Source organism: Pelagimonas sp. KU-00592-HH (assembly GCF_040369695.1).
Classification (GTDB): domain Bacteria; phylum Pseudomonadota; class Alphaproteobacteria; order Rhodobacterales; family Rhodobacteraceae; genus Shimia.
In genome coordinates this window covers 1007495-1063277 of sequence record NZ_BAABWM010000001.1, presented here as the reverse complement: position 1 = coordinate 1063277, position 55783 = coordinate 1007495, and the positions used below count along the sequence as shown (strand labels likewise).

Annotated in this window: 51 protein-coding genes (2 of these 51 cut by a window edge); 24 read left to right on the top strand and 27 right to left on the bottom strand. The window is 62.0% G+C overall.

The features are described from left to right. From ABWV42_RS05150 to trxC, 4 genes are all read left to right on the top strand, one after another. Positions 1–699: the 3' portion of an ABC transporter permease gene (locus tag ABWV42_RS05150; protein ID WP_255103199.1), read on the top strand. The gene continues 189 nt to the left of window position 1, outside the view; 699 of the gene's 888 nt are visible here — the last part of the coding sequence; the start codon falls outside the window, past its left edge; the stop codon is at positions 697–699. Then, entirely contained in the window at positions 696–1535 is an 840-nt protein-coding gene (locus ABWV42_RS05145) for an ABC transporter permease (RefSeq protein ID WP_255103198.1), read from the top strand. The genes ABWV42_RS05150 and ABWV42_RS05145 overlap by 4 nt, the downstream gene beginning before the upstream one ends. Before the next feature lie 62 nt (positions 1536–1597). After that, a complete protein-coding gene (locus tag ABWV42_RS05140; RefSeq protein ID WP_255103197.1) occupies positions 1598–2587 on the top strand; it encodes an ABC transporter substrate-binding protein in 990 nt (329 codons plus the stop codon). 131 nt (positions 2588–2718) lie between these two features. Then, positions 2719–3150 carry a thioredoxin TrxC gene (gene trxC, locus ABWV42_RS05135; protein ID WP_255103196.1) on the top strand — a complete coding sequence of 144 codons (432 nt, stop codon included), beginning with the start codon at positions 2719–2721 and terminating at the stop codon, positions 3148–3150. Here the strand turns inward: trxC and ABWV42_RS05130 are convergent. Further along, entirely contained in the window at positions 3147–4310 is a 1164-nt protein-coding gene (locus tag ABWV42_RS05130; protein ID WP_353339161.1) for a geranylgeranyl reductase family protein, read from the bottom strand. The genes trxC and ABWV42_RS05130 overlap by 4 nt on opposite strands. A gap of 73 nt (positions 4311–4383) precedes the next feature. Between ABWV42_RS05130 and ABWV42_RS05125 the strand changes: the two genes are divergently transcribed. The 3 genes from ABWV42_RS05125 to ABWV42_RS05115 all read left to right on the top strand — a co-directional run bounded on the left by ABWV42_RS05125 (position 4384) and on the right by ABWV42_RS05115 (position 5999). Beyond that, a complete protein-coding gene (locus ABWV42_RS05125; RefSeq protein ID WP_255103193.1) occupies positions 4384–4770 on the top strand; it encodes an acyl-CoA thioesterase in 387 nt (128 codons plus the stop codon). Positions 4771–4893: 123 nt separating this feature from the next. Beyond that, positions 4894–5238, top strand: coding sequence for a BrnA antitoxin family protein (locus tag ABWV42_RS05120; RefSeq protein ID WP_353339160.1), 345 nt, complete (start codon positions 4894–4896; stop codon positions 5236–5238). Positions 5239–5306: 68 nt separating this feature from the next. Next, on the top strand, positions 5307–5999 hold the full coding sequence (locus ABWV42_RS05115; RefSeq protein WP_353339159.1) for a DUF1353 domain-containing protein: 693 nt from the start codon (positions 5307–5309) through the stop codon (positions 5997–5999). Positions 6000–6020: 21 nt separating this feature from the next. Here ABWV42_RS05115 and ABWV42_RS05110 read toward each other — a convergent pair whose 3' ends face one another. The 3 genes from ABWV42_RS05110 to ettA form a co-directional block, all read right to left on the bottom strand. Further along, the gene (locus ABWV42_RS05110) at positions 6021–6389 is read right to left on the bottom strand and encodes a hypothetical protein (RefSeq protein WP_353339158.1); all 369 of its coding nucleotides are present in this window, start codon (positions 6387–6389) and stop codon (positions 6021–6023) included. 135 nt (positions 6390–6524) lie between these two features. Then, positions 6525–7229: a class I SAM-dependent methyltransferase gene (locus ABWV42_RS05105; RefSeq protein WP_353339157.1), complete on the bottom strand. Its 705-nt coding sequence runs from the start codon at positions 7227–7229 to the stop codon at positions 6525–6527. A gap of 156 nt (positions 7230–7385) precedes the next feature. Further along, positions 7386–9053, bottom strand: a complete 1668-nt coding sequence (gene ettA / locus ABWV42_RS05100) for an energy-dependent translational throttle protein EttA (RefSeq protein ID WP_353339156.1) — start codon at positions 9051–9053, stop codon at positions 7386–7388. 153 nt (positions 9054–9206) lie between these two features. On the opposite strand from ettA, the gene ABWV42_RS05095 reads away from it, so the two are divergent. After that, entirely contained in the window at positions 9207–10370 is a 1164-nt protein-coding gene (locus ABWV42_RS05095; RefSeq protein WP_353339155.1) for a DUF4062 domain-containing protein, read from the top strand. A gap of 159 nt (positions 10371–10529) precedes the next feature. Here the strand turns inward: ABWV42_RS05095 and ABWV42_RS05090 are convergent, their stop codons facing one another. Further along, a complete protein-coding gene (locus tag ABWV42_RS05090) occupies positions 10530–11405 on the bottom strand; it encodes a bifunctional helix-turn-helix transcriptional regulator/GNAT family N-acetyltransferase (RefSeq protein WP_353339154.1) in 876 nt (291 codons plus the stop codon). Between the two features lie 176 nt (positions 11406–11581). Here ABWV42_RS05090 and ABWV42_RS05085 point away from each other — a divergent pair, with 176 nt between their 5' ends. Further along, positions 11582–12178 (top strand): nicotinate-nucleotide adenylyltransferase, encoded by a 597-nt coding sequence (locus tag ABWV42_RS05085; protein WP_353339153.1) that lies wholly within the window; start codon positions 11582–11584, stop codon positions 12176–12178. On the opposite strand, the gene ABWV42_RS05080 is transcribed toward ABWV42_RS05085, so the two are convergent. Beyond that, on the bottom strand, positions 12175–13017 hold the full coding sequence (locus tag ABWV42_RS05080) for a DMT family transporter (protein ID WP_353339152.1): 843 nt from the start codon (positions 13015–13017) through the stop codon (positions 12175–12177). The two genes, ABWV42_RS05085 and ABWV42_RS05080, sit on opposite strands and share 4 nt — an antisense overlap. 94 nt (positions 13018–13111) lie before the next feature. On the opposite strand from ABWV42_RS05080, the gene dacB reads away from it, so the two are divergent. Beyond that, positions 13112–14599, top strand: a complete 1488-nt coding sequence (dacB, locus tag ABWV42_RS05075; RefSeq protein ID WP_353339151.1) for a D-alanyl-D-alanine carboxypeptidase/D-alanyl-D-alanine endopeptidase — start codon at positions 13112–13114, stop codon at positions 14597–14599. A 123-nt stretch (positions 14600–14722) separates the two neighbouring features. Here dacB and ABWV42_RS05070 read toward each other — a convergent pair whose 3' ends face one another. The 3 genes from ABWV42_RS05070 to ABWV42_RS05060 all read right to left on the bottom strand — a co-directional run bounded on the left by ABWV42_RS05070 (position 14723) and on the right by ABWV42_RS05060 (position 16174). Next, positions 14723–15163: a L,D-transpeptidase gene (locus ABWV42_RS05070; protein WP_255103168.1), complete on the bottom strand. Its 441-nt coding sequence runs from the start codon at positions 15161–15163 to the stop codon at positions 14723–14725. A gap of 77 nt (positions 15164–15240) precedes the next feature. Beyond that, complete coding sequence (locus ABWV42_RS05065; protein WP_500155077.1) at positions 15241–15609, bottom strand: tellurite resistance TerB family protein; 369 nt, start codon at positions 15607–15609, stop codon at positions 15241–15243. A gap of 121 nt (positions 15610–15730) precedes the next feature. Beyond that, positions 15731–16174: a cupin domain-containing protein gene (locus ABWV42_RS05060; protein ID WP_353339150.1), complete on the bottom strand. Its 444-nt coding sequence runs from the start codon at positions 16172–16174 to the stop codon at positions 15731–15733. Between the two features lie 90 nt (positions 16175–16264). On the opposite strand from ABWV42_RS05060, the gene ABWV42_RS05055 reads away from it, so the two are divergent. From ABWV42_RS05055 to ABWV42_RS05040, 4 genes are all read left to right on the top strand, one after another. After that, complete coding sequence (locus ABWV42_RS05055) at positions 16265–17167, top strand: LysR family transcriptional regulator (RefSeq protein ID WP_353339149.1); 903 nt, start codon at positions 16265–16267, stop codon at positions 17165–17167. 123 nt (positions 17168–17290) lie between these two features. After that, positions 17291–18934 (top strand): lysine--tRNA ligase, encoded by a 1644-nt coding sequence (locus ABWV42_RS05050; RefSeq protein ID WP_353339148.1) that lies wholly within the window; start codon positions 17291–17293, stop codon positions 18932–18934. A gap of 96 nt (positions 18935–19030) precedes the next feature. Then, entirely contained in the window at positions 19031–19426 is a 396-nt protein-coding gene (locus ABWV42_RS05045) for a DUF4864 domain-containing protein (protein ID WP_353339147.1), read from the top strand. Positions 19427–19491: 65 nt separating this feature from the next. Then, entirely contained in the window at positions 19492–21810 is a 2319-nt protein-coding gene (locus tag ABWV42_RS05040; protein ID WP_353339146.1) for a glycosyl hydrolase family 28-related protein, read from the top strand. Here ABWV42_RS05040 and ABWV42_RS05035 read toward each other — a convergent pair. The 8 genes from ABWV42_RS05035 to ABWV42_RS05000 form a co-directional block, all read right to left on the bottom strand. Continuing rightward, entirely contained in the window at positions 21807–21950 is a 144-nt protein-coding gene (locus ABWV42_RS05035; protein ID WP_255103155.1) for a hypothetical protein, read from the bottom strand. The two genes, ABWV42_RS05040 and ABWV42_RS05035, sit on opposite strands and share 4 nt — an antisense overlap. An 82-nt stretch (positions 21951–22032) precedes the next feature. After that, positions 22033–23031 carry a type I glyceraldehyde-3-phosphate dehydrogenase gene (gap, locus tag ABWV42_RS05030; RefSeq protein WP_255103153.1) on the bottom strand — a complete coding sequence of 333 codons (999 nt, stop codon included), beginning with the start codon at positions 23029–23031 and terminating at the stop codon, positions 22033–22035. 142 nt (positions 23032–23173) lie between these two features. Continuing rightward, positions 23174–24568, bottom strand: coding sequence for a cryptochrome/photolyase family protein (locus tag ABWV42_RS05025; protein ID WP_353339145.1), 1395 nt, complete (start codon positions 24566–24568; stop codon positions 23174–23176). A 70-nt stretch (positions 24569–24638) separates the two neighbouring features. Next, the gene (gene cueR, locus ABWV42_RS05020; RefSeq protein ID WP_353339144.1) at positions 24639–25043 is read right to left on the bottom strand and encodes a Cu(I)-responsive transcriptional regulator; all 405 of its coding nucleotides are present in this window, start codon (positions 25041–25043) and stop codon (positions 24639–24641) included. Then, positions 25040–27493: a heavy metal translocating P-type ATPase gene (locus tag ABWV42_RS05015; protein ID WP_353339143.1), complete on the bottom strand. Its 2454-nt coding sequence runs from the start codon at positions 27491–27493 to the stop codon at positions 25040–25042. Before ABWV42_RS05015 ends, cueR begins: the two co-directional genes overlap by 4 nt. A 151-nt stretch (positions 27494–27644) precedes the next feature. After that, positions 27645–28700, bottom strand: a complete 1056-nt coding sequence (locus ABWV42_RS05010) for an NAD-dependent epimerase/dehydratase family protein (protein WP_353339142.1) — start codon at positions 28698–28700, stop codon at positions 27645–27647. 12 nt (positions 28701–28712) lie between these two features. Then, positions 28713–29534 (bottom strand): SDR family oxidoreductase, encoded by an 822-nt coding sequence (locus ABWV42_RS05005; RefSeq protein WP_353339141.1) that lies wholly within the window; start codon positions 29532–29534, stop codon positions 28713–28715. 101 nt (positions 29535–29635) lie between these two features. Further along, a complete protein-coding gene (locus ABWV42_RS05000) occupies positions 29636–30634 on the bottom strand; it encodes a helix-turn-helix domain-containing protein (RefSeq protein WP_353339140.1) in 999 nt (332 codons plus the stop codon). Between the two features lie 178 nt (positions 30635–30812). Here ABWV42_RS05000 and ABWV42_RS04995 point away from each other — a divergent pair, with 178 nt between their 5' ends. Next, positions 30813–31271, top strand: a complete 459-nt coding sequence (locus ABWV42_RS04995) for a (2Fe-2S)-binding protein (RefSeq protein ID WP_353339139.1) — start codon at positions 30813–30815, stop codon at positions 31269–31271. A gap of 3 nt (positions 31272–31274) precedes the next feature. Further along, complete coding sequence (locus ABWV42_RS04990; RefSeq protein ID WP_353339138.1) at positions 31275–33515, top strand: xanthine dehydrogenase family protein molybdopterin-binding subunit; 2241 nt, start codon at positions 31275–31277, stop codon at positions 33513–33515. A 55-nt stretch (positions 33516–33570) separates the two neighbouring features. Here the strand turns inward: ABWV42_RS04990 and ABWV42_RS04985 are convergent, their stop codons facing one another. From ABWV42_RS04985 to speA, 5 genes are all read right to left on the bottom strand, one after another. Further along, positions 33571–34644, bottom strand: a complete 1074-nt coding sequence (locus tag ABWV42_RS04985) for an AbrB family transcriptional regulator (protein WP_353339137.1) — start codon at positions 34642–34644, stop codon at positions 33571–33573. A 76-nt stretch (positions 34645–34720) separates the two neighbouring features. After that, positions 34721–35566: an agmatinase gene (speB, locus tag ABWV42_RS04980; RefSeq protein WP_353339136.1), complete on the bottom strand. Its 846-nt coding sequence runs from the start codon at positions 35564–35566 to the stop codon at positions 34721–34723. Next, positions 35563–36732: a carboxynorspermidine decarboxylase gene (gene nspC, locus ABWV42_RS04975; RefSeq protein ID WP_353339135.1), complete on the bottom strand. Its 1170-nt coding sequence runs from the start codon at positions 36730–36732 to the stop codon at positions 35563–35565. The genes speB and nspC overlap by 4 nt, the downstream gene beginning before the upstream one ends. A gap of 96 nt (positions 36733–36828) precedes the next feature. Then, the gene (locus tag ABWV42_RS04970; RefSeq protein ID WP_255103127.1) at positions 36829–38040 is read right to left on the bottom strand and encodes a saccharopine dehydrogenase family protein; all 1212 of its coding nucleotides are present in this window, start codon (positions 38038–38040) and stop codon (positions 36829–36831) included. 24 nt (positions 38041–38064) lie between these two features. After that, positions 38065–39954 carry a biosynthetic arginine decarboxylase gene (gene speA / locus ABWV42_RS04965; RefSeq protein ID WP_353339134.1) on the bottom strand — a complete coding sequence of 630 codons (1890 nt, stop codon included), beginning with the start codon at positions 39952–39954 and terminating at the stop codon, positions 38065–38067. 296 nt (positions 39955–40250) lie between these two features. Between speA and ABWV42_RS04960 the strand changes: the two genes are divergently transcribed. The 3 genes from ABWV42_RS04960 to ABWV42_RS04950 all read left to right on the top strand — a co-directional run bounded on the left by ABWV42_RS04960 (position 40251) and on the right by ABWV42_RS04950 (position 44315). Next, positions 40251–42164: an AsmA family protein gene (locus tag ABWV42_RS04960; RefSeq protein WP_353339133.1), complete on the top strand. Its 1914-nt coding sequence runs from the start codon at positions 40251–40253 to the stop codon at positions 42162–42164. Positions 42165–42186: 22 nt separating this feature from the next. Further along, positions 42187–43386, top strand: a complete 1200-nt coding sequence (locus ABWV42_RS04955) for a multidrug effflux MFS transporter (RefSeq protein WP_353339132.1) — start codon at positions 42187–42189, stop codon at positions 43384–43386. 185 nt (positions 43387–43571) lie between these two features. Beyond that, the gene (locus ABWV42_RS04950; RefSeq protein ID WP_353339131.1) at positions 43572–44315 is read left to right on the top strand and encodes a prephenate dehydrogenase/arogenate dehydrogenase family protein; all 744 of its coding nucleotides are present in this window, start codon (positions 43572–43574) and stop codon (positions 44313–44315) included. A gap of 62 nt (positions 44316–44377) precedes the next feature. Here ABWV42_RS04950 and ABWV42_RS04945 read toward each other — a convergent pair whose 3' ends face one another. Next, on the bottom strand, positions 44378–44962 hold the full coding sequence (locus ABWV42_RS04945; protein ID WP_255103118.1) for a GcrA family cell cycle regulator: 585 nt from the start codon (positions 44960–44962) through the stop codon (positions 44378–44380). Between the two features lie 128 nt (positions 44963–45090). On the opposite strand from ABWV42_RS04945, the gene ABWV42_RS04940 reads away from it, so the two are divergent. Continuing rightward, positions 45091–45891, top strand: coding sequence for an ABC transporter permease (locus ABWV42_RS04940; protein WP_255103116.1), 801 nt, complete (start codon positions 45091–45093; stop codon positions 45889–45891). A 4-nt stretch (positions 45892–45895) separates the two neighbouring features. Here the strand turns inward: ABWV42_RS04940 and ABWV42_RS04935 are convergent, their stop codons facing one another. Continuing rightward, positions 45896–46777: a DMT family transporter gene (locus ABWV42_RS04935; protein WP_353339130.1), complete on the bottom strand. Its 882-nt coding sequence runs from the start codon at positions 46775–46777 to the stop codon at positions 45896–45898. A gap of 301 nt (positions 46778–47078) precedes the next feature. On the opposite strand from ABWV42_RS04935, the gene ABWV42_RS04930 reads away from it, so the two are divergent. From ABWV42_RS04930 to gnd, 4 genes are all read left to right on the top strand, one after another. Beyond that, complete coding sequence (locus ABWV42_RS04930; RefSeq protein ID WP_353339129.1) at positions 47079–48260, top strand: aspartate aminotransferase family protein; 1182 nt, start codon at positions 47079–47081, stop codon at positions 48258–48260. Between the two features lie 4 nt (positions 48261–48264). Continuing rightward, positions 48265–49191 carry an ornithine carbamoyltransferase gene (gene argF, locus ABWV42_RS04925; RefSeq protein ID WP_353339128.1) on the top strand — a complete coding sequence of 309 codons (927 nt, stop codon included), beginning with the start codon at positions 48265–48267 and terminating at the stop codon, positions 49189–49191. Between the two features lie 220 nt (positions 49192–49411). Then, on the top strand, positions 49412–50440 hold the full coding sequence (locus ABWV42_RS04920; RefSeq protein WP_255103108.1) for a 2-dehydropantoate 2-reductase: 1029 nt from the start codon (positions 49412–49414) through the stop codon (positions 50438–50440). 79 nt (positions 50441–50519) lie between these two features. Next, the gene (gene gnd / locus ABWV42_RS04915) at positions 50520–51923 is read left to right on the top strand and encodes an NADP-dependent phosphogluconate dehydrogenase (RefSeq protein WP_353339127.1); all 1404 of its coding nucleotides are present in this window, start codon (positions 50520–50522) and stop codon (positions 51921–51923) included. A 60-nt stretch (positions 51924–51983) separates the two neighbouring features. Here gnd and ABWV42_RS04910 read toward each other — a convergent pair whose 3' ends face one another. The 3 genes from ABWV42_RS04910 to hrpB form a co-directional block, all read right to left on the bottom strand. Next, positions 51984–53468, bottom strand: a complete 1485-nt coding sequence (locus tag ABWV42_RS04910) for an inorganic phosphate transporter (protein ID WP_353339126.1) — start codon at positions 53466–53468, stop codon at positions 51984–51986. Positions 53469–53559: 91 nt separating this feature from the next. Beyond that, the gene (locus tag ABWV42_RS04905) at positions 53560–54018 is read right to left on the bottom strand and encodes an NUDIX hydrolase (protein WP_255103101.1); all 459 of its coding nucleotides are present in this window, start codon (positions 54016–54018) and stop codon (positions 53560–53562) included. A 104-nt stretch (positions 54019–54122) separates the two neighbouring features. Beyond that, a protein-coding gene (hrpB, locus tag ABWV42_RS04900) for an ATP-dependent helicase HrpB (protein WP_353339125.1) crosses the window boundary here: on the bottom strand, positions 54123–55783 show its 3' portion. Its footprint extends 784 nt past the window's final position; only the last 1661 of its 2445 coding nucleotides appear in the window; its start codon lies off the right edge, out of view — the gene reads right to left on this strand; its stop codon occupies positions 54123–54125.

Genomic DNA, 55783 nt, shown 5'->3' with positions numbered 1-55783 from the left:
CCGCCGCATCAGGTGGGGGCGGAGATCTGGAAGACCACGGGCGACATGGTGGTGCGGGGGCGCGCGTTTTCGAAACGCTCGTTGCTGTACCACAGCTGGATCACCCTGAGTTCGACGCTGCTGGGCTTTGTGCTTGGCACCGGGCTTGGCATCGCGCTGGCGGTGGGCATTGTCTATAACCGTACGATGGACATGAGCATCATGCCCTGGGTGATCGCGAGCCAGACCATTCCGATCCTTGCGATTGCGCCGATGATCATCGTGGTGCTGAACGCGGTGGGCATCTCGGGGCTGTTGCCGAAGGCCGTGATCTCGATGTACCTGTCGTTCTTCCCTGTTGTCGTGGGCATGGTGAAGGGGCTGCGCAGTCCTGATCACATGCAGCTTGACCAGATGAAGACCTGGAACGCGAGCGGCAACCAGGAGTTCTGGAAGCTGCGCCTGCCGTCGTCGATGCCTTACCTGTTCACCTCGCTGAAGATCGCGATGGCGGCGTCGCTGGTGGGGGCCATCGTTGGCGAGTTGCCCACGGGTGCCGTGGCCGGCCTTGGTGCGCGCCTGCTTGGTGGCAGCTACTATGGTCAGACGATCCAGATCTGGAGTGCGCTTCTTGTGGCTGCGGCGCTGGCGGCGGCCCTCGTGGGACTGATTGGCCTCGTGCAGAACGTGGTGCTTAAACGGATGGGGATGGTGCGATGATCTGGGCAATCACAGGTATCATAGCGTGGCTGGCCGGGTGGCGCCTGAATGTCTGGCTGGCCAACCAGCCGAAAACCCGCGCAACACGGCTTGCGGTGCCCATCATCTTTGGCGTGACTCTCATTGTGTTGTGGGAATGCGTGGTGCGTGGCTTCGAGATTTCGCCGGTTCTGTTGCCGGCGCCCACGATGATCGCGGCGCGCTTTGCGGTGTCGACCGGCATCCTGTGGGAAGATTTCGTGCAGACCGTGATCAAGGGGGCCTTGTCGGGCTATGTTATGGGATGCGGCGCGGCCTTCCTGACCGCGATCGCGGTAGACCGCTTTCCGTTCCTGCAGCGGGGGCTTTTGCCGGTGGGGAACTTCGTGGCGGCGCTTCCGATCATCGGCATGGCCCCGATCCTCGTGATGTGGTTCGGCTTTGACTGGCAGTCTAAGGCAGCGGTTGTGGTGGTCATGGTGTTCTTCCCGATGCTGGTGAACACGGTGCAGGGCCTTCAGGCCACGGATCACATGCAGCGCGACCTGATGCGGACCTATGCGGCGAGTTATGCCCAAAGCCTCATCAAGCTGCGGCTTCCGGCGGCGATGCCGTTCATTTTCAATGGCCTGAAGATTGCCACCACCCTTGCGCTGATCGGTGCGATTGTGGCTGAATTCTTCGGGTCGCCCATCAAGGGCATGGGGTTCCGCATCTCGACCTCGGTAGGCCAGTTGGCGCTGGATCTGGTCTGGGCCGAGATCGTGGTGGCCGCAGTGGTTGGATCGGCTTTCTATGGGGGCGTTGCGCTTCTGGAAAAGGCCGTGACCTTCTGGCACCCGTCGCAGCGGGGCTGACATATACGTTAACGATAAGTCCAAGAATAACAGGACAAAACATTCAACAAGGAGAGTAAGACATGAAAACCATCATCAAGACTTTAGGCGCCGCCGCGCTTGGCCTTGCGGCCGGCGTGGCACAGGCCGCCGATGACGTGACCCTTCAGCTCAAGTGGGTGACGCAATCGCAATTCGCAGGCTACTACGTGGCCGCCGACAAGGGCTTTTACGAAGAAGAAGGTCTGAACGTGACCATCAAGCCGGGTGGCCCGGATATCGCGCCGGCACAGGTGATCGCGGGCGGCGGGGCCGACGTGGTTCTGGACTGGATGCCGTCGGCGCTTGCCAGCCGCGAGAAGGGCCTGCCGCTGGTGAACATCGCGCAGCCGTTCAAATCGTCGGGCATGATGCTGACCTGCCGCAAGGATGCGGGCGTCTCGTCGCCAGCTGATTTCGCCGGGAAAACCCTGGGTGTCTGGTTCTTCGGCAACGAGTATCCGTTCCTGAGCTGGATGAGCAAGCTGGGCTTGTCGACCGAAGGCGGCGCGGATGGCGTGACCGTTCTGAAGCAGGGCTTCAACGTTGATCCGATCCTGCAGGGTCAGGCGGCCTGTGTGTCGACCATGACCTACAACGAATACTGGCAGATCATCGACGCGGGCCTGAGCCCCGATGACCTCGTGGTTTTCAAGTATGAAGATCAGGGCGTTGCGACGCTGGAAGACGGCATGTACGTGCTGGAAGACAACCTGAATGACCCGGCCTTTGTCGACAAGATGGTGCGCTTTGTGCGTGCGTCGATGAAGGGTTGGAAGTGGGCCGAGGAAAACCCGGCTGACGCGGCGATGATCGTGCTGGACAACGATGCTTCGGGTGCACAGACCGAAGAGCATCAGGTGCGTATGATGGGCGAAATCGCCAAGCTGACCGCCGGTTCGAACGGCGCGCTGGACCCGGCCGACTATGAGCGGACTGTGGAAAGCCTGATGTCGGGCGGTTCCGATCCGGTCATCACCAAAAAGCCGGAAGGCGCATGGACCCATGCCATCACCGACAAGGCGCTGAACTAAGTTTTGCGTCAAACCGCGGGGAGCACGCGGGGGAAGGGCCGGGGATTTCCCCGGCCCTTTTTTCATGGGGTTCACATTGGGAGTGTTGCGCTTATATATGGAAAACAGAATATAAATGCGGGAAGTCGAATATGAGCGGAAAGAAGCTGACATGTCTTGAATGCGGGCAGGTGAACCGCGTGCCGGAAGAGCGCCTGAGCGCCGGGCCGAAGTGCGGTACCTGTGGTGCCAAGTTGATGGGCGGCAAGGTGGCCGAGGTGGACCTTGCCACGTTGCAGAAAGCCGCGCGCAACGACGATGTGCCGCTGGTCGTGGATTTCTGGGCGCCGTGGTGCGGCCCCTGCCGCCAGATGGCCCCGCAATTCAGCCAGGCGGCGCAAACCCTTTCGGGGGATGTGCGGCTTGTGAAGCTGAACACCGAGGAACATCCGCAGGCGGGCGCGAAATTTCGCATCCGGGGCATTCCTACCATGGCGGCCTTTGCAAAAGGTAAAGAGCAGGCACGCCAGTCGGGCGCGATGCCGGCCCCGGCCATCGTGAAGTGGATCAAACAGGCAGTCTAGCGCCGGAACCGGTTGACGATATAGCGCGGCAGGCGGCGCAGCACGGCGCCTGCGAGGGCCGGGTATTCGACCTCGCCCGCGAGCAACTGCATGTATTGCATCCGCACCGTGCCCGAGCGGCGGAAGGTGTTGGTAAACGCCGTTTGCCAGCGCGGCGCAAAGATGATCCGGCGCAGGGTGCGGGCGATTTTCAGGTTACGGTGGATGTCTTTCAGACTGCGCTGGTAGCGCGGCAGCGCGGTTTCTGGCGCATCTTCGGACAGGGCATCAAAGGCGGCCTGCGCGGCGAGCTGGCCGCTTTTCATGGCAAAGGCGATGCCCTCGCCGGTGATCGGATCGACCAGCCCTGCCGCGTCACCGGCAAGCAGGATATGGCCCCGCCCCGGCACCGGCCGGAAATCCCCGAAGGGCAGGTAATGCCCCTTGTAGCGGGTGCGGTCGGGATCGAGGTTCAGGGTGTCGAGATAGGCCGCGAAGTGACCCTTCATATCGGGGTTCGGATGTAACAGTCCGCCAACCCCCACGGTAGTGGAGCCCTGTTTCGGGAAGGACCAGCCATAGCCCCATGTCGCGGCGGCAAAGTCGATGCGCAGGGGCTGATCCTCGGGGGATTGTTCGGTGGTTGATGCTTCAATTTCGAGGCCGAAACCGATGGTGTCCTTGTCAAAGGGCGCGCCGAACAGGTGGCGGGCCGTGATGGAATTCACCCCGTCCGCGCCAATCAGAACGCAGGCAGTTACCGTGTGGCCGTCCCGAAAAGTGACCGTGTTATCCGTAAGTTGCGCGATCGGCTGACCCGTCAGATCCACGGCTCCCGCGTCGATGGCGTGCTGATAAAGCGTGGCATCAAGGTCGACGCGCATGGTGAGGTTGAAGGGCGGGACGTCGGTCAGGGTGGCGAGGCAGGTGCCGTCGTGGAAAAAGCTGATCTCGTCGCGGGTGACGGCCTTGGACGGATCGAAATCCTGGCCGAAAATCTCGCGATAGTAGGTGCGGCTGCGGCCGGTGAACAGGCCGCCGCAAAGCTTGTTGCGGGGGAAGCGGGCCTTGTCGATCAGGCCGACGCGCGCGCCCTGTTTCGCGGCCCAACAGGCGGCGGCGCTGCCGGCGGGGCCGGCACCGATTACGAGAATGTCAAAGCTGTCCTGATCTTGAGACATGCGTGCTTCTACCAGCTTTCATGCGCTTTGCCATCGGGTTAGGGTGGGGCCAGCGAAAAAAGGAAGCCAGCCGATGACCGACGAGAAAAAACCCAGTGGCGAAGCGACGTTACGCGTTGCGGCGATGCCCGCCGACGTGAACGTGAACGGTGATATTTTCGGCGGTTGGGTGCTGGCGCAGATGGATATTGCCAGCGGAATCGTCGCCGCCGGGCGTGCCAGAGGGCGGGTGACAACCGTGGCCGTGGATGCGATGAAATTCATCCGTCCCGTCGGGATCGGGGATGTGCTCTGCGTCTGGGCCTGGGTGGAACGGGTGGGACGGTCTTCGATGGCCATCCGCATCGAAGCCTGGGCAGACCGGTTCCGTTCGGACAAGACCGAGAAGGTGACGGAAGCGGTGTTCACCTATGTGGCCATCGACGAAGACGGCAAGCCGCGGCCGGTGCCGGAGGCCTGAAAATCCACGTCGGTATTGCGTCGGTATTCCGGCTGTATCGCGGAGGTGCGCCGCGCGGTGCGGTTCTGGCGTGTTAACCCCGCTCTGCGAGGGTGTGATCTGCCTGATGGAAGGAGATCACGGATGACAGGACAACGGGGAACCCGCGCGCAGCGGCTGGCGCGGGAAAAGCTGATCCAGAGTTTGCAATACCTGCAACGGGATTATGCCGTCGGACCTGCGGTGCGCGACGAGGTGCCGGATGCCTGGCACACGCTCGAGCTTGATATTGACGTGGAAGAGCCGAAGGAAAAGATCACGCTCTACCTTGATCAGTCGGTGGCGCGGATGTTCCGGGCGATGGGCAAGGGATACCAGGCGCGGATCAACTGGTTGCTGCGGACATGGGTGCAGATGAAGATCGCGGGCGAGTTGGAGATCGACCGGGTGCTGGAGGCGCGGATCGCGGACATGGCGGGAGAGTTGTAGGCCCTCGGACGCGACGCCGGATTATGCTAGGGTGGGGTATTCATTGTATTAAGAAAGCGGATTTTCCCATGCGATTTCTCATGTCCTGTCTCGTGCTGCTGGCGCTCTCGGCCTGTGGCTATGTCAATTACAAGGATCTGAAGGCGGGGTCCTTCTCTGGCGCGGTTCATGTCTACTGGGTCGGCGAGAACAACACTGCCTTTGGTGACGGCAATTTTGTCTATGTCCCGGTGCGCGGGCAGGAGCTTACCTTTACCCGGACCCGCGCCAACGGTGAGGTGCAGGTGATCCGGCCCGAGCCGTTTTACACCGATGGCGGGTCGGTCCCGAAACCGGTTCAGTCGATCGGCGGCATGTCGGCCTGGGGCTATGCTCCGGCCTATATCATTCATGACTGGCTGTTCGTGGCCCGCAAATGCGTGAATGACGGCAAGCAGCCTACGGTCCATGAGGTCGAGATCGTCGGCGACATGAGCTTTCAGGAAAGCGCGGACATCATGGGCGAGACCATCAAGACCCTGATCGAGAGCAACCGTGTCAAGCGGCGCGAACTGTCTCCGGTGGCGATTTCCTGGGCGACGGCAGGGCCGGTGTCGCGCAACCTCTGGAACGAAGAGACCTGCGTGCGCTTGCACCCCACACACCTTGCGAACATCCAGCACCTGATCGGCGACGGCAGGCTGGCGGGTATTCAGGCGCGTTCGAAACGTAACGAACGCACGGGTGGGCCGCAGCTCGTGGGCACCATCAGTTTCGACTGACATGGTGCCCGGTGCCAGCGGTTAGCGGCGGAACAATGATTGGATCAGGGTGGTCAGCGTGGCCGCGAGGGTGATCATGGTGGCGTGCCAGCCAAGGAACCAGCGCTGGCCTGCGGCGGCGTCTTCGGCATAGGAGACGGCAAAGCCGTGCTGGCCGTTCTTGGCGACCCAGAAGGCGGCGGCCGTGGCCAGCGCGAAGATGGCGAGACGGATCAGCGGTTTGACGGGCAGGAGCGCGGCGAGGCTGGCGGCAAGGATGCCGATGGGGGCGCCGTAAAGGACAACCTGCATCGACCACCACGGGTGGGCGCCGAAATCTTTCGGGAGGTTCAATTGCCAGACCACGGCCATCAGGACGGCGGTAACAAGGGCGGGGATCAGGATACGCATGGGCTCTCCTTGGGGCTTTGGGCGTGTTGGGAGAGATGTGGGGTGCCCGTCGCGCGGTGAAAGGTTTGTTTCAACGTGGTGGCGGGGATGTGAGGGGGCAGGGTCACTCCGAAACGAAGGGGGGCCGGATGCCGTTCAGCCCTCGGCGACATTGCGGAAGATGCTGACGCCGGTGATCCAGGCGATTTCCTCGAAGCCTTTGACTTCGTAGCCCGAGGCCTGGAACACGAGGATATAGACATCGCGCGGGGCGTCCTTGAGGGAGGCCTGAATGCGGGCAAGGGCGGCGTCGAAGTAGGCGCTGCTGAAGGGGTTGAAGAAGTAGAAGACGGTCGCGCATTCGGGGGGCTGGAACAGGGCGGCGTTTTCTTCGAGCACGGTGCAGGTGGTGTCTGGAAACTTGCGCGCGGTGCGGGCCAGATTGCCACGACATTGCTGGGCGAGGCTTGGGGAGAGTTCGATGCCGGTGGCCTTTGCGAAGCCTTCGGCCTGGGCGAGGATCATGACCAGACCGGCGCCAGAGCCGTAATCGACAAGGTGGTGGTTCGAGAACGGGCCGGTTTCCGTCTCGAGCCAGCGCAGCGCCTGTGTCAGGCAATGCGGCGGGGTCGGGCGGTAGCGTTCCGATTGCGACTGTGCGGTCTTGTCGGTGAAGTCGAGGTTGGCCTTTTCGATCCGCTGTCGGGTGCTGACGCCGTGACGCCAGTCGAAGGTCCATTCGCTGAGCACGTGGCGCAGCAGTTCGCGATAGGAGCGCAGGCCAAGGTTGACACGGGCCGAGTGGGCTTCGCCGGGGGCAATGAGGGACAGCAGGGTGAAACGCGCGGGCGGGAAGTGCATGAAAGGGCTAGGGTCGAAATCGCTTGGTTGGTGGGGGCTTTGGGGAAGGGTAGAGGCTCGGTTGCGGGGGAGCAATGGAAATTGCCAGCAGGGCCTTTTGAGGGGCAGGTTCCCTCAGAAACGAAAAGGGGCCGGATAATCCGGCCCCTGTCGTGTTCAGCGGGTGAACTTCTTGTGCTTGAGGCGCGTGGGCTCGAGCGCGTCGGGGCCGAGGCGGCGTTTCTTGTCTTCTTCGTAGTCTTCGAAGTTGCCCTCGAACCATTCCACGTGGGCGTCGCCTTCGAAGGCGAGGATGTGGGTACAGATCCGGTCGAGGAAGAAACGGTCGTGCGAGATGACCACGGCGCAGCCGGCGAAATCGACCAGCGCATCTTCCAGTGCCCGCAGGGTTTCAACGTCGAGGTCGTTGGTCGGTTCGTCGAGCAGCAGGACGTTGCCGCCTTCTTTCAGCAGGCGGGCCATGTGCACGCGGTTGCGTTCACCGCCCGACAGGAGGCTCAGCTTCTTCTGCTGGTCGCCGCCCTTGAAGTTGAAGGAAGAGCAATAGGCGCGGGAGTTCACCTGTGCGTCACCCAATTCGATGATCTCGGCGCCGCCCGAGATGGCTTCCCAAACGGTGTCGCCATCGTTGAGGTCATCGCGCGACTGGTCGACATAGGACAGCTGCACGGTGTCGCCGTAGGTTACCGCGCCGCTGTCGGGCTGTTCCTGGCCGGTGAGCATCTTAAAGAGGGTCGATTTACCGGCGCCGTTCGGGCCGATCACGCCGACGATGCCACCCGGCGGCAGCGAGAAGGTGAGATCTTCGATCAGTTGCTTGTCGCCGTAGTGTTTGGCGATGTTCTCGACCTCGATCACCTTCGAGCCCAGACGCGGGCCGTTGGGGATGACGATCTGGGCGCGGGTGATTTTCTCGCGCTCGGATTGCGAGGCCAGTTCGTTATAGGCGTTGATCCGGGCTTTCTGTTTGGCCTGGCGGGCTTTCTGGCCCTGACGCATCCATTCGAGTTCGCGTTCCAGCGTCTTCTGCTTGGACTTGTCCTCGCGGGCTTCCTGTTCGAGACGCTTGGCCTTTTGCTCCAGCCACGCGGAATAGTTGCCCTCGTAGGGGATGCCGCGGCCGCGGTCGAGTTCGAGGATCCAGCCGGTGATGTCATCCAGGAAGTAACGGTCGTGGGTGACGCAGAGGATGGTGCCCTTGTAGTCGATCAGGTGCTGTTGCAGCCAGGCGATGGTCTCGGCATCGAGGTGGTTGGTCGGTTCGTCGAGCAGAAGCATGTCGGGCGCTTCCAGGAGCAGCTTGCAGAGCGCGACGCGGCGGCGTTCACCACCGGAGAGTTTCGAGACATCGGCATCGTCCGGCGGGCAGCGCAGGGCTTCCATCGAGACGTCGATCTGGGCGTCGAGATCCCAGAGGTTCTCGGAGTCGATGGCATCCTGAAGGGTGGTCATCTCTTCCATCAGCTCGTCGGTATAGTTCTCGGCCATCTCGACGGCGATCTGGTTGAAACGGTCGACCTTGGCCTTTTTCTCGGCCACGCCCAGCATGACGTTTTCGCGCACGCTCAGGCTCTCGTCGAGTTTCGGCTCCTGCGGGAGGTAGCCAACCTTGGCCCCCTCGGCGGCCCAGGCCTCGCCGGTGAAATCCTTGTCGAGACCGGCCATGATCTTCATCAGGGTCGATTTACCGGCGCCGTTCACGCCGACCACACCGATCTTCACGCCGGGCAGGAAGGAGAGGTGGATGTTCTCAAAGCATTTCTTGCCGCCGGGATAGGTCTTGGAGACCCCCTGCATGTGATAGACGTACTGATAGGATGCCATGTGGACACTCCGAACTTGATGGGAATCTGTCGCGCAATTTCGCGTTAGCAGGGGTGATAGCGGATGGGGGGGGCGGGGGCAATGGAGGTTGCAGAACGACGATGTAGAGTTATAAGTTGAGTGACTGTTTTTATGTTATTCTTAGGAGGTAGTGTGCCTGAAAAAATTCTGAAAATTCGAGTGCTTCTTTCTTCTCCGGGCAACCTTGAAAATGACCGCGAAACTATCAAGGAAGTTGTGGAACAAATAAACCAAGATACTGGAGCAAGGGCGGGTTTTTTTATAGATCTAATTCGATGGGAAACCCATACTTGGCCTGCAGCAGGAGCGTATGCTCAGGGGGTGATTAATGAGCAGTTTCCCAAAGATATTGATGTCTTTTTTGGTATGATGGGGTCGTATTTTGGGACGCCTACTAAAGAGTGGGAGTCCGGCACAGAGGAAGAGTTTCGAATTGCATACAAGAGTTGGAAACAAACTGGCAGTCCTGAGATTATGTTTTATTTTTCTGACTTTGCTTCAGGACTTTCTAAAATTGATCCGACACAGCTACAGAAAGTTGCAGATTTCCGAAAAGAAATAGGCGAATTGGGGGTGAAATACGAGACCTACCAAGACACAGCCCGACTTCAAATTGTTGTTAGGCGACACATCGGGAGCGTGGTGGATCAAATTCTCCAAGGAACCGGCAAGGAAAGCCTAGAGAGCGTAGCGCAAGACCAATCTTACGATATTTTGAGGAACTTTCATCAGCTATTGGAAACTAATCCCAAAATAGCTCAAGACGAACAAGCGCGAGCTGCTTCGCACCACATGAATGAACACAACAAGTTATTGGTTGAGCTAACAAAAAGTGCTTCAGCGTTGACAAAGCAGCTCAGTAAGGCAGCAAATCGGCTGACTAGCGCGCATAGGACAAACAATGTTCAGGAAATGGAGACGGCGGCCCAAATTGCTATTACTGCTTTAGATCGTTACAAAGGAGCGCTAATTGATTTTATTCCAACCTTGGAAGAGAGAATGCGATCTTCTTTGGTTTCCTTCCAAAGGTGTTTGGAAATTGTATATTCTTCAGGACTGCAGAGCGAACTTCCATTGGATGCGGCTCTCATACCTTTGTCAGAGCTGAAGTCAGCTTACATTTGCGCACGCGATACAACCGCAGATATGACATGTGGGTTGCAAGAAATTGACTATGGGAGCGGAGATTTGGGTATCCAGAAGGCTTGCATTATCTCTCTCCATCAAGACCTACTGGCCTATTTTGATCGCTCGATTTCATTGATGGATGAGTTTCATAAGTACGTGCCACAATAGATCGCTATAACGGAGGTTGAGCTCTTACCAATAATGAGCAATTTGTTTTCAAGTTGAATTGATGAATAGAGTCAGTTCAGCTTATGATTTTCTTTTCGCAGCGAATAACTCTTCAAAACAATCCCACGCCACCCCTAACCTGGGTAGGCAGGGGGGCCGTTAGAGGTGCTTTTCGAAGAAATGCGTGGGGTAGGGGTCGTCGTTGAAGCGGTCGATCTGGTGCCAGCCGGTTGTCTCGTAGAGGCGGATGGCCTCGGGCAGGGCGGCGTTGGTGTCGAGGCGCAGGGTGGTGATGCCGAGGCTGCGGGCCTTGTCTTCGGCGGCGTCCATCAGGCGGCGTGCGAGGCCGAGGCCGCGGGAGGCGGGGGAGACCCAGAGGCGTTTGATTTCGGCGTATCCCTTGTCGGTGCCTTTGAGGCCGACGCAGCCAAGCGGCAGCCCGTCGGAGGTGGCGACAAGGAAGCTGCCGCGCGGGGCCATCATGTCGGCGGCTTCGGGATCGGCCGAGAGGTTTACGTCGAACCCGGTGTCAAAGCGGCGGCCAAGTTCGGCGTAGTATTCTTCGAGACAGTAGACCGCATCGCGGCTTTGCGGGTCGCATTCTTCCAGCGTGATCGCCTGAGCGGTGAGGGCCGAGGCGACAAGGTCCATCGCCGCCAGAAGGGTTTCGGGCTTGGGGTGGCGGGCAAGCAGGGCGTGGGCCTGCTGGTCGGAGAGGGTGTTGTAGGCGTGATATTCGGCAAGGCCCGCCGTGGTCAGGGTGGCGATGCGGCGGCGGGCATCTTCGGGATGGGGCGCAAGGGTGACGAGGCCTTCGTCCTGAAGGCCGCGCAGGGTGCGGCTGAGCAGGGTCTTGTCGAGGTTCAGATAGGCGCGGATGCTGTCGAGGTCGCGGCCCTCGGGGCCGATGGAATGAAGGACGCGGGCGGTGCCCAGCGGGCGGCCACGGCCAAGGAAGGATTGGTCAAGCACGCCGGTTTCGCGGGTCACGGCGCGATTGAAACGGCGGATGCGGGCGATGGGGTCGAGGGACATTGGTTGCCTTGTGTCAACTGTTTTAATTTACCTATGTCAACTATATGGGGGCGTCAAGAGGGCGGGTTTTGCCTGATGGCGGTGGCGGCGCACTGTGTTCCCAATGCCTGCGGGTCTTGGCCGGAGTTGCCTAAGTCCTTGTTGTGTGTCGCAAAGGGGCGCAGTACATCAGGGGGATGAGCGCGGCGAGCAGATATCGGAAGGTCACGGTTGGCCTGTTGGGGGGATCGTTTGATCCGGCCCACGGCGGCCACGTGCATATCACACTTGAGGCCATGAAGCGGTTCGGGCTGGATCGGGTGTGGTGGCTGGTCAGTCCCGGCAACCCGTTGAAGGCACAAGGGCCGGCGGCGCTGGATCGGCGGATGGCGGCGGCGCGGCAGGTGATGCGGCATCCGCGCGTCGAGGTGAGCGATTTCGAGGCGCGGGCGGGCACGCGGTATACGGCGGAAACCCTGCGGGCCTTGCAGGCGGCGCATCCGGGGGTGCGGTTTGTCTGGCTCATGGGGGCGGACAACCTTGCGCAGTTTCACCTCTGGAAGGACTGGCAGGAGATCATGGAGCGGGTGTCCGTAGGGGTGCTGGCGCGGCCCGGAGACCGGGTTGAGGCGCGGACAGCGAAGGCGGCGCAGGTCTATCGTCATGCGCGGCTGCGGGCTTCGCAAAGCCATCTGTTGGCGCAGGCCGAGGCCCCGGCCTGGTGTTTCGTCAACGTACCGATGCTGGACGTGAGTTCGACCGATATTCGGGCGCGCGGGGGCTGGGTGCGCTAGGCACGGGCAGCGCGCTGGCCGAGGACGGCCGAGGCGAGACCGGCGCCGATGATCAGGACCAGACCGGCGATGGTGAGCAGGTCAGGCAGGTCGTGGAAAACCGCCCAGCCAAGGGCCGTGGCGGCGATCAGCTGAAAATAGACATAAGGCGCGAGGGACGAGGCGGTGGCGCGCTGGTAGGCGTAGAGCAGGAGCAGGTTGCCGCCCGCCGAAAAGGCCGCGCTGGCCAGCGAAAGACCCGCGATTGCCGGAGTGAGTGCGGGCGTCATGTGCCAGCAAAACGGGGTCATCATCACCGCGCTGAGGAAGAGTTGCGTGAAGAACAGGCTGCCGGGGCGACCGAGCGGGGCCAGCCAACGTGAGGATGTCAGGAAGGCGCCATAGCAGCAGCCCGCGAGGGCCGCGAAGGCCAGGCCGGGCGAGGCATCAAAGCCGGGGCGCACAACCAGCAGGACACCGATGAAGCCAAGCGCCATAAGGGCGCTGCGCATCGGTGTGACCGCTTCGCGCAGCAGGACGGCGGAGAGCACATAGCTTAGGATCGGGCCGACGAAGAAGGCGGCAAAGACATTGGCGACGGGGGCCGTTGTCAGGGCGATCTGGATGAAGGTGATGCCGCCGGTCAGGAACAGGGCGCGCAGCCAGATGCGCCAGTCTTTCATCAGGCGGAAGGTATCGGGGCGCAGGAAGGGCAGGGCCATGAGCGTGCCGAGCACGAAGCGGGACCAGGCCACGAAGAACGGCGAGGCCTCGTGCACATTGGTCAGAAGCTTGCCCGCGGTGTCGCCTGCGGGGATCATCGACATGGCGATGAACATGATGATGAGGGCTTGCCACATGAGCCGGCCATAGCATGTTGTTTCACGGCTGGGAAACGCAATGTTGAGCAGGTTGCATATGGACCTGCGGCGGGCGGCGTCATAGTGTCGGATCATGGTTAAGGCATTTACACGCAGGGCATTTCTGGCAACGGGCCTGGCGGGGCTGGGCTCGTCGGTTCTGGCTGCGCCAGTGACACAGTCGCTGCGTCCCAAATTGCGTCCCGAAAGCCTGCGCCAGCGGGTTGCGCCCGGGGTCGAGGCGCTGATCAAACAGGCCGGTTTGCGCGGACAATTGAGCCTTTCGGTGGTGGATGTCGGCAGTGGCCGGGTGCTGGAAGGCTATCGCGCGGGGAGTGCCATGCCGCCGGCCAGTGTCGCCAAGGCGCTGACCGCGCTTTATGCGCTGGACACGCTGGGGGCGGGATACCGGTTTCCTACGTTCCTGAAACGTACGGGGCCTGTGGAGAACGGGGTTCTGAAGGGTGATCTTGTGCTTGAGGGCGGGGGTGATCCGACGCTGGACACGGATGCGCTTGCCTGGATGGCGGCAGAGTTGAAAAAGGCGGGTATTCGCGAGGTTTCGGGGCGGTTTCTTGTGTATGGCGGGACCATGCCGAAGATCGCGCGGATTGATCCGGGGCAGCCGGAACATGCCGGTTATAACCCGACGATTTCCGGGCTTTGCCTCAACTACAACCGGGTGCATTTCGAATGGAAGCGCGCCAACAACGGGTACAGTGTGGCGATGGACGCACGGTCGCGGAATTACCGCCCGGACGTGAGTATCGCCAAGATGCGCGTCGTGAAGCGGCAATTGCCGGTTTACACATATGAAAGCAAGGGCGGCACGGATCACTGGACGGTGGCGCAGGGGGCGCTGGGCAAGGGGGGCGCACGGTGGTTGCCGGTGCGGGTGCCCGAGGCCTATGCGGGGGATGTGTTTCGCACGCTGGCGCGGGCGCATGGCATCGTGTTGAAAAAGGCCAAGGTGGTGCAGCAGGCGCCGTCGGGCGTTGTTCTGGTCACCCACAAGAGTGCGCCGCTGAGCGAGGTGCTGCGCGGGATGCTGAAGTATTCCACCAACCTGACCGCAGAGATGGTGGGGATCGCGGCGACACAGCTACGCGGCGTGGCGGTGCGCAGCCTGAAGCAGTCGGCGCAGGAGATGAACCGCTGGGCGGCGCAGTCGCTGGGGATGCAGGGGGCGGCGCTGGTTGATCATTCCGGCCTTGGTGCGGCCTCGCGGATGCGGGCGGATGCGCTGGCGCAGGCCTTGTCGGGCGTGGCGCAGCATGAGGTGCTGGGGCCAATCCTGAAGAATATCAAGCTGAAGGACCGCAAGGGCAACCTGCGCAAGAACACGGCGACGCGGGTGGTGGCCAAGACCGGCACGCTGAACTTTGTGAGCGGGCTTGCGGGGTATGTGACGCTGGCGGATGGGCGGGTGCTGGCCTTTGCGATCTTCTCGGCGGACAAGAAGGCGCGGGCGGCGATTGCGGCCAATGACAGGGAGCGGCCCAAGGGCGCGCGGGCGTGGAACCGCAAGGCGAAGTCGGTTCAGCAGAGGCTGATCGAGCGTTGGGAAGGGTTTTATTCCTAAGATGTATTGCCCGGCACGGCCGGGCTGCGCCTGCCTGCCCCCCGGCAGGCGCATTTGCGCCTACCCAGGCAGGCGCAGCCCTCAACGTTTTAAGTGAGTGAGGATGCACCCAAAGCGGCGGTGCTATTCCGTGATCGTGACGGTCATGTTCTCCATGCCCACCTTCTTGGTGAGGTCAAAGAGGATCTTGGCGTTGTCCGGGTGCAGGCGGATGCAGCCAGCGGAGGCGGGGCGGCCGAGGCGGGAAATCTGGTCGGTGCCGTGGATCGCGTAGTGGCTGTGGAAGAAGATCGAGTAAGGCATCGGCGCGTTGTCGTAGAGGCTTGAGCGGTGATGCCGCGACAGGAAGTAGGCGGTATAGGTGCCGGTGGGGGTGATCTTGCCACGCCGCGCGGTGGAGACAATCCAGGTGTATTTCTTGCGCCCGTTGATGAAGATCGTGACCTGTTGGTCAGACTTGTCGACGCGGGCCTCGATGGTGCGCGGGGCCGAAGTGAAGGCATAAGCGACCGCAGGTAGGGTGAGGCCGCTGGCAAGAATGAGTGTCAGTAAGAATGTACGCATGGATGTCCGAAAATTGCTTGGACACCCATGGTTGCATGAAGTGGGGCATTTTCAAAAAGAAAAACGCCCACGCATGTTTAGACGATGTGGCGTGCGCGGGCGCCGCGTTCGATGGCGGCGGCGTGCAGGCGGTCGATGTTCAGCTCGTAGCGGATTTCTTCCAGCAGGCGCAGTTCTGTCTCAGCCAGAGAGCCGTCGGCTGCGGCCACGTCACAGGCCAGCGCGTAAGCGGTTTCATACAGGCGTTCGGGCAGGGCTTCGTGGACAAGACCGAAGAGGGCAGCGAGGCCGTCTTCCTGTTCGAAGAGATCAAAGACGATCTGCGACACGGTTTTCAGGCGGTCGATGTCATAGTCGGCGAAGATCGGCAGGTTGTTCACGGCCGACTGGATCTTGACCAGCTCGACGGTGCGGATGTTTTCGTCCGAGGCAGAGACGGCGACCATCACGGCAACGAGGCTGTCTTGCGGGCTGAGCGGGTTGGGAATGTCCTGGGGCAAACGCTGCGATCCTTCGTACTTGGGTTGTTCCTAGAATAAGGATGCAGGTTTGCCCCAGCAAGGGGGATCAGGCCGAGAAACGGTAGGTGATGCCGGCAAAGCTTGGTTCGGCGAAGCCATAGGCAAAGCGCAGACCGTTGGGGCCGGCGACTGTGCCGTGTTCGGCGTCGCCGGGAACATAGATGGCAACGCCCGGTGCGATCTCGTGCGGGGTGCCGTCGATGGTGACGATGCCCGAGCCTTCGAGGCCGAAGTAGAACTCGGCGGGGTCATGGCGGTGCGGCTCAAGGGTGCCGTGGGGTTCGAATTCCGCGATGCCAAGGACGAATTCCTTGGGCGCATCGGCGTTGCCATTGATCAGGGTGCGCCAGCGGACCGAACCATAGGCCGGATCAGTGCCACCTTCGAGGGGGACCTGCGCGGCGTTGATGGCGAAGGCGGTGCTGCTGGGTTCGGTCGGGATGTTGTCGGCAACGAGATCGAGGGTCTCGGGGGCGGTTTGCGCGGTCATGATGTCCTCCTGCTGTTGTGGCCATCTAGGAGGGTTTGACGAGTCGCGGCAATGCGCTAAAGGTGTATTGTAATATACGCTGAGGTTATGATGTCTGTGCGCCTTCCTGCCTTTTCCGGGCTCACCGCCTTTTATGCCGCCGTGCGTCACGGGACGTTGACGGGGGCGGCGCGTGAGCTGAATGTTTCGCAACCGGCGATTTCGCGGCGGATTGCGGCGCTGGAAGAGGATCTGGGGTGTCCCCTGTTTGATCGCAGCCGCAAGCCCGTGCAATTGACGCAGCAGGGCAGGGACTTGGCCCATGTCCTGCGCGGAAGTTTCGGACAGATCGAGACGGTGGTTGAGCGTATCCGCAAGGGCCGGGACCAGGGTGTTGTGACTGTCACGGCGCCGTCGGGTTTTGTCGGGTCGTGGCTTATTCCCAAGCTGGCAGAGCTTGAGGCGGCCTTTCCCGAGGTGACCATTCGCATCATAAGCCAAGAGTATGGTGATCCCGAGCGCCCCGGCGATGTTTCGGTGCGCTTTGGTCTGCCGGATGCAGGTGTTGCGGGCGAGGCGCGGGTTCTTGGCAACGGGGTGTTTCCGGTGGCCAGCCCGCTGTACCTGCAAAGGCGGGGTGTTGCGCCGGATGTGGCATCGTTTGACGGCATGACCCTTTTGACGATGGAGAGTGCGCGGCGACACTGGCATGACTGGCCGAGCTGGTTCCAGTCGCAGGGGCTGGAGGTGCCGCGGGATGTGCGGCTGCTGGACTTCAATTCCTATGCGATGGTGGTGAACGCGGCGCTTGCGGCACAGGGGGTCTGTCTGTGCTGGTCGGGCTTGCTTGGAGATTTCCTCGAAAGCGGCGCAATGCTGCGTTTGGGTCAGGCACAGGCGCATTCGGCGCGGGGGTATTACGTGGCGGCCAGGGACGGATTGGCGGCGCGGGCCGAAGTGCGGGCGGTGTTTGAGTGGATCACGGAACGCGGGGCAGAGGAGGCCGTGGCGTGAGGGCGGGAAAATTGCCCTGAAAAGCGTTTGTTTTGCGTGTAAATATTGACCATGCTGCACTGGCACAATAGGAAGCCGCGGTTGGCATACATGGGGTAGGCCGACCGACGATTGGAGAACAACATGTCTGAACTGCGCGACGCTGCAATGACCTCGAAAGCCTGGCCCTTTGAAGAAGCGCGCCGGCTTCTCAAACGGTATGCGAAGGGCGCGCCGGAAAAGGGCTATGTTCTGTTCGAAACCGGCTATGGGCCGTCGGGCCTGCCGCATATCGGCACCTTTGGCGAGGTTGCCCGCACCACGATGATCAAGACCGCCTTTGAGGCGATTTCGGACATTCCGACCAAGCTGATCTGTTTCTCGGATGACCTTGACGGGATGCGCAAGGTGCCGTCGAACGTGCCGAACCCCGAAAAGCTTGAGGCATATCTGCAGATGCCGCTGACCTCGGTGCCGGATCCGTTTGGCACCCATGACAGCTTTGGCGAGCACAACAACGCGATGCTGCGCCGGTTCCTTGATACTTTTGGCTTCGAGTATGAATTCTACTCGGCGCGAGAGTTCTATAAGTCGGGGCAGTTCGACGAGGTGCTGAAACGCGCGGTCGACAACTATGATGCGATTATGAAGATCATGCTGAAGTCGCTGCGCGAAGAGCGGGCGGCGACCTATTCGATCTTCCTGCCGCTGCATCCGGAAACCGGCCGCGTGCTGTATGTGCCGATGAAAAAGGTCTGCGCCGAGACCTATACCGTCACCTTCGATGACGAAGACGGCAAGGAATGGACTGTGCCGGTGACGGGCGGCAATGTGAAATTGCAGTGGAAGCCGGACTTTGGCGCCCGCTGGGCCGCGCTTGGCGTGGATTTCGAGATGTATGGCAAGGAACACGCCACCAACGAGAAGATCTATGACGCGATCTGTCGTGCGCTGGGTGGCCGTCAGCCCGAGCACTTCTCGTATGAGCTTTTCCTGGATGAGAACGGGCAGAAGATTTCGAAATCGTCGGGCAACGGTGTGTCGATTGACGAATGGCTGACCTATGCCTCGACCGAGAGCCTTGCCTATTTCATGTATCAGAAGCCGAAGACGGCCAAGCGGATGCATTTCGACGTGATCCCCAAGGCGGTGGACGAATACCACCAGCAGCTGCGGGCCTATCACGGGCAGGACATCAAGGGGCAGCTGAACAACCCGGTGTGGCATATCCACGGCGGTGATGTTCCGCAGTCGGACATGGTGGTGCCGTTCTCGATGCTGCTGAATATCGCCAGCGTGTCAAATGCCGAGGACAAGGAAACCCTTTGGGGCTTTATCAACAAGTATGCGCCGGATGCGACCGCTGACACCCATCCGGGTCTGGATGCGGCAGCAGGTTTTGCCGTGCGGTATTTCCACGATTTCGTGAAGCCCGCGAAGGTGTATCGCGCGCCGACCGAACAGGAACGCAAGGCGCTTCAGGAACTGGCGGATGCGCTGAAATCGGAAGAGGCGGCGCTGGCGGCGATTGCGGCCAAGAACGCGATGATGGGTAATGACGATGCCCTGCCCGAGGCGGATTTCGAAAGCGAGGAGTTCCTGCAATCCGTGGTCTTCGCGATTGGCAAGACCAACGAATTCGAACCGCTGCGTGCGTGGTTCTCGGCGATCTACGAGGTGCTTCTGGGCGCGTCGCAAGGGCCGCGTTTCGGTGGCTTTATCGCGCTTTATGGCGTGAACGAGACCATCGCGCTGATCGAGAAGGCATTGGCCGGCGATCTGGTCTGATCAGATTGGCCCTGCCCTTTGGGTGGGGCCTTTTCCCTTGAAAATTGACGCGCGCCGGCGTGGCGCTAGCTTTCTCCCGATAGGGAGGAAACAGTCATGCGTGTATGGATGTCAGGGTTTATCCTTGCATGGGCGCCGGTGGTTGCCGTGGCAGAGGCCAGTATCGAGGACGTGATCGGCGCCCAGATGTCGGCGTTTCAGCAGGACGATTTTGTCGGCGCATTTGCCTATGCCAGTCCGACAATCCAGGGGATTTTTGGCGGGCCGGATCGCTTTGGCGAGATGGTGCGGCAGGGGTATCCGATGGTCTGGCGGCCGGAAGATGTGCGCTATCTTGAGCGGCGCGAAATTGCCGGACGGGTGTGGCAGCGGGTGATGGTGCGCGATACCAAGGGCGTGCTGCACATGCTGGATTACCAGATGGTGCAGGTAGATGGCATGTGGCGCATCAATGCGGTACAGCTTTTGCAGATGCCGGGGGCGGGGGCCTGAACAGGCACCGTCACGGTGGGGTCGGGGGGCGTTAAACCCGGCCTGATACTTCCCTTTCCAAAGTGATGAGCCCGTGGGCGGGCGGCAAGGAAAGGGAAATCATGAACAAGGCGATTACCGATGGCGTGCTGCTGATGCCGCCTGCGTTTGCGGATGGGCTGGACGTGTGGTCGAGCGGCGATGGCACGCCGGGATCGGATACCTATGACGGTGCGGTCAATGCGGCGCTGGTGCCGTCGGATGCGGATTTTGGCGGCTGTCTGGAGCTGGTGAAGACCGAGGCCACCCAGAAGCTGCGCCATATGGGGCAGACGCCGATCCTGCCGGGGTGTTACCTTCAGGTCAAAGCGCGCGTGAAGGCCGTTTCGGGGGCACTACCGGATGTGCGGATCGCGGCATGGGCCGGCAATGGCAGCAATGCCCATGTCGGCGGCCTTGTCGAGGTTGGTCCGGATGTGTCGATCACCTCCTATGGCGATATTGTCGAGGTGAGCGCGATCATTGGCGGCGGTGCGCGTGGTGGCGTGGACATGGTCTGGGGCGATGAAGTGGTCTATGCCCATGTCGGCCTTGACCTGACCGGCGCGATTGGCGGCGTGGTGCGTATCGACGATCTCGAGGTTATCGACATTACCAGCGCCTATCTGCGGGACATGATGGATTGGGTCGACGTGCGCGATTTCGGCGCCGTGGGAGATGGCGTGACAGATGACTCGGCGGCCTTTGCCGCGGCCAACGATGCCGCGGACGGGCGCGAGGTGCTGGTGTCGGAGGGGACGTATTTCCTTGATGCGGACATGACATTCACCACGCCGGTGCGCTTTGTCGGCACGGTGACGATGCCGACGGACAAGCTGTTCGGGCTGACCAAGAACTTTGACTACCAGAGTTATTTCGATGCCTTCGGGAATGAGCGGCTGGCGTTTGAGAAGGCGTTCCAGTCGTTGCTGAACAATGCCGATCACGAGTCGCTTGATCTTGGTGGGCGGCGGATCACCATCGACGGGCCGATGGATATGCAGGCCGTCGTGCCCAATCGCACGCAATATGCGCAGCGCCGGGTGATCCGGAACGGGCAGTTCTATGTGACCGGCGATACGGTGTGGGACCCGGAGGTTGTGACCTCGACAGCGACTTACAACGCGTCGAACAGCAAGACTCTGAGCAACGTGACGAACGTGGCGAATATTCCGGTGGGATCGCTGGTCACGGGCAACGGGGTGGGGCGCGAAATCTATGTGCGTTCCAAGAACGAGGCGGCGCAGGAAGTCACCTTGTCCCAGCCGCTGTTTGATGCCGAAGGGGTGCAGACCTATACCTTCACGCGGTTCAAATACGTGATGGATTTCAGTGGCTTTGACAAGATTCAGTCCTTCGAGGTTGAGGGGATCGAGTTCTTGTGCAACTCGAAGGCCAGTGGCATCCTTCTGGCACCCTCGGGGCTTTTGTTCCATGTGCGCAACTGCCATTTCACACGGCCCGCGCATCGCGGGATCACCAGCCATGGTGGCGGGTGCCAGGGTCTTTTGGTGGATCATTGCAATTTTAACACGGCGGAGGGCGGCACGCGGGCGCAGGACCGTCAGAGCGTGGCGATCAACAGCAATTCGAATGATGTGAAGCTGCGCAGCAACCGTGCCAGCCAGTTCCGCCATTTCGCGGTGATCGGCGGGACCAATGCAACGGTGATCGGCAACCACTTTTTCCAGGGCGATGGCGAGACCGGCGGTGTGCGCACGGCGGGTCTTTTGATCGCGGTGTCGCATCCGATCCTGACGTTTGACGGCAACTATGTCGACAATTGCAGTATTGAATGGACCAATGAATACAGCGCTGTGCCGAGCTTCAATGGCGGTTTCTCGTTCAGCTCGCTAAGCGTGACCGACAGCGTGTTCCTGTCGGGCGACGTGGCCCCCTGGACCGGGTTCATCGTGATCAAGCCGCATGGCAGCGGGCATTACCTTGGCGGGCTGACCGTGACAGGGAACAAGTTCCGGTCGGTGCATGGTGCCGTGGACCGGGTGGATCAGGTGGACACGACCTTCGCCGATCTCGACAAGACCAAGGGCAAGCATGTGCTGTTCGAGGGGAACTCGTTTCACGCGATCACCACTCCGGTTCACAATCCGGTGCTGATCGAGCATGACCAGAACAGCCACGCGAGCACCTGGGTTGTCGAGACGGAAGGACGGCTGCCGTTTGGCTGGCGGGCGCGGGCTGTCGAGGCGGTGGTGATGAAGGGCAAGATCAAGAACACGTCGAACGTGACCGAATACACGATGCCCTATGTGTCGGTGGAAGAGGGCAGCGACGGGTCGGACGTGCACCTGAACTGGGAAAAATCGGTGAAGGGAACCGTGTGGACCAAGATCCGGATGGACTAGCGCCAGAAAGCGAGCCACTCGATCAGGTCGGCGAGTTTGCGGGCGAGGAAGAGCGAAACCTGCCCGTTCAGAAAGACCAAATCGTAGCCAAGGGCTGCGAAGATCACGAGAGCCAGGAACACGGCGATCGGGTTGGTCATAATGAAAGCGCCTCCGGATGCTTTCGAGCAGATATGCCCGAGAGTGTCCGGAGGCGCAAGTTTCAGTGCCGGATGGTGCGGCTTACATGTTGCCCATCTTCACGGCGACGTCTGCCATGCGGCAGGAGAAGCCCCATTCGTTGTCGTACCATGCCAGGACGCGGACGAGACGACCGCCGATGACCTTGGTCTGGTCGGCTGCGAAGATCGAGCTTTCCTCGGTGTGGTTGAAATCGGTCGAGACCAGTTTTTCCTCGGTGTAGCCCAGAACACCTTTCATGGCGCCGGCGGAAGCTTCGGCCATTGCGGCGTTCACGTCAGCTTCGGTGACGTCTTTCTTGGCCACGAAGGTCAGGTCAACGGCGGACACGTTCGGGGTGGGAACGCGAACCGCGGAACCGTCGAGTTTGCCTTTGAGTTCGGGCAGAACTTCGCCCAGGGCCTTGGCGGCGCCGGTCGAGGTTGGGATCATCGACATGGCTGCGGCGCGGGCGCGGTACAGGTCTTTGTGGCGACGGTCGAGGGTCGGCTGGTCGCCGGTGTAGGCGTGGATCGTGGTCATGATGCCCGATTCAATGCCGAAGGCGTTGTTCAGTACCTTGGCAACCGGTGCCAGGCAGTTGGTGGTGCAGGAGCCGTTCGAGATCATAGTATCCGAGGCTTCGAGCATCTCGTCGTTGACACCGAAAACGATGGTCTTGTCGACGTTCTTGCCGGGGGCCGACAGGAGAACCTTTTTCGCGCCACGCTCGAGGTGCTTTTTGGCTTTCTCACCGTCGTTGAACTTGCCGGTGCATTCCAGAACGATGTCGCAGCCGCTCCAGTCCAGTTCGTCCATGTCGTAGGTCGAGTACATCTGCATCTCGCCTGCGCCGAGGTCCATCATGTTCTCGCCGATTTTCACTTCGTTGCGGAAGCGGCCGTGGACCGAGTCGTAGCGGATCAGGTGGGCAGCGGTCTCGAGCGGGCCGGTTGCGTTTACCTTGACAACCTTGATGTCTTCGCGCGCGCTTTCGGCGATGTGCATCAGGGTGCAGCGGCCGATGCGGCCAAATCCGTTGATACCTACAGTGACGGTCATGATAGACGTATCCCTTTGTCCAGAATTTGCGCGCGGTATATGCGGGAAGTTTCCTTTCGGAAAGGGGGGGCGGGGCCACTAAGGCCAGTGTTAGCGATAAACGTGACGTGGTGGCACCAGCTAGCGGTAACAAGATCGGGAGTTACGCGGTCTTGGTCTCATCGAAAGCGGCGAGTGCGCGGGCGCGCGAATCCTTCAGATCGACAAGCGGCATCGGATAGGTGGTGCCAAGCGTGATGTTCGCGGCCTTCAGGACGAGGGCCGGGGCCTCCCACGGGGCGTGCAGCGAGCGGTCGGGCAGGGCGGCGATTTCGGGGACATAGGTCCGGATATAGCGGCCGTCGGGATCGAACTTCTGGCTTTGGGTGACCGGGTTGAAAATGCGGAAATAGGGCGCGGCGTCGGCGCCTGAACCTGCCACCCATTGCCACGAGGCCGGGTTGTTGGCGGGGTCGGCGTCAAACAGGGTGTCGTCGAACCAGTGCAGCCCGTGATGCCAGTGAATCAGCAGGTTCTTAACGAGGAAAGAGGCGACGATCATGCGCACCCGGTTGTGCATATAGCCGGTTTGCCAGAGCTCGCGCATACCGGCATCCACGATGGGAATGCCGGTCTGGCCCTTTTGCCATGCCGTGAGGAGGGCGGTGGCCTCGGCCCAGGGGAAGGCATCGAATTTGGCGTTGAGATTGCGGGTGGCGATATCGCCGTTGTGGAACAGGAGCGAATAGGAGAACTCGCGCCAGCCAAGTTCCGACAGGAAGTGATCGCGATCCTGCGAGGCGGGCAACTGGCGGGCGCTGTGCCAGACGGTGTTCGGGGAAATCTCGCCAAAGGCCAGGTGGGGCGAGAGGCGCGAGACCTTGGGATCGGCCGGGATGTTGCGGCCGTCCTTGTAGTTGATGATGCCGTCCTGAAGGAAGGTGTCGAGACGGGCCTGTGCGCCTGCTTCGCCGGGGGACCAGTGGGCGAGGGTGTCGATATCCCAGCGCGGTGTCGGGATCAGGTTCAGGTCGTCGATCTGCGTGGGGTTCGGGGCGTCGCTGAGGGTGAGGTCCGGCGCGGGCAAAGGCGCGCGGGGCGGCGCGGCAGAGAGGCAACCCTTGCGGTAGAAGGGTGTGAAGACGCGGTAGGGGGTGCCGTCGGCTTTTTTGACTTCCCACGGTTCCCAGAGAAGCGCGCCGTTTTCGGAAATGACCGAGATGCCCTGATCGGAAAGAGCGGCCTTGAGCGCTGTATCGGTTTCGATGCCGGTGGCGTCATAGCGGCGGGTCCAGGTGACGGTTGTCGCGCCGGTTTCATTGACCAGTTGGGGCAGAATCGTGGCGGCGTCGCCGGTGAAGACGCGCAGGGTGCCGTTCAGCGCGGTGTTCAGGGCGTCTAGCGATCGGTGCAGCCAAGCGCGGCTGGCCCCGCCGAGGGGCTGGTTGTCTTCGAGGATGAAGACGGGCAGCACGGTGCCGGATTGGGCGGCGCGCAGAAGGGCGGGGTTGTCGGAGAGCCGCAGGTCGCGGCGGAACCAGTGAATCGCAATCGTCATGCGGGGCAAGCTAGGGCTTGGGGCGGGCAGGTCTAGGGAGAAATGACGAAATTCGAGGAGGGGTGTGAGCCTAGCCTTTGTGGCAGGCTTTCGGGCTGGCGAGATCGTTCAGGATCGGACAGTCGGGGCGGTTGTCGCCGGCGCATTCCGAGACGAGATGCGAGAGCGTCTCGTGCATGGATTGCAGCTGTTCGATCTTTTCTTCGATGCGGGTCAGGTGTTCGGTGGCGACCTGTTTCACGTCGGCGCTGGCGCGGGCCTCGTCCTTGTAGAGGGCCATCAGGGTGCGGCAGTCTTCGATCGAGAAGCCAAGGGCGCGGGCGCGGCCAAGAAAGGACAGGCGGTGCAGGTCGTTCTCGTTGAAGCGGCGATAGCCGTTGTCCGAGCGTTCCGGCAGGATCAGGCCGATGTCTTCGTAGTAGCGGATGGTTTTGGCGGGCAGGCCCGAGCGGGTCGAGATTTCACCGATGTTCATTGGGTGTCTCCTTTGGCGATGGCGGGAGAAAGCGTGCGAAGGCGCAGGGCGTTGGACAGGACGAAGACCGAGCTGAGGGCCATCGCGCCCGCGCCGAGCATGGGCGAGAGTTGCCAGCCGAGCAGGGGATAGAACAGGCCAGCGGCGACGGGGATCAGGGCAACGTTATAGGCAAAGGCCCAGAACAGGTTTTGCCGGATGTTGCGCATGGTCTGGCGCGAGATATGCAGGGCGTTGACCACGCCCGAGACGTCTTCGGACAAGAGCACCACGTCGGCGCTTTCGATGGCGACATCGGTGCCAGAGCCGACGGCGATGCCCGCATCCGCAGTGGCCAGTGCCGGGGCATCGTTGATGCCGTCGCCGACAAAGGCGATGGGGCCGTGGGCGGCGCGCAGGGCGGTGACGGTGTCGGCCTTGCCCTCGGGCAGGATTTCCGCGGCGACATGTTCGATGCCGAGATCGGCGGCGATGGCCTTGGCCGTGGCGGTGTTGTCGCCGGTGATCATGGCGACGGTGTTGCCCATGGCGTGCAGGCGGTCGATGGCTGCGCGGGCCGAGGGTTTGACCTGATCCGCGACCGAGACGAGGCCGGCAAGCTGTCCGTCGAGCGCGATGTAGAACGGGGTCTGGCCCTTGCTGGCGAGGGATGCGGCCTGATCGGCGAGGGCGGCGATGTCGATACCCTCGCGGGTCATCAGGCGGTCGGCCCCGATCAGGATGTCATGGCCTTCGACCGTGGCGCGGACACCAAAGCCGCCGATGGCGTTGAAGTCTTTCACGGGCGGAAGGTCGAGCCCCTGTTCCAGCGCCGCGCTTTCGATGGCGCGGGCGATCGGGTGTTCGGACTGGCTTTCGACGGCGGCGGCAAGGCGCAGGAGGGCGGCCTCGGGCATGGTGGTGGCAATCAGCGCCGACAGGGTTGGGCGGCCTTCGGTCAGGGTGCCGGTCTTGTCGAAGGCGACAACCGAGACGTCTTCGAGGCGTTGCAGTGCCTCACCCCGGCGAAACAGGACGCCAAGTTCGGCGGCGCGGCCGGTGCCCACCATGATTGAGGTCGGGGTAGCGAGGCCCATGGCGCAAGGACAGGCGATGATCAGGACGGATACGGCGGCGACCAGCGCATGTGACAGGCGCGGTTCGGGGCCGAACGCCAGCCATGCGGCAAGGGCCGTCAGGGCGATGGCGATCACGGCGGGCACGAAGATCAGAACGACACGGTCGGCCAATGCCTGAACCGGCAGCTTGGCGCCCTGTGCCTGTTCGACCATCGCGATGATGCGGGCCAGCATGGTGTCGCTGCCAACGCCGGTGGCGCGGTAAGTGATGGCGCCCTGACCGTTGACCGTACCGGCCACCACGGTGTCGCCGGTGGATTTCTCGACCGGGATCGGTTCGCCGGTGATCATGCTTTCGTCAATAAAGGAAGCGCCGGTTTCGACGGTGCCATCCACCGCGATGCGTTCGCCGGGGCGTAGGTGCAGGAGGTCGCCTAGGACGATCTGGTCAACCGGAACTTCGGTGACGCTGCCGTTGCGTTCAACGCGGGCGGACTTGGCCTGAAGGCCGACGAGTTTCCGGATGGCCGCCCCTGTGCGGCCCTTGGCGCGGGCTTCGAGCCATCGGCCGAGAAGGATCAAGGTGACGATCACGGCGGCGGCTTCGAAATAGACGTTGCGGGCGGCGGCAGGCAGGAGGCTGGGGGCGAAGAGCGAGACGGTGGAGTAGCCCCACGCTGCCGAGGCTCCGAGGGCAACAAGCGAATTCATGTCGGGCGTGCGCTTTAGCAATAGCGGGATGCCCTTGGTGAAAAAGGCGCGACCCGGCCAGAGCAGCACCAGCGTTGTGAGCAGGAATTGCATTGTCCACGAGGTGGTGAGCCCGATGTTCATGTGAATCCAGTGATGGAAGGGCGGGAACAGGTGGCCGCCCATTTCGCCGATGAAGACAGGGAGGGTCAGGAGCGCGGCGATGAGGAAGGCGTTGCGTGCCGTGGTGACCTTGTCGGCGTCTTCGCGGGCGGGTGCGTCGGATTCCTCTGCGCGTGGTGTCGCGGTATAGCCCGCGCCGCGCACGGCCTGCACCATGTCTTGGGGCTGGATGGCACCGCGCAGGGCGGTGATCTGGGCGGTTTCGGTGGCGAGGTTCACATGCGCCTCGAGAACGCCGGGCAGGGCGTTCAGGGCCTGTTCGACGCGGGCCACGCAGGAGGCGCAGCTCATGTCGGAGATGTCGAGGGTGATGGTGTCTTCGCGAGCCGGATAGCCCGCGCTGCGCAGGGTGGTGCGGATGTCGGCGGCGGCGGCGCTGGTCAGGTCGACGAGGCCGGTTTCCGAGGCGAGGTTGACGGAGGCCGAGGCCTGTCCGGGCATGGCCTGAAGCGCGCGTTCGGCGCGTCCGGCACATCCGGCGCAGTTCATTCCGCTGATTTCAAAACGCAATGTGGTCATCGGGCAATCCGTCGAGTCGTGGTGTTGCCCATGTTATAAGGCTTCCAGTCGTGGGAAGGTCAAGGCTTCCTGTGGCGGGAATGTTTGAAAAAAGGCGCCAGCCCGGTGGTTCGGGTGGCGCCTTTGGCATCCGTGAGTGGGTTTGCGGATGTTAAGCCTTGTCGAAGACCCCGTTGTCGACCATCTGGGCGAACATGTCTTCCATGCTTTCGCGCAGAGGGCGGTAGGTGACGCCAAGGGTGCGTTTGCCTTTGGAGTTGTCGGCACGCCATTCGACGTTGACGTTGTTGCTGACGAACTTGCGCGGGATGCCCGAGAGTGGGCCGACCAGCCAGACCAGCCATTTGGGCAGGGCCTTTTTCGGCAACGGATAGTGGTCGCCGTATTTCGGTTGCAGCGCGAGGCCCATCTCCAGCAGGTTCGAGTTGTGAGCCGAGATGATGTGGCGGCCTTCGGCTTCGGGGGTGAAGGCGGCGGCGATATGGGCCTGCGCGAGATCGCGCACGTCCACAAGCCCGATGCCAGCACGCGGCGCACCCGCTTTCATGGTGCCATCCCCGATCTGGCGCACGATATTGAAGCTCTCGGAGGTGGGGGCCTGATTGGTGGCCGGGCCGATCACCAGGGACGGGTTCACCACAACGAGATCCCATTGCGACTGATCGTTGGCGACCTCCCAGGCGGCCTTTTCGGCCAGCAGTTTGGAGTAGGAGTAGGGTTGGTAGTCGAGCGAGGCAGTGGTGTTCCAGATGTCCTCGGTCAGGGTGCCGTTCGGGGCGGCGGCGCAGTCGATGGCATCGGTGTAGATCGCGGCGCAGGAGGAGGTCAGGACAACCCGTTTCACGCTGTCGGTGCGGGAGGCCTCGGCCAGCACGTTGCGGGTGCCCTTGACCGCCGGGTCGATCAGCTGTGTCTGCGGGTCCTTCACGTTGACCGTGAAGGGCGAGGCGGTGTGGAAGACGGTTGCGCAGCCCTGCATCGCCTCGGCGTAAGAGCCTTCGTCAAGGAGGTCAGCTTTGAAGAGCTTGAGCTTGCCGGGGCTGTTTTCGGCCATCTTCAATAGGTGTTGCACCTTGCCGAGGTTTTGAGGGTTGCGCACGGGGGCGTGGACGGTGAGACCCGCGTCGAGCAGGCCTTTGACGATCCAGCCAGCGACGTAGCCGGTTGCACCGGTGACCATGACGGGGAAGGTGGTGTCAATCTGCATCACGGGGTCCTTTCAGAGGCCAAGCTGTTGTTTCAGACCACCGAAAAAGGTGGCGTCATCGAGGGCCTTGCGGTTGTCCAGAAGTTCAACCGCGTCGGCACCCGCCCGATAGCGCAGGGTATTGGTGCCATCCGTCACCGCGTCCCAGATGACTTCGGCGACAACGATGGGCTGTGAGGCGCGGGTGGCCATTTCTTCGCTGCCCCATGCGCCGAACAGGGCCTGAACAACAGGCTGGTATTCGGTCATGGCTTCGTCGTTGACGAAGTCGAAAGAGCGGCCGCCGAAATCAGTGGCGATCATACCCGGTTCAACGATCTTGGTCTTGATGCCGGCGGCTTCGAGTTCAAAGTGCATGGCTTCGGAGATGCCTTCGACTGCGAACTTGGTGCCGTGGTAGAGGGCTCCGAGCGGGAAGGTCATCTGGCCACCGATCGAAGAGATGTTGACGATGGTGCCCGAACCGTTGGCGCGCATGTGGGGCAGGACGGCCTTGGTGGTCTCGATCAGGCCGATGACGTTGGTGTCGAACTGGCGTTTGATGCGATCCATCGGGAACGCTTCGAGGGGGCCGTATGCGCCGTAACCTGCGTTGTTGAGCAGGACGTCAATCTTGCCAAATGCCTTGATGCCTTCGGCAACTGCGGCTTCGATTGACGCGCTGTCGGTCACGTCAAGCCGGGTGACAAGGGTGTTGGGTAGTTGCGTCAGCTCGTCTTCATTTTCGGGGCGGCGCATGGTGGCGATGACGTTCCAGCCCTTGTCGTGAAACAGCTTGGCGGTGGTTTTGCCGATGCCAGAGGATGCGCCGGTGATGAGAATGGTCTGGGTCATTGGAAACTCCTGTGGGTTCACGTTCCGCTGCCCATGAGATACGCAGCGTGGCGTGACGTTTCAAAAACGGATTGTGCCAAATGACTTGCGAATTGCGCCAATTAGTGGGCGGCCATGCCGCGTGCCTGCAGTGGAGTCATGCCGGTCCAGCTCTGGAACGCGCGGTAGAAGGAATTTGGGTCTCGATACGCCAGAAGATACGAGATTTCCTCGACGCTCATGTCGTCGTGGCGCAGGTATTGCAGTGAAAGTTCCGAGCGCACACCGTCGAGGACGGACTGGTAGGTGGTGCCTTCATCGCGCAGTTTGCGCTGAAGACTACGGCGCGACATGCAGAGGCGATCACAGGCGGAATCGACCGAAGACTGGCCAGCTGGAAGCATTTCGAGCAGAGCATTGCGCAGGCGGGTTGTGAGCGGCGTGTCGCTGTTTTTCTCTTCGAGTTGACGGGTCAGATCCTTGACGAAACCGGCCAGCAGTTCCGGGTTTTCCGAGATCAGCGGGCGGGTGGCGTCTTCGATGCTGAGGTGGATGGCGGGCAGGCCGCTGGAGCTGGGCTCCATCCCGAAGAAGTCGATCAGCTCGGGCGTCAGGGTGACGCCTTCGGGCAGGGTGATGTCGAGCGGCACGATATGTTCCGCGGTGAAGCAGCGGCAGCACTCCACGAAATACACCAGTTCAAACATCGCCATGCAGGCGGGCATGGCCACCGTTGGATCCGAGGACTGGAAGGTGAGCGAAACCTTTACGTCGTCGCGTTCGACGCCAAGTTTGCAGGGGGCGACGAGGGGTTTGAACAAGGCCATGCGCTTGACGCCGCTTTCAATGTCGGCGCTACAGGAGAAGGCATAGACCGGCGGCACAAAGGGGCCGTGGGCGAACATTTTGCCAAGGAAAAGCGCGAGATCGTCGCGTTTGGCCTCTTGCTCGATGGCGGCGAAGATATCGAAGAACTGCCGTGCCGTGCTACCCTTGCCTTCGTTGTCGAGATAGTCGGGCGCATAGCCCGCACGACGCAGGACGCGTTCAGGGGAAATCTTGAGAACCTGACAGAGCTGTTTGAATTTCTGACCGACGGGGTAGAGGTTTTTTTGGCTCATGAGGGACCTGCACGGTGGCTGATTTACACGGTTCAGAGTGGCGCGCGGGATCCCACCAATCCAGAGGTGACGCGACGTTTGGCACCATCTGAAAGGATTTTGGCACGATCTGCAAGTTAAATGCCGGGAGTTAGTGCTAATCTGTTAGGCAAGCGATTTGGTCAACAGGAGGCAGCGCGTGCAACTGGTTGTGGACGGAAAGACTCATGAAGTGGATGTCGAAGAGGATATGCCGCTTCTGTGGGTGCTCAGGGATGAGCTGAACATCAAGGGTGTGAAGTATGGCTGCGGTGTTGCGGCGTGTGGGGCCTGCACGGTGCATATCGACGGCGTGGCGGTGCGGTCGTGCCAGACTCCGGTTGCGGATGTGGATGGTGAGGTGACCACCATCAACGGTCTGGGCCAGCCAGACGCATTGCACGCGGTTCAGGAGGCCTGGATCGAGACGCAGGTCGCGCAGTGCGGCTATTGCCAGTCGGGACAGATCATGCAGGCGGCTTCGTTGCTGAGCGACAACCCCACCCCGTCGGACGACGAGATCGATGAGGCGATGTCGGGCAACCTCTGCCGGTGCGGCACCTATCCGCGTATCCGCGAGGCGGTGAAGCTGGCGGCAACCAAGGTGCAGGGGGCGTAAACCATGGCTAGTGTTGGAAAAATTGCCCGTCGTACATTCCTTATCGGGTCGGCTGCTGTTCTTGGCGGCGTGGCCTTTGGTGTCTACAAGGTGCGCTCGCCTTCTGCGAACCCGCTGGAAGATGGGCTTGCCCAAGGGGCAGCGACCTTCAATCCGTGGGTCATCATCGAAGGCGACAAGATCACGCTGATCGGGCCGCACGGCGACAAGGGGCAGGGGGTTGCGCATTCGCAGGCGGCCCTGATTGCCGAAGAAATGGACCTCGAGTTCGGCCAGTTCGATGTGAGCTTTGGCAAGCCGGCGGCGGCCTATTGGAACCGCGCTTTGGCGGACGAAGGCGTGCCCTTCATGTCCACGGACGAGAGTTTTACCGCCGAGACGATGCGCGGCGTCATGGGCGGCTTGACCAAGCTTCTCGGGATGCAGATCACCGGTGGGTCGACCGCAATGCCCGACAGTTTCGACAAGTTGCGCGAGGCAGGGGCCATCGCACGGGAGACGCTTAAGGCGGCTGCGGCCCAGAAAAGCGGGATCAATACGACCGCGCTCAAGACCGAGGCGGGTCATGTGATCCTGCCGGATGGCACGAAGCTGAGTTACCAGGAACTGGCCCCGATTGCCGCGGGTCTCGAGCCGGTGACGGACGTGACGTTGCGTGATCCGAGCGCGTGGCGCCTGATCGGCAAACCGATGCAGCGTCTTGACATCATCGCCAAGTCAACTGGCACCCAGACCTATGGCATCGATATCGAAGTGCCGGGGGCCGTGCACGCGACAGTCAAGGTGAACCCGCGTCAGGGTGGAGCCTTGAACGGCTATGACGCCGGCGCCGCAAAGGAGATGCGCGGTGTGAAGGGGATTGTCGAGATCACGGGCGGCGTTGCGGTGATCGCCGACAACACCTGGCGTGCGATCCAAGCGGCGGAAGCCATCGATTTTGACTGGGGAGAGGCGCCCTATCCGGCAGAGCAGGATCAGCACTGGGAGGCCATTGCAGCGTCGTTCACCGAAGACAAGCTGGACAAGCAGTGGCGTGACGATGGCGATGCCGCGGCGGCGGTTGCGGCCGGTGGTGCCTTTGCGGCGGAATACCGTGCGCCCTATGTGGCCCATGCGCCGCTTGAGCCGTTGAACGCAACGGTTCTTGTCGAAGAGGGCGGGGTCACGGTCTGGACCGGGCACCAGATTCCGCGCCAGTTGCAGGTTCTGGTGGCCGAGATCACCGGCCATGAGCAGGAGCAGGTCACGCTGCATAACCAGTTCATGGGCGGCAGCTTTGGTCATCGTCTTGAGTTTGAACACATCAAGCAGGCGGCGGAGATTGCCAACCAGATGCGTGGCACGCCGGTCAAGCTGACCTACAGCCGGGAAGAGGATTTTGCCCATGACTTCCCGCGCCACATCGGCATGGCGCGTGCTGCCGGTGTCGTGAAGGACGGCAAGGTCGAGGCCATCGACCTTCAGGTGGCGATGCCATCGGTCGTGGAGTCCCAGATGGGCCGAGCGAAGATCCCGGTGCCGGGGCCGGACAGCCAGATCGTGGCAGGCTCGTGGAACAATCCCTATGACCTGCCGAACTACCGGATGCGCGGCTATCGCGTGCCGGGTCTTGCGCCGGTGTCGTCATGGCGGTCGGTCGGGGCTTCGGCCAACGGGTTCTTCTTTGACAGCTTCCTGGATGAGTTGATCCACGAGGCGGGAGCCGATCCGATGGAAGAGCGTCTGCGCCTGATCGGGCATGATACCAGCCGCAAGGTGCTTGAGGCGGTGGCTGAGATGTCGTCCTGGGGCGGTGAGCTTGGCCCGAACAAGGGGCGCGGCGTTGCCTTTGTCGAGAGTTTCGGGGTGCCGACTGCCGAGGTGATCGAGGTGACGAACACGGATGCCGGGATCAAGATCGACAAGGTCTGGGTTGCAGCGGATGTTGGCACCGTCGTGGACCCGGTGAACTTTGAAAACCTTGTGCAGGGGGGCGTGGTCTTTGCCCTTGGTCACGCGATCAACAGCGAGATCACCTATGCCGATGGTATGGCCGAGCAGGCGAACTATTGGGATGCGGAAGGTATGCGTCTGCGCCAGTGTCCCGAGATCTTCGTGCGCGGCCTTGAGAACGGTGACAAGGTGCGGGGCATCGGCGAACCTCCGGTGCCGCCGGCAGCGCCTGCGCTGGCCAATGCGATCTTTGCCGCAACTGGGCAGCGGATTCGCGAAATGCCGTTCAGCAAGCATATTGATTTCGTCTAAGGCGCGACGGAACTGACATTTGGAAAGGCAGGGTCTTGGGCCCTGCCTTTTCATTTTATTGCGGTGTCGCGCGTCGGGCGAGGATCGAGATGACCGTGACCGTGAAGGAAATCCGGAACAGGTGATGCGCGGCAACCAGCACCGGGCTGACGCCGAGGCTTAGGGCGATCAGGCCCATTTCGGTGACGCCGCCGGGTGCAAAGCTGATGAGAACAGCCTCGAAGGGCATCGGTGAGAAGGGGGCGAGCAGCGTTGCGATCCCGAAACCGAGCCCGAGCAGAACGGTGACCACGAGAATGCCAAGGCCAAGGCAGGAGAGCAGGTGGCGCAGGGTGGTGCGGGCGAAGGTGGCACCAAGGCCCACGCCAACAACCAGCTGGGCGCCGTTCAACAGGATCGCCGGTCCGGAAATATTGACGACACCGGTGGCCTGAAGCGTCGCGGTGAGGGCGAGGGGGCCGATCATGTGGCCCGCCGGCAGGCGCAGTTTGATCCCTGCAACACCGCCGACGAGGGCGAGGGTGGCGATAAGAAGCCAATCGGTCACTTCGACGGGCGCGGCGTTGAGGTGCTGGCCTGCCGCGCTGCCGACCGCTTCGCCGGTCCAGAGGTAGAACAGGGTCGGGATGGTCACAACGACGATCACGATGCGCAGGAAGTGCTGAATGCTGAGGGTTTCGACATCGCCGCCAGCCTTCTCGCCGAGGGAAACCGCTTCGATCAACCCGCCGGGCATTGCGGCATAGGTGGCCGTGACGGGGTCATAGCGGCCGATATGGCGAAAGATGCCATAGCCGATTGCATGGGCGGCAAAGACAAAGGGCACCATCGCGAGGATCGTGATCCAGATGCGGGGCAGTTCGCCCGCCATGTCGGCCTTGAAGGTCGAACCGATCAGCACGCCGATGACGGCAATGAACGTGGTGCGCAGGGGCTTGGGGTACCACGGTCGGCTGCCGGTGCGGGCAAAGGTCACTATGGCATAGGTTGCAACGAACACCAGGCTGCCCAGCAGAAAGGGAATGGGCAGGCCGAGAGTACGGGCCGAAAGTGCGCCGGCGAGGCCCAGAAGCAGCAGGAATAGCAGGCCGGGGAGCTTGGGGACGAGTGCGCGCAGGTCTGAAAACATGAAAAGACCTCTGAGGAGAGGTCTTTCAGTTAACACACGGCTAACTTGTTAACAAGTTTCCGGGCGCTGGAGGCGATCAGGTACAGGCCGCCATCAGGCGATAGACGATCTGGGCTGCGGTGAAGTCCCATGCGGCGTTGCCGTCCGGGGCCAGTTCGACCACGTCAAGGCCGACACAGGTGCGGCCCTTGAGAGCGTGTTCCACCAGTTGCAGCGCCTGATAGTAGCCGAGACCACCGGGAACCGGTGTGCCGGTGGCGGGCATCTGGCTGGGGTCAAGGCCGTCGACATCAAAGCTAACGTAGACCAGTTCCGGGAAATCCTCGGGCAGGTCGACCGCGTGGATGTTGCCGGTGACCAGTTCCTCTGCATCCTTGAAGAAGACATCGTTGGCGGTACGGCTGTCGACTTCCTGCTGGCACAGGGCACGTACCCCGAATTGCGCCAGCCGGATGCCTTCCTCGGCAAGGAGGTGCATGACGCTGGCGTGGCTGTGTTTGTTGCCCTGATAGGCCACGCGCAGGTCGGCGTGGGCGTCGATCTGGACAAGGCCCACAGGTTTGCCAAGGGCGCGGGCCACCCCCATCACGGCCCCGTAGGACAGCGAATGTTCCCCACCCAGCGTGACGGGCAGTTTGCCCTCTTTAACCGCGGCCCCGGTGCGCTGGGCAAGGCGTTCCATGACCTCGGGCATCGGGCCATCGCAATCAAGCGGCGCTTCGGTGAAGATGCCGCTGGCGCAGGGTTCCTTGCCGTTGCAGATGCGTTCAAGCTCGTTCGAGGCCTCGATGATCGCGGCGGGGCCGTCCTTGGTGCCCGAGCCATAGGAGACGGTGCGTTCGAGCGGCACCGGGATCACGCGGAAGCGGGCGTCTTCGCTGCGTTCTGCTTCGGAAAGTTCGCTGTCGAGGAAAATGCTCATGAGAGTCTCTCTTTGAAGTCTTCGTAGCCGAATTGCCTGATGAGGGTCAGCGCGTCGGTCTCGCTGTTCCAGAGCGCGATGGTGGGCAGGGGCACGCCGTTGAAGGTGTTGGTCTTGACCATCGAGTAATGCGCCTGATCGAGAAAGGCGAAGCGTTGGCCGATCTTCAGGGGCTGTTCCCACGTGTAGTCGCCGATCACGTCACCGGCGAGGCAGGAGGGGCCGCCAAGGCGGTAGGTGTGACCGGTGTCGGCTTCGTCCAGAAGGGCGGGGCGATAGGGGGCCTCGATCACGTCGGGCATGTGGCAGGTGGCCGAGATGTCGGTGATGGCGAGGTTCATGCCATTCTGCGGCAGGTCGAGGATCTCGCCGACAAGAATGCCCGCATCAAGCGCCACGGCCTCGCCCGGTTCGAGGTAGACGTCGAGGCCGTATTTAGACCGGATGTCCTTGATCAGCGCGATCAGCACCTCGGTGTCATAGTCGGCGCGGGTGATGTGATGGCCGCCGCCGAAGTTGATCCACTTGAGATCGTCGATATAGGGCTGGAGCTTGAACTCCACGGCCGACCACGTGCGCATCAGCGGCTCTACACCCTGTTCGCACAGGGTGTGCATGTGAAGACCATCGACGCCCTGCATAACCTCGGCACTCAACTGGCTGATCGGGGTGCCAAGACGCGAGCAGGGGGCGCAGGGGTCGTACTTGGGAAACTCGCCCTCGGAATGCTCGGGGTTGATGCGCAGCCCGACCTGCACGCCTGCGGCCTGGGCCTTATCCAGGAAGCGGTCTTTCTGGGTGGGGCTGTTGAATATGATGTGGTCGGACAGGGAGAGGATTTCGTCGATGTCCTGATCCTTGTAACCGGCACAAAAGGTTGCAACCTCGCCGCCGTATTCCTCGCGGCCGAGACGGGCCTCGAAGATGCCCGAGGCACAGGTGCCGCCGAGGTACTGGCGTACCAGCGGGGCCAGTGAGAACATGGAGAAGGCCTTGAGCGCCGAAAGCACATGGGCGCCGGATTGGTCGGCGACATCCCTGAGGATGGTCAGGTTGCGCTCGATGGCCTTTTCGTCGACCACGAAACAGGGCGTGGGCACGCGGGAGAGATCGAAGTCGCGGAAGGCACCGGCATCACCGGCCTGCGTGGTCATCATGTCGGACATGGGAAAGGCCTCTGGGGGTTGGCGGAAAGGCTTTTGCAAAAGCCTTTCCACGCGATTTCGAAATCGCGTCAAGCCGCTTGCAAGCGGCTTGGGCGCTTAGAAGTCGACCGGACCGTCGAGTTCGTGGACCTGCCAGGGCAGGCCGTGGTCGTTCAGCATGTCCATGAAGTTGTCGGGATCAAGCTGTTCCATGTTCCAGACACCGGGTTCTACCCAGTTGCCCTTGAGCACCTGTGCGGCGCCGATCATGGCAGGCACGCCGGTGGTGTAAGACACGGCCTGCGAGCCGACCTCGGCATAGCATTCCTCGTGGTCGCAGATGTTGTAGATGTAATAGGTCTTTTCACCCGAGCCGTCCTTGGCCTGACCGGTGGCGATGTCGCCGATGCAGGCTTTGCCCTTGGTTTCCGCACCAAGGTCGCCGGGATCGGGCAGCAGGGTTTTCAGGAACTGGATCGGGATGATTTCCTGACCGTCGTGCATCACCGGGTCAATGCGGGTCATGCCGACGTTTTCGAGCACCTTGGCGTGCATGATGTAGGCGTCACCGAAGGTCATCCAGAAGCGCGCCCGTTCGATCTCGGGGAAGTGGGTCGAGAGCGACTCGAGTTCCTCGTGGTACATCAGGTACATGTTCTTGGGCCCGATGGCGGGAAAGTCGAACTCGACCTTGGTGGTCATGGCGGGGCTGGTTTTCCACTCGCCGCCTTCCCAGTGGCGCACCTCGGCCAGCACTTCGCGCAGGTTGATCTCGGGGTTGAAGTTGGTGGCGAACTCCTGATCGTTCGACCCGCCATTGGCGTCCAGAACGTCGATCTGGCGGATGGTGTCGAGCTTGTGCTTTTTCAGCCAGGTTGCGAAAACGCTGGTCACGCCCGGATCGAAGCCGGAACCGAGGATGGCGGTCAGGCCGGCCTCTTTGAACTTGTCCTGATAGGCCCATTGCCAGTGGTATTCGAACTTGGCCACGTCTTCGGGTTCATAGTTCGCGGTGTCGAGATAGTGGCAGCCCGCTTCGAGGCAGGCATCCATCAGCACCAGATCCTGGTAGGGCAGGGCCAGGTTGACGAGGATCTCGGCCCCGGTTTCCTTGATCAGCGCGACGGTGTCGGCCACCTTGTAGGCGTCCAGCGCGGCGGTCTTGATCTCGACGCCGGTGCGTTCCTTGACGCTTGCGGCGATGGCGTCACATTTCGATTTCGTGCGGCTCGCCAAGGTGATCTCGGTAAAGATATCCGAGTTCATCGCCATCTTGTGCACGGCTGCGTGGGACACGCCACCTGCGCCGACAACCAGAGTCTTACCCATGCGCTAATCTCCTGAGGCTGAGGGTTATTCGTAGTAAGTATAGCCGTTAATGCTGTCGCGGTAAGCGGCCATGATCTGTTTGCGTTCCGAGGATTTCAGCATACCGGCCGAAATCGCGCCGTCGACCAGTTTGCGGAAGGCGGCGACGCAGTCGTTGGGATCGTATTCCACGTAGGACAGCACCTGCGAGATGGTGTCGCCTTCCTGTTCGTGCAGCAGGTCAAAGCCGCCGTCGGCCCGCAGGTCGATGGTGACGGCGTTGGTGTCGCCGAACAGGTTGTGCAGATCGCCAAGGGTTTCCTGATAGGCACCGATGAAGAAGACGCCGAGGTAATAGGGTTTGTCCTCGGGCAGGGAATGCACTGGCAGCGAGGGCGAGACGCCATCGGCAAGGATGAAGCGGTCCACCTTGCCGTCGCTGTCACAGGTGATGTCAGAGAGCACCGCGCGCCGGTCGGTGGGTTCGTTCAGCATTTGCAGCGGCACGATCGGGTGCAACTGGTCGATGGCCCATGAATCCGGCAGCGACTGGAAGAGCGAGAAGTTGCAGTGGTAGATGTCGGCCACTTTCTCGAGCTGCTCGTCGATGTCCGAGGCGTCTTCGATGTCGGCCACAAGGGTTTTGATGCGCGCCATCAGGTGCAGGTAGACACGTTCGGCGCGGGCCATCTGGCGCAGGTCGATATAGCCGCGGCGGAACAGGGCGCGCAGTTCGTTGCGATAGAAGCTGGCGTCGTTCCAGCATTCCTGGAGCCGTTCGGCAGAAAGGTAGCCGTTTACGGCGGCCAGATCGATCAGCAGGTGATGGTCGTCTTCTTCGATCTGCGGCGCGGCGGGGGCGTCGTAGAGGGTGGTTTCCAGAACGTTGAAGATCAGGATCGACGAGGTCGCCGACACGGCACGGCCGCTTTCGGTAACAAGGGTCGGGTGGTCAACGCCGGCTTCGTCCATCGCGTAGAGAACGGTTTCCACAACGTTGGCGCAGTATTCCGCGACCGAATAGTTGATCGAGTTTTCCGCCGCTTTCTTTTCGCCCGTATAGTCGACGCCCATGCCGCCACCGAGATCGAGGTGGGTCAGGGGGACGCCTTCGTTGGTGAGTTCTGTGTAGTAGCGGCAGGCTTCGCCGACGGCGCGGCGGATGTCGTTCACGTCGGGCACCTGGCTGCCGAGGTGCGAGTGTTGCAGCTTGAGGCAATGCAGCAAGCCCGCATCGCGCAGCTTGTCCACCACCGAGACCAGTTGGTCGGTGTTCATGCCAAAGGCCGAGCGGTCGCCCGAGCTTTCTTCCCATTTGCCGCTGATCTGGTTGGTCAGCTTGACGCGGACGCCCAGCATCGGCTCGACGCCGAGTTCCTTGAACACCTCGATGACGGTGTCGGCCTCTTTCGGGCTTTCCAGCACGATCACGGTGTTGAAGCCGATGCGGCGGGACAGGATGGCGAGGCGGATGAACTCGGCATCCTTGATGCCGTTGCAGACGATCAGCGCGTCCTTGGCCAGACGGTGCGCCAGCGCAATGACAAGTTCCGGTTTCGATCCGGCCTCGAGACCATAGCTAAACTCTTGTCCGAACTCGACAATCCGGTCGATGACCTGCGCCTGCTGGTTCACCTTGATCGGGAAAACGCCGCGGTAACAACCCTTGTAGCCGGTGCGCTTGATCGCATCGCGGAAGCTTAGGTTGATGTTGCGGATCTCGTTTTCGAGGAACGAGCTGACGCGCAGGATCATCGGGACGTGCACGCCGCGTTCGTCGAGGTCGGACAGGATCGCTGGCAGGGGAACCGGCGGGTTCTCGGGTTGCAGCGGGTTGAGGAGACCTATGTCGCCCTCCGGCGTGACGGTGATGAGGCCTTTGCCCCATTTATCAATACCATAGTCGAGATACGGTGCGCCGTGAGCTTGTTTCAATCAGGTGTCCCCGCGAGATTGGAGCCGGAAGTTTGAGAGCCGCCCTTTAGGGCCGTTGCGTGATTCGTCCAAGCATTATTTGGGTTTGGCCGCATTTTTCGGTGTCGAAAAGCCGCGTATGTATTGCGTCGGTATTGCGACGGTATCACGGCGGTGGGTTTTGGGGAAAGAACCCGAGGGGTGGGCGGAGGCGATCAAGACGTTTTGAAGACATGGCCCCAAGATGACACGTTCCGAGTGTTGCGGCAAATCAGGTGGCGGCGTAGGCTTTGATCTGAGTTTTCTTGAGGTGTGTCATGCGTTTGATCCGAATTCTGCTGATGGTTGTTGTTGTGGTCGTTCTGGGGCTGGTTGCGCTTGTGGTGCTGCTGCCGGGTGAAAAGATTGCCAAGATCGCGGCAGATCAGGTCAAGGCGCAGACCGGGCGCGAGCTGAGCTTTGACGGCAAGGTCGGTTTGAGCTGGTATCCTGTGCTGGGTGTGAGCACGGGGGCAGTGACCCTTGGCAACGCGGACTGGTCGGATGCCGGGCCGATGTTCAGGGCCGAAAGCGCCGCGATTGGCGTGGATGCGATGAGCCTGATTGGCGGCGATATCCGGATTACCAAGATCGAAGCGGTGCGCCCCGAGGTCCTTTTGGAAGTGGCCAAGGACGGGCGGGCCAACTGGGAGCTGTTTCCGGAAAGTGGTGCCGCAACCGAGACGTCGGCCAGTGGAGAGAGCGGCCTTGGTGGGCTTGTTCTGGAGAGCCTGAACATCCGTGATGCAAAGCTGCGGTATGTGGATCACGGCGGCGAGAGTTTCGAGATTTCCGACGTGGACGCGGCGCTGCGCTGGCTTGGCAAGGGCAAGCCTGCCGAAGTGGACCTGACCCTGCGCCCCGCTGGCGACGAAGTGAGCCTGAATGCGGTGGTGAGTGACCTTGAGGGATTGCTTGGCGGCGCTGTCACAAATGTTCAGGCCAAGGTGCGCGCCGCCGGGGCAAGTGTTGATTTCGATGGGCGTGCAGCTCTTGATCCGCAGGTGGCGGGGATGCTGGATGCCAACGTGCCCGACCCAGACGCGCTCATGAAGGCGCTGGGCCTTGCGCCGTCGGGCGTGGCGGGGCCGGCGGGGATCAAGGGGGAGATAACCCTGACCAAAGAGGGGCAGTTTTCGCTGCGCAACGGCAGCATCACGGCCTTTGGCAACAGCCTGACGGCGCAGGCGGACGTCTTTACCAATGGGCCGCGCCCCGTGGTGAATGCGCAGTTTTCGGCGGGAGGCCTTAACCTTGTGCCGCTGATGGGCAGCGGGGGCGAGAGCGCCCCAAGCACGGCGGGATGGTCGAAAGACCCGATTGACGCCAGCGCGCTGGGGCTGATCGACGGCGAGATCGGGCTTTCGGCAGAGAGTATTGATCTGGGCAGTGCCAAGCTTGGCAAGACGCGGGCTATTGTGGCGATCAAGAATTCGCGGGCGGTGGTGACCCTGCGCGAGGCGCATATCTATGACGGTGTGGCGTCGGGCAAGGTGGTTGCCAACAACCGCAAGGGTTTTTCGGCGCGGGCGGATGTCTCGATTGCCGGTCTTGAATTGCAAAAGCTGCTTTCGGAAACGGCGGGGGTGACGCGGCTGTCGGGCAAGGGCAAGGCCGATATTTCGGTTCTGGCGTCGGGTAAGTCGATGCATGCGCTGATGAACTCGCTTGATGGCAGCGGATCTGTGGATGTTGGGCAGGGCAAGATTTCCGGGATTGATCTGGACCGCCTGCTGCGCGGTCAACCGGGGGGTGGCACCACGGTGTTTGACGCCCTGAGCGGGTCTTTCGTGATCAAGAAAGGCATCCTGAGCAATGACGACCTGTTGTTGTCGCTGCCCAGCGTGATTGCAAAGGGCGCAGGCACCGTGGGCATCGGGCCGCGCAATATCGACTATTTGTTCACACCCCAGCTGCGCAGCGAGACCGACGACGGGCTGGCGGTGCCGGTGGAGATCAAGGGCAGCTGGGACAACCCGCAGTTCATTCCGCGTCTCGACAAGGCGCTGGGACGGGATGTCGACCTCGAGATCGATAAGGTGACGGACAAGGCCAAGTCCGAGGTAAAACAGAAGCTGGAAGAAAAGCTTGGGGTGCAGTCGGGCGAAGAGCAATCGGTCGAGGATGCGCTCAAGCAGAAGCTTGAGGACAAGGCGGTCGACAAGCTCAAGAATTTGCTGGGCGGGAATTGATGACTGACTTTGGCAGGGCCGCATGATTGCTGCGGCCCGGACCCCGCCGCGTCTTTCGACGCTGATCATCCTGACGGCGGTGTCCATCCTGACCCTCAACATGTTCCTGCCGTCGCTGGCGAACATGGCAGCGGATTTCGGTGTCGATTATGCGCTGATGAACCTGTCGGTGGCCGGGTATCTGGGCGTGACGGCGGTGTTGCAGCTTGTCATAGGGCCGCTGTCTGACCGCTATGGGCGGCGTCCGATCCTGCTTGGGGGGCTGGTGTTGTTCACGCTGGCCTCGGTTGGCTGTTGGCTGGCGCAGGATATCTGGGTGTTTCTCGGGTTTCGGCTGTTGCAGGCCTCGGTGATTTCTGCTGCCGCGCTGTCGCGGGCCGCCGTGCGGGACATGGTGCCGGCGCAGGAGGCGGCGGCGATGCTTGGGCAGATCGGCATGGTGATGGCGATTGCGCCGATGCTGGGGCCAAGTTTCGGCGGCTTTCTTGACCAGTGGTTCGGCTGGCGGGCCAGTTTTGCGGTGTTCACCCTTCTTGGGGTAGGGATGATGGTGCTGGCCTGGGTCGATATGGGTGAGACGAATAGCACGCCGTCAGAGACCTTTGCGGCGCAGTTTCGCAGCTATCCAGAGCTGATCCGGTCGCGGCGGTTCTGGGGCTATTCCCTGTGCCTCGCCTTCTCGGTCGGGGCGTTCTATGCCTTCATCACCGGCGCTGCGCTGGTGGCGGGGGAGGTGTTTGGCCTGTCGCCCGCGCAGGTGGGGATCGGGATTGGTTCGATCACCGGTGGGTTTGCCTTTGGCAATTTCCTGTCGGGGCGTCTTGCCAAGACCCGTAGCCTGACGGTGATGATGCTGGCGGGGCGCGTCGTGGCCTGTGGCGGGTTGCTGGTTGGCATCGTTCTGGTGATGGCGGATGTGGTCACGCCGATCAGTTATTTCGGCTGCGTGGTCTTCGTGGGGCTTGGCAATGGTCTGACCCTGCCGGCGGCGAGTGCCGGGGCGATGTCGGTGCGGCCGCAACTGGCGGGGAGTGCATCGGGCCTGTCGGGGGCGCTGATGGTGGCCGGGGGCGCGCTGTTGACCATGCTGACGGGGGCGGTGTTGTCGCCCGAGAACGGTGTGGAATTGCTGCTCTGGATCATGCTGGCCTCGGCCGGGGGCGGATTGCTGGCGGCGCTTTACGTGCGCCGGATCGATCTGCGCGAGGGGGCAACCCATTGACTTGAGACAATGAGACGTGCGAGGGAGGCGGCATGACACGGACTGGCCTCATCTTCACCGTCTATTACGCCCTGACCACATAAGTGGCGGGGGTCTAATCATGTTCAACCGCCGCGGCGCGGTGAGTTGAACGAGAGGCACAATCTTCACACTGGCGCGCGGCCCAAGTGAGAAGGAGCCTTGTCATGGGGTTTCAGGAAAAGACACGCCTTGGCCTTGTGGGGTTCGGGGCTTTCGGGCGGCTGACGGCATCTGTTCTGGCCGATCATTTCGACGTGGTGGTGCATGATCCGGTGCATGTGCAGGCGGTGCTGCCGGACGGGCGGGCGCTGGCGATGGGCAGCCTTGCCGATGTGGCGCAGTGCGCGGTGATCGTGGTGGCGGTGCCGGTGGCGCGGATGCGGCACCTGTTCGGGCTGCTGGGTCCGATGCTGCGGCCGGGGACGCTGGTGATCGATGTGGGATCGGTGAAGATGGAGCCGGTGGCCCTGATGCAGGAACTGTTGCCGGCGGGGGTGGATATTGTCGGCACCCATCCGCTGTTCGGGCCGCAGAGTGCAAAAGAGGGCGTGGCGGGCCGCAAGATCGTGGTGTGCCCTGTTCGGGGGCGCAGGCATCATCAGGTTGCGGGCTTCCTGCGGTGGCTGGGGCTGGAGGTGATTGTCGAGAGCGCCGAGGCACATGACCGCGAGGCGGCGATGGTGCAGGGGCTGACGCATCTGATTGCCAAGGTGCTGGTCGAGATGGGGCCGCTGCCGGAGCGGATGACCACGGCGAGTTTCGACCTTCTGCGCGAGGCGGTCGGGATGGTGAAGGATGACCCGCCCACGGTGTTGCATGCCATCGAAGCGGCCAACCCCTTTGCCGCAGAGGTGCGCGAGGCGTTTTTCGCGCGCGCGGCCGAGGTGCGCGGACGGTTCGAGGCGTGAGGCAAAAGAAAACCCCGCGTGCCCTGAGGCAGCGGGGTTCTTTGTAAACCTGCGAGGACCGATCAGCGTTTGCGGTCGCGGCGCGAGGACATCGGCTGGAAGGCGACGCCGACGTGGGCTTCGCAATAGGGTTTGCCCTGTTGCACGGGCAGACCGCAGAACCAGAAGTCTTCGGTGGCCGGATCGCCCACAGGCCATTTGCAGGTGCGCTCGGTCAGTTCCATCAGGGTGAGTTTCTTGGCCGATTTCTCGACCTCGTTCACCTTGGCAAGCGCCTCGGGGCTGATTTCGTTTGCCGAAGGTTGCGGCGGCAGCGGCTGGCCGGCGGGGATGATTGCCTTGCGGGCCGGGCTGGTGGCCGGACGTGCAGCGACGGCGGGCTCGGTCTTGGGTTCCGGCTTGGGCTCGGCCTTGGGCTTGGGCGCTTCGGCGGCCTTGGGCTTGGGAGCCGGTTTCGGTTTGGCCTCGGCCTTTGGTTTGGTTTCGGTCTTGGTCGAGGTCGCACGGTTGGACAGGCCAAGGCGGTGCACCTTGCCGATCACCGCGTTACGGGTGACGCCGCCCAGCTCTTTGGCGATCTGGCTGGCCGATTGGCCCTCGCCCCACATTTTTTTCAAAAGCTCTACGCGCTCGTCGGTCCAGGACATCCGTGAATTCCTCAGCTAAAAGGCGGCTCTTTTTTGAACCGCCCCGCATTTCTTGGTCAGGGGCCTATTTTAGCCACCCCGGTCCGAGTTACAAGGCAGAGAATCAGAAGAAGCAGGGGCAGGACGCCATGAATCAGCTTGAAATGGGTGTGCGCAGGTTTGGCCGGGTGAATTGGCTGGGGCTCTGGACACTGGCAAAGCGGGAAATTCTGCGGTTTACGGCGGTCTGGACGCAGACCCTTTTGGCACCGCTTGTGACGGCGGGCCTGTTTCTGATGATCTTCAATATCGCGATTGGCCCGCGTCGGGGCGATGTGATGGGGGTGCCGTTTATCGAGTTCCTCGCGCCCGGTATCCTGATGATGACGGTGATTCAGAACAGTTTTGCCAATACCTCTTCGTCGATCGTGATCTCGAAGGTGCAGGGCAATATCGTCGACACCCTCATGCCGCCGATTGCGCCTTTGGAGATGGTGATCGGCTATCTTGCAGGGGGTGTCGTGCGTGGCGTGCTGGTGGCAGTCGCGATCATGACGGGCCTTGCCCTGTTCCTTGGGATGGGCGTGGCGCATCCGCTGTGGGCCCTGCTGTTTGTCGTGATGGGCGGCGCCTTGTTGGGGTCGATCGGCATCGTCGCAGGGATTTTTGCCAACAAATTCGACCAGATGGCGGCGATCACCAATTTCATCGTGACGCCCTTGGCCTTTCTGTCCGGCACCTTCTATTCGGTGACGGCGCTGCCGCCGGTCTTGCAGACAGTGACCCATTTCAACCCGATCTTCTATGTCATCGACGGGGCGCGGTATGGCGTGCTGGGTGTGTCGGACAGTTCGCCGGTTCTGGGGCTTGTGGTTGTGGCCGGGTGGACCTTTGCCATTGCGCTGTCGGCCTGGACCATGCTGCGGACCGGTTATCGTCTGAAAAGCTAGGGTTTCAGGCGCGGCGGTTGCGGGTTTCGCGCCATGCAAGGATTGCGGCGCTGGCGAGAATCAGGGCCGCGCCGCACCAGCTTGTCCAGTCGGGCCAGACGCTGAAGACCACCGCATCATAGAGGGTGGCGAAGGCCAGCGCACAGTAGAAGAATGGCGAGACAAAGCTCGCGTCAGCCAGGCGCACGGCGTTGATGAAACAGGTCTGGGCCATCGCCATCAACGCACCGATTCCCGCCAGTGCCAGCCATTGAAGCGGGGCGGGCGATTGCCAGACGAAGAGGACGGCCACGGTTGCGATGACAAGGCCGATGGCGTTGTTGCTGATCAGAACCTGAAAGGGTTTCTCGCGGCCCGAGAGCAGCTTGATGAAAATGAGTTCCGCGCCCATGCAGAGGGCGGCTGTCAGGGCGATGAGTGCCCCGAATTGCAGAGCGCCAGCGCCGGGCCGCATGAGGATCAACGCGCCGAGAAGCGCGATGGCCGCCGAGCCCCAGCGCCATGGTCCGATGCGTTCGCCGAGGAAGGGAATCGCGAACAGCATCCCGAACACAGGATTGAGAAAGCTGATGGCTGTGGCGTCGGCCAGCGGGATAAAGGATGCGGCGGCAAACATCAAGGTGACACCACCCCAGCCGAGGCTGGAACGTCCGATGTGCAGGCCGAGATGTGGTTTGGTGAACCTTGGCCGCAGGATCAGGGCGGCGATGGCAAAGCCAAGGAACGCAAAGAGAAACCGCCCGTGGCTGATTTGCAGCGCGTGAAGCGGGGGGCCGAGCGCCCCGGTGCCAAGCGCCTTGGCCAACAGGGTCGTGCCCGCCGCAAAGCCCGAGGCCGCGATGGTCAGGAGGGCGGCCAGCGCCGGGTTTTGCGAGGTCTCGCTCATGGGGCGAGCATTGGATGGGATTGCAACAGGGATCAAGCGGAAATGCCGCAGGTGCAGATTGGGGGTTCTCAAGAGGGGATCGGCCCGCTAAAGGGGCGTCATGGGTAACAAGATCGCATATCAGGGCCTCCGACGCCTGCGAACCGAACGCCGCCGATAAGACCGGCCGCGTTGCCGTTGCTGTGTGAAAAACGCAGGAACTTCCCAGAAAATGCGCCTTGAGCGCGCAGCACAATCCGACATTGTTGACTTGACCGCCCGCGTGGGGCAACCACAGGGCTTCTTATCTAAGGACAGGACCATGATCCCTTCTGTTTTGCCGACCTATAACCGTGCGCCTCTGAGCTTTGTCAAAGGCGAAGGAAGCTGGATGATCGAGGCGGACGGCCGACGTTTTCTGGACCTCGGGGCGGGGATTGCGGTGAATGTTCTGGGCCATGCCAACCCGGTGCTGGTGAACGCGCTGACCGAGCAGGCGAATGCCATCTGGCACGTGTCGAACCTCTACGAGATCCCGCAGCAGCAGGCGCTGGCTGACAAGCTGGTGGCCGAGAGCTTTGCCGATACCGTTTTCTTCACCAACTCGGGCACGGAAGCCTGTGAACTGGCGGTGAAGATGGCGCGCAAATACTGGTATGAAAAGGGCCAGCCCGAGAAGGTCGAGATCATCGCCTTTGACGGGTCGTTCCACGGCCGGTCGTCGGCGGGTATCGCCGCGGCGGGGTCGGAGAAGATGACCAAGGGCTTTGGCCCGCTGCTGCCGGGCTTCAAGCAGCTGACCTGGGGTGATGTGGCCGCGGTGAACGAAGCGATCGACGGCAACACCGCCGCCGTGATTGTCGAGCCGGTTCAGGGCGAAGGCGGCATCCGTCCGATGGCGGATGAAGACCTTCAGGAACTTTCACATATCTGCAAGGAAAACGACGTGCTGCTGATCCTGGATGAGGTGCAGTGCGGTGTTGGCCGGACCGGCAAGCTGTTTGCGCATGAATGGGCAGGTATCTCGCCGGATATCATGATGGTGGCCAAGGGGATTGGCGGTGGTTTCCCGCTCGGGGCCGTTCTGGCCTCTGAAGAAGCGGCCAGCGGCATGACGGCGGGCACCCACGGATCGACCTATGGAGGCAACCCGCTGGCCTGTGCCGTGGGCAATGCGGTGATGGACGTGGTTGCCGCGCCCGAGTTTCTTGCGGATGTGAACCGCAAGAGCGGTTTGCTCCGGCAGAAGCTGGAGGGTCTGGTGGCCTCTTTTCCCGACCTGTTCGAAGAGGTGCGTGGCAGTGGCCTGATGATGGGCCTCAAGTGCTATGCGCCGAACATGGACGTGGTGCTTGCAGGCTATGACAACGAGGTTGCCACCGTTCCCGCCGCCGATAACGTGGTGCGCCTGCTGCCGCCGCTGAACATTTCCGAAGACGAGATTGCCGAGGCCGTTGTGCGGCTTGAGAAGGCAGCGGCGCAGGTTGCCGCGAAGAAGGACTGAGACGATGAACCATTTCCTGGATATTCATACGACCGATGAAGCCGATCTGCGGGGCATGATCGAGAGCGCCAAGACCATCAAGAATGCGCGCAACGGCCGTCCGCGCGGGGCGCTGGACGACGATCAGCCGCTCAAGGATCACATGGTTGCGCTAATCTTCGAAAAACCCTCGACCCGGACCCGCGTGTCGTTTGACGTGGGCGTGCGCCAGATGGGCGGGCAGACGATGGTTCTGTCGGGTAAGGAAATGCAGCTGGGCCACGGTGAGACCATCGCCGACACTGCACGTGTTCTGAGCCGCTATGTCGACCTGATCATGATCCGGACCTTTGAAGAGCAGGTTCTGCTTGAACTGGCAGAGTATGCGGATGTGCCGGTGATCAACGGTCTGACCGACCGCACCCACCCCTGCCAGATCATGGCCGATATCCTGACCTATGAAGAGCATCGCGGCCCGATCAAGGGCAAGAAGGTGGTCTGGTCGGGTGACGGTAACAACGTCTGTGCCTCGTTCATTCACGCGGCGGGCCAGTTCGGCTTTGACCTGACCTTTACCGGCCCCGAGGTTCTGGACCCGGAACAGGAGTTCGTGGATCTGGCGCGCTCGAAAGGTTCGAAGATCGAGATCGTGCGCGATCCGGTTGAAGCGGTTACCGGTGCTGACCTTGTCGTGACCGATACCTGGGTCTCGATGCATGACGCGCAGTCGGCGCGGGAACGTCGCCACAATCAGCTGCGCCCCTTCCAGGTGAACGAAGAGTTGATGAGCCACGCCAAGCCGGACGCGCTGTTCATGCACTGCCTGCCGGCGCACCGTGACGAAGAGGCCACCAGCGCCGTGATGGACGGCCCGCATTCGGTGATCTTTGACGAGGCTGAGAACCGCCTGCACGCACAGAAGGCCGTTATGCGGTGGTGCCTGGGCAAGTGATTGCCCTGAAAGGTTAATTGGAAACGCCCTGCCGGTTCGGTGGGGCGTTTTCTTTTGCGTGATCGGGCGGGTTTATGTGTAGTTGGCACATGCTGGTCGCAAATTTGCCCCAAAGGCCATTTAGGGGGTGGGGCGACCTTTTGGGGATCGCGTTTTTGATCCTGTGCGAGTGTGATGGTTTCCTTTGGGCGGCAAAAGCCGCGGCCAAGCAGGAGAGAACATGGCTGGCAAGGAAAAGGGCAAGTCTGCCTATCCGCAGATCGTTGTTGCAGGCGCGGGCAGCGTGGGCTGTTTCGTGGGGGGATTGCTGGCGCGTGGGGCGCATTGCGTGACCCTGCTGCTGCGCGAGCGGATGCACGAGGAATTGTCGCGTCAGGGCCTGATGCTTACCGATTTTACCGGCATGGACGAGGAGCTGTCGCCGGACAGCTTTGGCCTGCAGACCGATCCCGCCTGTCTTGCGCAGGCCGATATCATCCTTGTGACCGTGAAAAGCCGGGACACGGACGAGATGGGGCAGTTGATCCGCGAACATGGGCGCAAGGATGCGGTGGTGATCAGCCTTCAGAACGGGGTGGGCAATGCCGGTGTGTTGAAACGCAGCCTGCCCGGATGGGATGTGCGCGCAGGGATGGTGCCGTTCAACGTGGTCAACATGGGCGGTGGCCGGTTCCACCGGGGCACCAGCGGGGACATCTATATCGAGAAGGGGCCGGGGCGTCTTGCCTGGCATCTGAGTGTCAACGATCTGACGTTTCACGAGCGCAGCAAGATGACCGAGGTGCAATGGGGCAAGCTCTTGGTGAACCTCAACAATGCGATCAACGCGCTGGCGGGGATCCCGCTGCGCGAGCAGTTGCGGTCGATGGCGTGGCGGCGGATCGTGGCGGACCAGATGGCCGAGGCGCTGAAGGTGGTCGAGGCGGCGGGGATTGAGGTTGTGCCACCAATGAACACGCGGATGCCGATGCGCTGGTTGCCGAAAATCCTGCGGTTGCCGTCGCCCTTGTTCAACCGCGTGGCGCGGTCGATGCTGACGATTGACCCCAAGGCCCGCAGTTCGATGTGGGAAGACCTTGAACAGGGGCGGACCACTGAAATCGCAGAGTTGCAGGGCATGATCGTGGCATTGGCCGAGCAGGAGGGGCTGGAGGCGCCTTTGAATGCGCGGGTTGCGGAACTGATCCGCGATGCCGAGCTTCGTGGGGCGGGATCGCCGAAGCTGTCGCCGCGGGCCGTGCGCAGGTAGGCAGAGCCGCACTTGCAGATCGGGGCGATCCGGCGCAGGTTGTTAGCGACAACAGGTGCGTGAGATGGGAGGCCCCTGCATGGGTAACGGTGATATTGGTGTTTTCGGTTTGGGCACCATGGGCAGCGCCTTGGCGCTGAACCTTGCGGAACAGGGATTTCGGGTCGCGGTCAGCAATCGCGAGGTCGAGTGGATTGGCGATTTCGTCAAGGAGGCCGGTACCCTTTCGGAACGGATTGTGCCTTGCGAGACATTGCCAGAGCTTGTTGCGGCGCTGGCGTCGCCGAGGGTCGTGTTGTTCATGATCCCGTCGGGCGCACCGATGGATGCGATGATCGAACAGGTCGCGCCGCTTTTGGAGGCGGGCGACACGATCATTGATGCGGGCAACGCGGATTTCAACGACACACGGCGGCGGTCGGCGGCGTTGCAGGCCAGGGGGCTGCATTTCGTCGGCATGGGCGTGTCCGGCGGCGAACGCGGCGCGCGGCACGGGCCTTCGATGATGGTGGGCGGCACCGGCCATAGCTGGCAGCAGCTGCGCCCGATGGCCGAGGCGATTGCGGCGCGGTACGAAGGGTCGCCCTGTGTGGCGCATGTCGGGCCGGATGGGGCGGGGCATTTCGTCAAGACCGTCCACAATGGCATCGAATATGCCGACATGCAGATGATCGCCGAAGTTTACGGCCTGTTGCGCGATGGTGCAGGGCAGGGCGCGGCAGAGATTGGCGCGATGTTCGGGCGTTGGAATGCGGGCGCGTTGCGCAGTTACCTGATCGAGGCGTCGGCGGCGGTCTTGTCGGCGGTGGATCCCGCCAGTGGCAAGGCGATGGTGGATGTGATCGAGGACCAGGCGGGCCAGAAGGGCACCGGACGCTGGACCGTGATCGAGGCGCTCAAGCTGGGCGAGTCGGCCAGTGCCATCGAAGCGGCCGTTGGTGCGCGCGGATGGTCTTCGATGAAAGAGACCCGCGAGATGGCGGAAGCCGTGTTGTCGGGGGGCGCGTCGGAAGCAATTGTGCCGGACGAAACCGAGCTGGCAGAGGCGTTTGAAGCGGCGCGTATCCTTGCCCATGCGCAGGGGTTTTCGGTGATGCAGGCGGCGTCTGAACAGTTTGGCTGGGGGCTGGACCTTGCGCGGATTGCTGAGATCTGGCGGGAGGGGTGCATTATCCGATCGGCCCTGCTGGATGATCTGGCAGAGGCGTTGCGGGGATCGTTGCCGCATGGCGCGCTGGTTCTGGCGCCGGATATGGCGTCGCGGCTTGGGCGCACGGTTCCGGCCCTGCGCCGGGTGGTGGGGGCCGCGGTGGCGGCTGGCCTGCCGGTGCCTGCGATGAGTGCCTCTCTGGCGTGGTACGACAGCCTGCGGCAGGCGCGGGGGACAGCCAACCTGATCCAGGGGCAGCGCGACTTTTTCGGGATGCACGGGTTTGCCCGGGTTGGTGAAGAGGGCAAACATCACGGTCCGTGGTGGGATTGACCCAACCGGATCTTGGATGGAAAACGGGCCCGCCTTGGTAAGGACGGGCCCGATTTTGTTTTAGTTGATGACCGCGTTCAGGATCAGGAAGATGGTGCCTGACAAGAGCGCTGCGGCCGGAACGGTGATCACCCAGGCGGCGACGATGGTCATGAAGTGGCTGCGACGCACCAGCTTGCGGCGGCGGCGTTCCTCGGGCGCGATCCGCTTGGTCTCGGGACGTGCAGCGGCGGATTTGCGCAGGCGGCGTTCGGCGTGCCATTCACGGAAGAAACCGACCCCGAAGACACCGCCGACAGCGATGTGGGTCGACGAGACCGGCAGACCCAGCCAGGAGGCCACGATAACGGTGATGGCGGCCGACAGGGCGACGCAGTAGGCGCGCATCGGGTTCAGCTTGGTGATCTGGCTGCCGACCATGCGGATCAGCTTGGGGCCGAACAGGAACAGGCCGAAGGAGATCCCGAAGGCACCGATCACCATGACCCACATCGGGATGGCAACCTTGCTGGCGAGTTCGCCAAATTCCGAGGCGTGCACGATGGCGGCCAGCGGGCCAACCGCGTTGGCGACGTCGTTGGCGCCGTGGGCAAACGACAGCAGCGCGGCGGAGAAGACCAGCGGCAGGCCGAAGAGTACCTTGAGCGACTTGTTGCGGTTCTCAAGGCCTTCGGATTGCTTGCGGATCAGCGGCGCGGTGATGACATAGGTGATGGCACCGACGACGAGACCGATGGTCAGGGCGGTCGGCAGGTCGATCTTGACCACGCGCTTCAGGCCTTTGAGTGCGAGATACGAGGCGAAGGCCGCGGCCATGATGCCAACGAGAACCGGAACCCAGCGGCGGGCGGCGGCGATCTTGTCGTCCTGGTAGATGATCTTGGCCTTGATGAAGGCAAGGAAGGCGGCGGCGATGGCCCCGCCAAGGACGGGCGAGATGACCCAGGAGGCGGCGATCTTGCCCATGGTGGGCCAGTTCACGGCGGCGAAACCGGCAGCGGCGATACCTGCGCCCATGACGCCCCCAACCACCGAGTGGGTGGTCGAGACCGGAGCACCGACATAGGTGGCAAGGTTGACCCAGAGCGCCGAAGAGATCAGCGCGGCCATCATGGCCCAGATGAAGATCTGCGCATCGGCGATGCCGCTGGGATCAATGATGCCCTTGGAGATGGTCGAGACAACGTCACCACCCGCAAGCAGCGCGCCCGCGCTTTCGAACAGGGCGGCAATCACGATGGCACCGCCCATTGTCAGGGCGTTGGCCCCGACGGCGGGGCCCATGTTGTTGGCAACGTCGTTGGCACCGATGTTGATCGCCATGTAGGCGCCGAAACCGGCGGCGGCGATCACAACAAGGTTGGACGGGTGGTTGCCAAAGAAAACGCCTGCGGTGATGCCCGCGAGAACGATGAACACCAGCGCGATGCCAAGGCCGACCATCGGGCGCGAGACATATTGCGTTGCGGTTTCGAGGTGGGAAAAGCGGTCGAGGTCGCGATCAAGCGTTTCCAGGTGATCGGCGTCGTTGGGTTGTGTGCTCACGGAATCGTCCCCTTGTGCAGCAAGTTGGCGCCGCCGTAGGGCAGTGACCCGGGCAAATCAACCCGAGCGTCATAAAATTGTCATAAAAGTGTCACAATTGGCGCAGTAGCTGTTTCAGCTCCGGTTCGTTCACCATGTTGGCGGCCTCATCAGGGCTTACCCATTTACGCTTGCGTTCGTGGGCTTCGGGATAGCTGTCGGTGAGACGCTGGACCTTGATCGGGTAGACGAGGGTTTCCACACGGACCGGCAGGCCGGTCTTGAGTTCCTTGTCATAGTCATAGGTGCCGAGGGCCTCGGAGGTGGCCTCGCCTTTCTTGACGCCGGCTTCTTCCCAAGCTTCCTGAAGGGCGGCCTCGGAGGCCGACTTGCCGTCAATCGGCCAGCCTTTGGGGATGATCCAGCGGCCGGTGTCGCGGCTTGTGACCAGAAGAACCTTCTTGTCGGCCCCTTCGCCGCGATAGCAAAGGGCCGCCACCTGCATCCGCTTTGGGCGGCGCAGCATCGGGGCGACCACATTGGTCAGCGCGTTTTTCAAGGCGTCAGTCATCGGATCAAAAAGGTGTCTGCTCGGGTCATGTTTTTCGTTGTATCGAAAATGTATATACATTGTCCTTACGGAACTTCAACCCCATCCCCTTATTTTGTTGGGGATCAGCGATTTCGCCGTTTTGCACGCAGGGTTGGATCGGCCTGAGTCGGGTCTTCGGGCCAGGGGTGTTTCGGGTAACGGCCGCGCATATCCTTGCGCACGTCGTCGTAGGAACTGGCCCAGAAACCGGGGATGTCCATCGTGGTTTGCACCGGGCGTCCGGCAGGTGACAGCAGGGTGACACGCAGGGGCGTGTTGCCGACCATCGGGTGTGTGACCTGTCCGAACATCTCTTGCAGGCGGAGCGAGATTTCGGGGTGTTCGCCGGAATAGTCGATGGGGATCTTGCGATCGAGCGGCGTTGTGAAATGGGCGGGAGCCAGCCGATCGAGCAATTGCATCTGGTTCCAGTCAAGCCGCACGCGCAGGGGATCGAGGAGGTCGAACTTTTTCCAGTGATCAGCGGTCTTGACGCCCGAAAGATGCGGCAGGAGCCAGTCTTCTATGCTCTCGAGCAGGGCCTCGGGGGACATGTCGGGCAGATCGTGGCCGGCCTCGCGGATCAGGTCGACGCGGGCGACAAAGCGGCGGGCCGCGTCCGAGAGGGTCAGGCCGAGATCGCGGACACCTTCCAGCATCGCGGTGGCGATGGCATCGGCGGGAGCGTCTTTCCAGATCCTGTCATCAAGGGCGATTGCGCCGAACATTTCCTGCCGGCGGGCGATGACGCGGCGCTCGCGTTTCGACCATGTGCAGTTGTCCTGCCATGCGATCTGATCGGCAAAGAGGCCACGGATTTCCGCCTCGGAGATCGGGATGGCCTGTCGGATGCGGGCTTCGCGGGGATTGCCGTCAGTGTCGGTGACCACGATGAGGCGGGTGCTTGCCAGCGGGTCGCCCTCGTCTAGGATGGCGCCTTTGCCGCCCGAGAGGATAAAGCGCGGGGCGTCGCCCTTGCGGTGCAGGCCAATGCGGTCGGGATAGGCGAGGGCGGCCATTTCGGCAGCGTTGAGGGGCGCGGTGTCCTTGGTCTTGGCTGTCCTTGCAAGGCGTTTCGCCTCGTCGCGGATACCGTGCAGGGCGGCGCGGTTGACCTGATAGGGGCGGCGGTCGGTGAAGGCCTTGAGATCGTGGAGGGCTTCAAGGCGCAGGGAGAGGTCTACCGGCGCACCACGGCCCAGGGGATCGCGGGCGGCAAGGAGGGCGGTGAGGGGCGCGGCCTGCGGCCCAGCGACGGCCAACATGTGCGCCAGACGGGGATGCAGCGGGATGGCCGCAAGGGCGCGGCCGTGTTCGGTGATGCGGTTCTGGGTGTCCATTGCCCCCAACATGCGCAGGACGGTCTGGGCCTCGGCATAGGTGCCGGGGTTTGGCTGGGTCAGAAAGGCGAGGTCTTTGGGCTGCGCGCCCCAGAGCGCCAGTTCGAGGGCGAGACCCGTCAGGTCGGCGGCGTCGATCTCGGCAGGGGGGAAGGGCAGGAGCGCGCCTTCTTCGCCTTTGGTCCAGAGGCGGTAGCAGGTGCCTTCGGCAACGCGACCGGCGCGGCCCTGTCGCTGGGTGGCCTCGGCGCGGGTGACGCGTTCGGTGACAAGGCGGGACATGCCCGAGCCGGGATCAAAGCGCGCGCGGCGGGCGCGGCCTGCGTCGACGACAACGCGTATGTCCTGAATGGTCAGCGAGGTTTCGGCGATGGAGGTCGCGAGCACCACCTTGCGGCCTGTTT

Excerpts from the sequence above, each read along its gene's own strand:
- ABWV42_RS05145 (WP_255103198.1), top strand. The coding sequence starts at position 696 with ATGATCTGGGCAATCACAGGTATCATAGCGTGGCTGGCCGGGTGGCGC.
- ABWV42_RS05140 (WP_255103197.1), top strand. The coding sequence starts at position 1,598 with ATGAAAACCATCATCAAGACTTTAGGCGCCGCCGCGCTTGGCCTTGCG.
- trxC (WP_255103196.1), top strand. The coding sequence starts at position 2,719 with ATGAGCGGAAAGAAGCTGACATGTCTTGAATGCGGGCAGGTGAACCGC.
- ABWV42_RS05130 (WP_353339161.1), bottom strand. The coding sequence starts at position 4,310 with ATGTCTCAAGATCAGGACAGCTTTGACATTCTCGTAATCGGTGCCGGC.
- ABWV42_RS05125 (WP_255103193.1), top strand. The coding sequence starts at position 4,384 with ATGACCGACGAGAAAAAACCCAGTGGCGAAGCGACGTTACGCGTTGCG.
- ABWV42_RS05120 (WP_353339160.1), top strand. The coding sequence starts at position 4,894 with ATGACAGGACAACGGGGAACCCGCGCGCAGCGGCTGGCGCGGGAAAAG.
- ABWV42_RS05115 (WP_353339159.1), top strand. The coding sequence starts at position 5,307 with ATGCGATTTCTCATGTCCTGTCTCGTGCTGCTGGCGCTCTCGGCCTGT.
- ABWV42_RS05110 (WP_353339158.1), bottom strand. The coding sequence starts at position 6,389 with ATGCGTATCCTGATCCCCGCCCTTGTTACCGCCGTCCTGATGGCCGTG.
- ABWV42_RS05105 (WP_353339157.1), bottom strand. The coding sequence starts at position 7,229 with ATGCACTTCCCGCCCGCGCGTTTCACCCTGCTGTCCCTCATTGCCCCC.
- ettA (WP_353339156.1), bottom strand. The coding sequence starts at position 9,053 with ATGGCATCCTATCAGTACGTCTATCACATGCAGGGGGTCTCCAAGACC.
- ABWV42_RS05090 (WP_353339154.1), bottom strand. The coding sequence starts at position 11,405 with ATGTCCCTCGACCCCATCGCCCGCATCCGCCGTTTCAATCGCGCCGTG.
- ABWV42_RS05085 (WP_353339153.1), top strand. The coding sequence starts at position 11,582 with ATGAGCGCGGCGAGCAGATATCGGAAGGTCACGGTTGGCCTGTTGGGG.
- ABWV42_RS05080 (WP_353339152.1), bottom strand. The coding sequence starts at position 13,017 with ATGTGGCAAGCCCTCATCATCATGTTCATCGCCATGTCGATGATCCCC.
- dacB (WP_353339151.1), top strand. The coding sequence starts at position 13,112 with ATGGTTAAGGCATTTACACGCAGGGCATTTCTGGCAACGGGCCTGGCG.
- ABWV42_RS05070 (WP_255103168.1), bottom strand. The coding sequence starts at position 15,163 with ATGCGTACATTCTTACTGACACTCATTCTTGCCAGCGGCCTCACCCTA.
- ABWV42_RS05065 (WP_500155077.1), bottom strand. The coding sequence starts at position 15,609 with ATGGTCGCCGTCTCTGCCTCGGACGAAAACATCCGCACCGTCGAGCTG.
- ABWV42_RS05060 (WP_353339150.1), bottom strand. The coding sequence starts at position 16,174 with ATGACCGCGCAAACCGCCCCCGAGACCCTCGATCTCGTTGCCGACAAC.
- ABWV42_RS05055 (WP_353339149.1), top strand. The coding sequence starts at position 16,265 with ATGTCTGTGCGCCTTCCTGCCTTTTCCGGGCTCACCGCCTTTTATGCC.
- ABWV42_RS05050 (WP_353339148.1), top strand. The coding sequence starts at position 17,291 with ATGTCTGAACTGCGCGACGCTGCAATGACCTCGAAAGCCTGGCCCTTT.
- ABWV42_RS05045 (WP_353339147.1), top strand. The coding sequence starts at position 19,031 with ATGCGTGTATGGATGTCAGGGTTTATCCTTGCATGGGCGCCGGTGGTT.
- ABWV42_RS05040 (WP_353339146.1), top strand. The coding sequence starts at position 19,492 with ATGAGCCCGTGGGCGGGCGGCAAGGAAAGGGAAATCATGAACAAGGCG.
- ABWV42_RS05035 (WP_255103155.1), bottom strand. The coding sequence starts at position 21,950 with ATGACCAACCCGATCGCCGTGTTCCTGGCTCTCGTGATCTTCGCAGCC.
- gap (WP_255103153.1), bottom strand. The coding sequence starts at position 23,031 with ATGACCGTCACTGTAGGTATCAACGGATTTGGCCGCATCGGCCGCTGC.
- ABWV42_RS05025 (WP_353339145.1), bottom strand. The coding sequence starts at position 24,568 with ATGACGATTGCGATTCACTGGTTCCGCCGCGACCTGCGGCTCTCCGAC.
- cueR (WP_353339144.1), bottom strand. The coding sequence starts at position 25,043 with ATGAACATCGGTGAAATCTCGACCCGCTCGGGCCTGCCCGCCAAAACC.
- ABWV42_RS05015 (WP_353339143.1), bottom strand. The coding sequence starts at position 27,493 with ATGACCACATTGCGTTTTGAAATCAGCGGAATGAACTGCGCCGGATGT.
- ABWV42_RS05010 (WP_353339142.1), bottom strand. The coding sequence starts at position 28,700 with ATGCAGATTGACACCACCTTCCCCGTCATGGTCACCGGTGCAACCGGC.
- ABWV42_RS05005 (WP_353339141.1), bottom strand. The coding sequence starts at position 29,534 with ATGACCCAGACCATTCTCATCACCGGCGCATCCTCTGGCATCGGCAAA.
- ABWV42_RS05000 (WP_353339140.1), bottom strand. The coding sequence starts at position 30,634 with ATGAGCCAAAAAAACCTCTACCCCGTCGGTCAGAAATTCAAACAGCTC.
- ABWV42_RS04990 (WP_353339138.1), top strand. The coding sequence starts at position 31,275 with ATGGCTAGTGTTGGAAAAATTGCCCGTCGTACATTCCTTATCGGGTCG.
- ABWV42_RS04985 (WP_353339137.1), bottom strand. The coding sequence starts at position 34,644 with ATGTTTTCAGACCTGCGCGCACTCGTCCCCAAGCTCCCCGGCCTGCTA.
- speB (WP_353339136.1), bottom strand. The coding sequence starts at position 35,566 with ATGAGCATTTTCCTCGACAGCGAACTTTCCGAAGCAGAACGCAGCGAA.
- nspC (WP_353339135.1), bottom strand. The coding sequence starts at position 36,732 with ATGTCCGACATGATGACCACGCAGGCCGGTGATGCCGGTGCCTTCCGC.
- ABWV42_RS04970 (WP_255103127.1), bottom strand. The coding sequence starts at position 38,040 with ATGGGTAAGACTCTGGTTGTCGGCGCAGGTGGCGTGTCCCACGCAGCC.
- ABWV42_RS04960 (WP_353339133.1), top strand. The coding sequence starts at position 40,251 with ATGCGTTTGATCCGAATTCTGCTGATGGTTGTTGTTGTGGTCGTTCTG.
- ABWV42_RS04955 (WP_353339132.1), top strand. The coding sequence starts at position 42,187 with ATGATTGCTGCGGCCCGGACCCCGCCGCGTCTTTCGACGCTGATCATC.
- ABWV42_RS04950 (WP_353339131.1), top strand. The coding sequence starts at position 43,572 with ATGGGGTTTCAGGAAAAGACACGCCTTGGCCTTGTGGGGTTCGGGGCT.
- ABWV42_RS04945 (WP_255103118.1), bottom strand. The coding sequence starts at position 44,962 with ATGTCCTGGACCGACGAGCGCGTAGAGCTTTTGAAAAAAATGTGGGGC.
- ABWV42_RS04940 (WP_255103116.1), top strand. The coding sequence starts at position 45,091 with ATGAATCAGCTTGAAATGGGTGTGCGCAGGTTTGGCCGGGTGAATTGG.
- ABWV42_RS04935 (WP_353339130.1), bottom strand. The coding sequence starts at position 46,777 with ATGAGCGAGACCTCGCAAAACCCGGCGCTGGCCGCCCTCCTGACCATC.
- ABWV42_RS04930 (WP_353339129.1), top strand. The coding sequence starts at position 47,079 with ATGATCCCTTCTGTTTTGCCGACCTATAACCGTGCGCCTCTGAGCTTT.
- argF (WP_353339128.1), top strand. The coding sequence starts at position 48,265 with ATGAACCATTTCCTGGATATTCATACGACCGATGAAGCCGATCTGCGG.
- ABWV42_RS04920 (WP_255103108.1), top strand. The coding sequence starts at position 49,412 with ATGGCTGGCAAGGAAAAGGGCAAGTCTGCCTATCCGCAGATCGTTGTT.
- gnd (WP_353339127.1), top strand. The coding sequence starts at position 50,520 with ATGGGTAACGGTGATATTGGTGTTTTCGGTTTGGGCACCATGGGCAGC.
- ABWV42_RS04905 (WP_255103101.1), bottom strand. The coding sequence starts at position 54,018 with ATGACTGACGCCTTGAAAAACGCGCTGACCAATGTGGTCGCCCCGATG.